The sequence below is a fragment of the bacterium genome, assembly GCA_024742285.1.
In the GTDB taxonomy this organism is placed as follows: domain Bacteria; phylum Myxococcota_A; class UBA9160; order UBA9160; family UBA4427; genus UBA4427.
The window spans coordinates 287,820-328,621 of sequence record JANSYR010000006.1 but is presented as its reverse complement, the minus strand read 5'-3'; the positions used below and the strand labels follow the sequence as shown (position 1 = coordinate 328,621).

At 68.8% G+C, this 40,802-nt stretch carries 36 protein-coding genes and 1 tRNA gene (1 of these 37 only partly in view); 26 read left to right on the top strand and 11 right to left on the bottom strand.

Features of this window, described 5'->3' with window-relative positions:
- The first annotated feature begins 422 nt into the window (after positions 1 to 422).
- Positions 423 to 728, top strand: coding sequence for a hypothetical protein (locus NXI30_13790; GenBank protein ID MCR9095287.1), 306 nt, complete (start codon positions 423 to 425; stop codon positions 726 to 728).
- Positions 729 to 942: 214 nt separating this feature from the next.
- Here the strand turns inward: NXI30_13790 and NXI30_13785 are convergent, their stop codons facing one another.
- Positions 943 to 1,164, bottom strand: coding sequence for a hypothetical protein (locus tag NXI30_13785; protein ID MCR9095286.1), 222 nt, complete (start codon positions 1,162 to 1,164; stop codon positions 943 to 945).
- 77 nt (positions 1,165 to 1,241) lie between these two features.
- Positions 1,242 to 2,048 (bottom strand): TetR/AcrR family transcriptional regulator, encoded by an 807-nt coding sequence (locus NXI30_13780; GenBank protein ID MCR9095285.1) that lies wholly within the window; start codon positions 2,046 to 2,048, stop codon positions 1,242 to 1,244.
- A 257-nt stretch (positions 2,049 to 2,305) separates the two neighbouring features.
- Here NXI30_13780 and NXI30_13775 point away from each other — a divergent pair, with 257 nt between their 5' ends.
- Positions 2,306 to 3,022, top strand: coding sequence for a ubiquinone biosynthesis protein COQ4 (locus NXI30_13775; protein ID MCR9095284.1), 717 nt, complete (start codon positions 2,306 to 2,308; stop codon positions 3,020 to 3,022).
- 572 nt (positions 3,023 to 3,594) lie between these two features.
- On the opposite strand, the gene NXI30_13770 is transcribed toward NXI30_13775, so the two are convergent.
- A tRNA-His gene (locus tag NXI30_13770) sits at positions 3,595 to 3,671 on the bottom strand.
- A 182-nt stretch (positions 3,672 to 3,853) separates the two neighbouring features.
- Here NXI30_13770 and NXI30_13765 point away from each other — a divergent pair.
- The 6 genes from NXI30_13765 (at position 3,854) to NXI30_13740 (ending at position 11,010) form a co-directional block, all read left to right on the top strand.
- Positions 3,854 to 5,737: a VWA domain-containing protein gene (locus NXI30_13765; GenBank protein MCR9095283.1), complete on the top strand. Its 1,884-nt coding sequence runs from the start codon at positions 3,854 to 3,856 to the stop codon at positions 5,735 to 5,737.
- Between the two features lie 133 nt (positions 5,738 to 5,870).
- Positions 5,871 to 7,103 (top strand): MFS transporter, encoded by a 1,233-nt coding sequence (locus NXI30_13760; GenBank protein ID MCR9095282.1) that lies wholly within the window; start codon positions 5,871 to 5,873, stop codon positions 7,101 to 7,103.
- A 57-nt stretch (positions 7,104 to 7,160) separates the two neighbouring features.
- The gene (locus NXI30_13755) at positions 7,161 to 7,640 is read left to right on the top strand and encodes a hypothetical protein (protein MCR9095281.1); all 480 of its coding nucleotides are present in this window, start codon (positions 7,161 to 7,163) and stop codon (positions 7,638 to 7,640) included.
- Positions 7,641 to 7,776: 136 nt separating this feature from the next.
- On the top strand, positions 7,777 to 8,535 hold the full coding sequence (locus NXI30_13750; GenBank protein ID MCR9095280.1) for a TVP38/TMEM64 family protein: 759 nt from the start codon (positions 7,777 to 7,779) through the stop codon (positions 8,533 to 8,535).
- 81 nt (positions 8,536 to 8,616) lie between these two features.
- Complete coding sequence (locus NXI30_13745) at positions 8,617 to 10,155, top strand: mercuric reductase (GenBank protein MCR9095279.1); 1,539 nt, start codon at positions 8,617 to 8,619, stop codon at positions 10,153 to 10,155.
- Positions 10,156 to 10,245: 90 nt separating this feature from the next.
- On the top strand, positions 10,246 to 11,010 hold the full coding sequence (locus NXI30_13740; GenBank protein MCR9095278.1) for a hypothetical protein: 765 nt from the start codon (positions 10,246 to 10,248) through the stop codon (positions 11,008 to 11,010).
- Between the two features lie 28 nt (positions 11,011 to 11,038).
- Here NXI30_13740 and NXI30_13735 read toward each other — a convergent pair whose 3' ends face one another.
- Entirely contained in the window at positions 11,039 to 11,827 is a 789-nt protein-coding gene (locus NXI30_13735) for a DUF547 domain-containing protein (protein ID MCR9095277.1), read from the bottom strand.
- Positions 11,828 to 11,979: 152 nt separating this feature from the next.
- Here NXI30_13735 and NXI30_13730 point away from each other — a divergent pair, with 152 nt between their 5' ends.
- Positions 11,980 to 12,462 (top strand): cytochrome c, encoded by a 483-nt coding sequence (locus tag NXI30_13730; protein MCR9095276.1) that lies wholly within the window; start codon positions 11,980 to 11,982, stop codon positions 12,460 to 12,462.
- A 94-nt stretch (positions 12,463 to 12,556) separates the two neighbouring features.
- On the opposite strand, the gene NXI30_13725 is transcribed toward NXI30_13730, so the two are convergent.
- A complete protein-coding gene (locus NXI30_13725; GenBank protein ID MCR9095275.1) occupies positions 12,557 to 13,264 on the bottom strand; it encodes a urate hydroxylase PuuD in 708 nt (235 codons plus the stop codon).
- A 387-nt stretch (positions 13,265 to 13,651) separates the two neighbouring features.
- Here NXI30_13725 and metG point away from each other — a divergent pair, with 387 nt between their 5' ends.
- Both metG and NXI30_13715 read left to right on the top strand, forming a co-directional pair.
- Positions 13,652 to 15,697 carry a methionine--tRNA ligase gene (gene metG, locus NXI30_13720; protein MCR9095274.1) on the top strand — a complete coding sequence of 682 codons (2,046 nt, stop codon included), beginning with the start codon at positions 13,652 to 13,654 and terminating at the stop codon, positions 15,695 to 15,697.
- Positions 15,698 to 15,777: 80 nt separating this feature from the next.
- The gene (locus NXI30_13715) at positions 15,778 to 16,311 is read left to right on the top strand and encodes a pyridoxamine 5'-phosphate oxidase family protein (GenBank protein ID MCR9095273.1); all 534 of its coding nucleotides are present in this window, start codon (positions 15,778 to 15,780) and stop codon (positions 16,309 to 16,311) included.
- Between the two features lie 45 nt (positions 16,312 to 16,356).
- Here the strand turns inward: NXI30_13715 and NXI30_13710 are convergent, their stop codons facing one another.
- The 3 genes from NXI30_13710 to NXI30_13700 all read right to left on the bottom strand — a co-directional run bounded on the left by NXI30_13710 (position 16,357) and on the right by NXI30_13700 (position 18,981).
- On the bottom strand, positions 16,357 to 16,779 hold the full coding sequence (locus NXI30_13710; GenBank protein ID MCR9095272.1) for a PGPGW domain-containing protein: 423 nt from the start codon (positions 16,777 to 16,779) through the stop codon (positions 16,357 to 16,359).
- 79 nt (positions 16,780 to 16,858) lie between these two features.
- Positions 16,859 to 17,962, bottom strand: coding sequence for an ATP-grasp domain-containing protein (locus NXI30_13705; protein ID MCR9095271.1), 1,104 nt, complete (start codon positions 17,960 to 17,962; stop codon positions 16,859 to 16,861).
- The gene (locus tag NXI30_13700) at positions 17,959 to 18,981 is read right to left on the bottom strand and encodes a putative zinc-binding metallopeptidase (GenBank protein ID MCR9095270.1); all 1,023 of its coding nucleotides are present in this window, start codon (positions 18,979 to 18,981) and stop codon (positions 17,959 to 17,961) included. Before NXI30_13700 ends, NXI30_13705 begins: the two co-directional genes overlap by 4 nt.
- Before the next feature lie 137 nt (positions 18,982 to 19,118).
- On the opposite strand from NXI30_13700, the gene NXI30_13695 reads away from it, so the two are divergent.
- Genes NXI30_13695 through rfbC form a run of 5 tightly spaced genes read left to right on the top strand, consistent with a single transcriptional unit; the run spans position 19,119 to position 23,204 of the window.
- Positions 19,119 to 20,105 carry an LLM class flavin-dependent oxidoreductase gene (locus tag NXI30_13695; protein ID MCR9095269.1) on the top strand — a complete coding sequence of 329 codons (987 nt, stop codon included), beginning with the start codon at positions 19,119 to 19,121 and terminating at the stop codon, positions 20,103 to 20,105.
- A gap of 32 nt (positions 20,106 to 20,137) precedes the next feature.
- Positions 20,138 to 21,274, top strand: coding sequence for a hypothetical protein (locus tag NXI30_13690; GenBank protein MCR9095268.1), 1,137 nt, complete (start codon positions 20,138 to 20,140; stop codon positions 21,272 to 21,274).
- A gap of 26 nt (positions 21,275 to 21,300) precedes the next feature.
- Complete coding sequence (locus NXI30_13685) at positions 21,301 to 21,585, top strand: polyhydroxyalkanoic acid system family protein (protein MCR9095267.1); 285 nt, start codon at positions 21,301 to 21,303, stop codon at positions 21,583 to 21,585.
- Between the two features lie 25 nt (positions 21,586 to 21,610).
- A complete protein-coding gene (locus NXI30_13680) occupies positions 21,611 to 22,594 on the top strand; it encodes a glycosyltransferase family 2 protein (GenBank protein MCR9095266.1) in 984 nt (327 codons plus the stop codon).
- 55 nt (positions 22,595 to 22,649) lie between these two features.
- Positions 22,650 to 23,204, top strand: a complete 555-nt coding sequence (gene rfbC / locus NXI30_13675; GenBank protein ID MCR9095265.1) for a dTDP-4-dehydrorhamnose 3,5-epimerase — start codon at positions 22,650 to 22,652, stop codon at positions 23,202 to 23,204.
- Between the two features lie 25 nt (positions 23,205 to 23,229).
- Here rfbC and NXI30_13670 read toward each other — a convergent pair whose 3' ends face one another.
- The 3 genes from NXI30_13670 to gmhB form a co-directional block, all read right to left on the bottom strand.
- Complete coding sequence (locus tag NXI30_13670) at positions 23,230 to 23,826, bottom strand: SIS domain-containing protein (protein MCR9095264.1); 597 nt, start codon at positions 23,824 to 23,826, stop codon at positions 23,230 to 23,232.
- 110 nt (positions 23,827 to 23,936) lie between these two features.
- Positions 23,937 to 24,518, bottom strand: a complete 582-nt coding sequence (locus tag NXI30_13665) for a PEP-CTERM sorting domain-containing protein (protein ID MCR9095263.1) — start codon at positions 24,516 to 24,518, stop codon at positions 23,937 to 23,939.
- Between the two features lie 210 nt (positions 24,519 to 24,728).
- Positions 24,729 to 25,277: a D-glycero-beta-D-manno-heptose 1,7-bisphosphate 7-phosphatase gene (gmhB, locus tag NXI30_13660; protein ID MCR9095262.1), complete on the bottom strand. Its 549-nt coding sequence runs from the start codon at positions 25,275 to 25,277 to the stop codon at positions 24,729 to 24,731.
- A 250-nt stretch (positions 25,278 to 25,527) separates the two neighbouring features.
- Between gmhB and NXI30_13655 the strand changes: the two genes are divergently transcribed.
- The 10 genes from NXI30_13655 to NXI30_13610 form a co-directional block, all read left to right on the top strand.
- Positions 25,528 to 27,072: an exosortase/archaeosortase family protein gene (locus tag NXI30_13655; protein MCR9095261.1), complete on the top strand. Its 1,545-nt coding sequence runs from the start codon at positions 25,528 to 25,530 to the stop codon at positions 27,070 to 27,072.
- Positions 27,073 to 27,545: 473 nt separating this feature from the next.
- A complete protein-coding gene (locus NXI30_13650; GenBank protein MCR9095260.1) occupies positions 27,546 to 28,538 on the top strand; it encodes a hypothetical protein in 993 nt (330 codons plus the stop codon).
- A gap of 154 nt (positions 28,539 to 28,692) precedes the next feature.
- Positions 28,693 to 30,909, top strand: a complete 2,217-nt coding sequence (locus NXI30_13645) for a PQQ-dependent sugar dehydrogenase (GenBank protein MCR9095259.1) — start codon at positions 28,693 to 28,695, stop codon at positions 30,907 to 30,909.
- 113 nt (positions 30,910 to 31,022) lie between these two features.
- Positions 31,023 to 31,802 (top strand): methyltransferase domain-containing protein, encoded by a 780-nt coding sequence (locus tag NXI30_13640; GenBank protein ID MCR9095258.1) that lies wholly within the window; start codon positions 31,023 to 31,025, stop codon positions 31,800 to 31,802.
- A gap of 114 nt (positions 31,803 to 31,916) precedes the next feature.
- Positions 31,917 to 32,768 carry an ABC transporter permease gene (locus NXI30_13635; protein MCR9095257.1) on the top strand — a complete coding sequence of 284 codons (852 nt, stop codon included), beginning with the start codon at positions 31,917 to 31,919 and terminating at the stop codon, positions 32,766 to 32,768.
- On the top strand, positions 32,758 to 34,077 hold the full coding sequence (locus NXI30_13630; protein ID MCR9095256.1) for an ABC transporter ATP-binding protein: 1,320 nt from the start codon (positions 32,758 to 32,760) through the stop codon (positions 34,075 to 34,077). Before NXI30_13635 ends, NXI30_13630 begins: the two co-directional genes overlap by 11 nt.
- Positions 34,074 to 36,500 (top strand): methyltransferase domain-containing protein, encoded by a 2,427-nt coding sequence (locus NXI30_13625; protein MCR9095255.1) that lies wholly within the window; start codon positions 34,074 to 34,076, stop codon positions 36,498 to 36,500. Before NXI30_13630 ends, NXI30_13625 begins: the two co-directional genes overlap by 4 nt.
- Positions 36,501 to 36,562: 62 nt before the next feature.
- Positions 36,563 to 38,764: a hypothetical protein gene (locus NXI30_13620; GenBank protein ID MCR9095254.1), complete on the top strand. Its 2,202-nt coding sequence runs from the start codon at positions 36,563 to 36,565 to the stop codon at positions 38,762 to 38,764.
- A gap of 24 nt (positions 38,765 to 38,788) precedes the next feature.
- Positions 38,789 to 39,685, top strand: coding sequence for a sulfotransferase (locus tag NXI30_13615; protein MCR9095253.1), 897 nt, complete (start codon positions 38,789 to 38,791; stop codon positions 39,683 to 39,685).
- A gap of 6 nt (positions 39,686 to 39,691) precedes the next feature.
- Positions 39,692 to 40,802, top strand: the 5' portion of a protein-coding gene (locus NXI30_13610) for a glycosyltransferase family 4 protein (protein MCR9095252.1). The gene runs 968 nt beyond the window's last position; 1,111 of the gene's 2,079 nt are visible here — the first part of the coding sequence; the start codon lies at positions 39,692 to 39,694; its stop codon lies off the right edge, out of view.

Genomic DNA, 40,802 nt, shown 5'->3' with positions numbered 1-40,802 from the left:
CTGAATCCTGCGCGGCCGGGCCTCGCGTTCGTAGAAGCCCTTCTTCTGAAAGCGCCAACCGGTTGGATCTGCATGGAAATCGCAGTCGGGGTTGGGGCAGTGGGGTGGGCGGCGAGGGAAGTGCGTAGACGACATGCATCCCGACATCGCACGATGCGTGCCGGGTGCAGACTACGGTCCACGTCCCATGGTGCGAAGGCTCGTCTCTCCGAACGGAGTTGCCGGTCCATGGGGCAGGTCTCGGCATGTCCCGTGGGACCGCGCAAGGCCGAGCCGGGTGCATTCGAGGAAGCGGGTCGGGCTCGCTTCCAGCGCCTCGGTTTCCGATGGCGGTGGAAACCCCATGACCGGGTGCCGGGAGGGGTTCAGCGAGGGTTCGGGGCGGCCGATGAGAGCCGAGACTCGCATTTGGAGGACATTCCATGTCCACTCGCATTCGACGAATCCTGGCCGTGATGGCGGCCACGCTGATGTTCCAGGTCGCCTTCGTGCAGACCGCGGCCGCGCAAACCGTTGCCCAGGGTGATGCCGCGAACGCTTCGCCGGTCGTCGACGTGATGCTGCTTCGCCCGGCGGGCTTCGTCAGCCTGATCGTGGGCAGTGGCCTCTTCCTCGTCACGGCGCCGATCGTGCTCGTCACGCGCCCTCACGAGATCTCGAAGCCCTTCAAGCAGCTCGTCGTCCGCCCCGCCAAGTACGTCTGGGTGGATCCGCTCGGCGGTCACTAGACCGCGCGAGATCGAATCGGAAGATTCGCGAGCCTTCGCTGATTCGCACGCCTCGGCGCGCCGCCTCGCAGCCCGCGCCGGGGCGTTCCTGCGTCTGGGGCCCAAGGGCCCGCGCGGGGGGCTGCGTCTGGGGCCCTGCTGCCCGCGCCGGGGCGGTCCTGGTGTGTCCCTACCCGACGGGTGTCGCTTGCATGGACCGCGGCGCCCGTGACGCCTAGAAGTGTCGGAGCGTCTGGCGCGCGACGATGATCGCGATCGACACGGCGCTGCTGTAGACCAGCCAGAGCAGTACCGTCTCGACCGAGTGCGAGAAGCGCGGCACCCCCCAGCGGTCCGCTACGGCCCAGCGTCGAAAGCGGAGCCCGCCGAAGACGTAGAGCGTGAGGCCCAGGCAGAGGCTGAGCGGGGTCCAGAGCGTCGTGGTCTCGATCGGCATGTCCTACGCAGATCGGCAGGCGGGGCAGGGGGCTCGATCCGGTGGAGACCCGGGGCCGGCTCGGGGATCCGCCGGACTCAGTCGTCCAAGAGGCCGTTGGCGGACGAGATCTCGTGCGCCAGGTTCTTCGGGGCAGGACGACCGCGCGGAACGTCGGTGGACTCCGTCCCCGCGTCCCGCGGCTCGGCCCGATCGGCGTCGGGCACCTCCGGGAAGAGCGCCCGCTCCGTGAGCTTGGCGACCCAGGCCCGAAAGACGCGGCGGTCCTCCGGTTCCGAGCCGAGACCTGCGCTCCGGACCATGAGGTGGCCGGCGAGGGCTTCACCGAGCGCGAAGCAACCGATCATCGCGACGACGCGTCGGGTTTCTTCCAGATCGGGCTCGGCCTCGCCGAGCGCCTTCGCGCGGCCGTCGCGAATCTTCTGGAGATGCCCCGCCACGCCGCGCAGCAGTCCGCCCGAGCCGTCCGGCCCCAGCACCGTGCGGCCGATCGAACCCCGGTTCGGCACGTTCCCCGACATCATCTGCCAGGCGAGCAGGCGTCCGTAGCCCTGCTGGCCGAGGGTCTCGGCCACCTTCTCGAAGAAGTCGATCGTCGGATCGCCGTCCCCCGGCGTCGCCAGGCGCGCCGCGAGATCCTGAGCGAGCGCGCCGAAGGCGTCTTCGCGGAGCGCCTCCATGAGCGCGTCGCGGCTTCCGAAGTGGTGCAGGATCGACGAGTGGGAGAGTCCGATCTCCTCGCCGATCTGCTTCAGTCGGACGTTGTCCGGACCGCCCTCCATCAACCGCTTCTTGGCGGCGTCGAGGATCTCCCTGCGGGCGACGTCCGCCGTACGCCGGCGGCGCCGAGGCGCGTCCGACGCCTTGTGGACATTCTTGTTCATCACCGTCCCGAAGCCCTGTTGACAGCATTGTCGGTAAGGTATTTTCGCAACGTATCGGACGAACGGAAAGAGTCCGTGTCGAAGCTGCCGCTCTTTTTCCGGCGAATGGAATGGATCGTCGACAGCGATCGACCCCGGCCTCGGAGACGAGCGCCCGATCGCGGTCCCCATCGTTCGATCCGTCGAGCGACCTCGCGTCCGCCCGGAGCCCGTTCTCGGGGGCTCAGGACGGCCAGCGTCGGTTCTGGAGCCAGCACATGCCGCCTCGCCGCAACCCAATCCTCTTTCGCGAAGCCTGGGACGCAATCCGGGCGCTGATCCGTGACCCCGATGACACGCCGCAGGTCTTCCGGATCATTCGTGCGCTCTCGGGCAACTCCCAGGAGCGTTCCTTCCAGCGCTTTCTCGCCTCGGAGCACGGCCCGACGATCCTCGCCGAGAACCGTGTCCTGCTCGAGACCCTGTCCGATCGGGCCTACCTCGAGTCCCTGCCCGAGGGCACGCTCGGCCGCGCCTACGCCGAGTTCACGGCTCGCGAGGAGATCACCGCCGACGGGCTCGTCGACGCGAGCGACTCCGTCGAACGTCCCGAAGAGGAGGAGATCGACGAGCGGCGGTTGCTCTTCGGCCAGCGCCTTCGCGACAGCCACGACCTCTGGCACGTGGTGACCGGCTACGGCCGCGACCTCTTCGGCGAAGCCGCGCTCCTCTCGTTCACCTATCGCCAGATCCGCAACCGCGGCATCGGCTTCATCGTCGTCGTCGCCTACCTGAAGGCCCGTGGTCCGATGGCCGGGGAACGCGTGTTGATCCGTGACGGCTTCCGACGCGCCGGCCGCGCCGCATGGCTGCCCGGTGCCGATTGGGAAGCGCTCCTCGAGCGCCCCCTCGACGAAGTCCGTCGAACCCTCGGTGTCGTGCCGATCGAACACTACGAAGGATTGCGTTCCGGAGGCGCCCCCGCCCTCGCTTGACACACTCGCCCATCGTGTCCCGCGCAAGTCGCGCAGGCCGCCAGGTCAGGGGCCCGAGGAACGTAGACGATCTCCGGCGTGTGCCTCGCACACGTCGGAGATCGTTTCTTCCGGATCGCCGGCTACGCCGGCGATCCGGAAAAAGCGCCGCCGCAGTCGGCGCTGGTCTCACTCTTTTTGCGACCGGGTGGCGCCTGGCAGACCGCGTAGCGCCCAGACCCTACGGCGACGCCGATCGCGATGGGGCGGATGCGCCTGGCGAATGCCGGTCGTGACGAACGGCTTCGCCTCGCGATCGTCCAACGAGCTCACCCGCCTCGCCTCCAGCAAGAGGCCGCCCGCGTAGCGGGCACGCCGCGCTGGAGTGCGCTGCCGACGACCTGCGCCCCTAGCAAGAGGCCGCGCGCGCAGCGCGCACGCCGGAGCCCGAACGAGCATGGCCCGCTCGAAAGGCCCGCCTCCGCAACGCGGCCCCCGAAGCCGCCCCCTCGCGACCAAGCACCCAGCACCCGCCGAGGCTTCTCCGACCTGGTCTAGCGAGGCCCCCGCGACGGGCACGAAGCCCGCATGAATGGGGCGGGCGACCGGGATCGAACCGGCGACTTCCAGAATCACAATCTGGCGCTCTAACCAACTGAGCTACGCCCGCCGTCGGAGAGGCGCGCAAATTACCGGGAGGGGGGTGGGGTGTCAAACACGGACACGTGACGGGCCGTGGGATTCGCCTCACCGGGAACCGGCGCCGCGCCGCGGTCGTCACAGAGGCCAGATTGCGCGCGGTTCCGCTGCCCCGCCCGGGTCGGGCGCGCGCCCCAGCGTGAGGAGATCCGCATGCGAACGCGCCCCGACTCCGGACCCCGCGGTCCGGTCCTCTTCGTCTCGTTCTCGGCCCTGATGACCGCCCTGCTCGGCGTCTTCTTCCTGGCCGCCTGCGCGACCGACGACGCCTCGGCTCCCGAGCCGAGGGTCGTCGCTCAGGAGCCCCCGCCGACGCCACCCGAGGTACCGGTCGCCGAGACGCCCCAGCCGGTCGCCGCGACGCCGGAGCCGGACGACCCCTTCGCCGGCGTCGAAGAGGTGGTCACCACGGGCTCCGGCGCGGCGATGCTCCTGTCCGAGGTCGAGGCCTCCGCCATCGCCTTCGATTCGGACGACCTCGCTGGGCTCGGCGCGTCCGATCTCCGCACGAATCGCCCCGGTGCCCAGAAGGGGGTCGCGCGACGTCGGATGGAGAAGCTCCGATACAGCGACTATGTCCCGAACCTCGAGATCGCGTCGCCGCCGCCGCCGATCGACTGGAATACCGAGCGCTACGACGAGAGCGCGGAGCAGGGCTTCCTCAAGCCCGGCGATGCGCCGCTCTCGACGTTCTCCGTCGACGTGGATACGGCCTCCTACGCGAACGTACGTCGCTTCCTCCGTGAGCAGACGCGTCCGCCGGTCGGTGCCGTCCGGATCGAGGAGCTGGTCAACTACTTCCGCTATCCGCGACGAGTGGCGACGTCGGAAGCGCCCTTCGCCGTCGACATGGAGATCTTCGAGGCACCGTGGCGCGACGAACACCGCGTGGTGCGGATCGCGGTGGAAGGCAAGGAGATGGCGCGCAAGGAGGTGCCGCCCCGCAACCTCGTCTTCCTGCTCGACGTCTCCGGCTCGATGCGCGGTGCCGACCGCCTCGGTCTGGTGAAGTACGGGATGGAGCGGCTCGTCGAGACGCTGCGTCCGATCGATCGGGTCTCGATCGTCGTCTATGCCGGCGCGAGCGGGTTGGTCCTGCCGCCGACGCCGGGAAACGAAGAGTCGAAGATCGTCGACGCCCTCGAACGTCTCGAGGCCGGCGGGTCCACGGCGGGCGCCGCCGGGCTCGTGCTCGCCTACCGAACCGCGCGCGAGCACTTCGACGACGAGGGCATCAATCGCGTCATCCTGGCGACCGACGGCGACTTCAACGTCGGCGTGTCGAACCGTTCCGAGCTCGTGAAGATGATCGAGCGGGAGCGGGAGAGTGGCGTCGAGCTCACGGTGCTCGGCGTTGGTCGGGGCAACCTCAACGACGCGACGATGGAACAGCTCGCGGACCACGGGAACGGCAACTACGCCTACATGGATTCGCGCCAGGAGGCTCGCAAGGTCCTGGTCGAGCAGGCCGATGCGACCCTGGTCACGATCGCGAAGGACGTGAAGATCCAGGTCGAGTTCAACCCGGAGAAGGTCCGTGCCTATCGGCTGATCGGCTACGAGAACCGTCGCCTCGCCGACCAGGACTTCAACGACGACACCAAGGACGCCGGCGAGATCGGCGCCGGTCATCACGTGACGGCGCTCTACGAGATCGTGCCCGTCGATGCGAAGGGCGGCGTCCAGGGGGCGACCGTCGATCCGCTTCGATACCAGACGGTTCCCGACCTGACCGAGGCGGCGGGGACGGGGGAGTGGCTCACGCTCAAGCTCCGCTACAAGGATCCCGGCGAAGACGAGAGCAAGCTCCTGACCGCTGCGCTCGCAGGCCAGCCGGGACGGGTGAAGTCCGCGAGCGAGAACGCTCGCTTCTCGACGGCGGTCGCCCTCTTCGGGATGTTGCTGCGAGACAGCGAGTTCAAGGGCGCGGGCAGCTATCGCCTGGTCGAGCGCCTCGCGGAGGGTGCCCTCGGCGACGACGAGCACGGAGAACGAAGCGAGTTCCTCGAGCTCGTCTCGTTGGCCCGCAAGCTCTAGCGCCTCGTCGACAGTAGAAGATGCCGCGTCCGCTCCGGCGGGCGCGGCGTCTTCGCGTCTTCGCGTCGGCGACCGGCTCCGGGTCCCGCCGTCGCGTGCGCGCCGACTTCGGTCCGGGTGTTAACCTCGCCCGATGCCTCCCGAAAGCAAAGGCACGTTCGGCGCTCTGCGCATCTCCGATTTTCGAACGCTCTTCGCCGGGACGGTTCTCTCGTTCACCGCCTTCTTCATGTCGACCCTCGTCCAGGGATACGTGGCGTTCGAGCTCGAGGGGCTGAACGTCGCGGTGGGAACCGCGGTCTTCGGGCAGGGCCTCGGGATGATGTTGATCGGGCCCCTCGGCGGCGCCTACGCCGACCGACTCCCGAAGCGACTCGTGATCGTGATCGGCCAGGGCGTCTCCGCCGTCTCCCTCGCCGTGCTCGCCGTCCGCTATCGCGAAGGCACGATCACGGTCGCGAACCTCGCCTTCAACTCCTTCGTGATGGGGAGCGCCTTCGCCTTCATCGGCCCCGCGCGCCAGGCCCTGGTCGTCGACCTCGTGCCGGCCTCCTTGCGCGGGAACGCGATGACCCTGACCAACGTCTCGAACACGACCTCGCGGCTGCTGGGCCCGGCGGTCGCGGGCTGGTTCCTGCGGGTCGAAGCGCTCGGTCCGGCGGCGGCCTACTGGACCATGGCGGGGCTCTATCTGGGGTCGGGGATGCTCCTCGCGCTCCTGCCTCGCTCGGTGGTCCGGGACAACGTGGGCGAGACCCACGTGCTCCAGGATCTCCGGGAAGGGCTCACCTACGCCTGGCGACACGTCCAGCTCCGGAATCTGCTGATCTTCTTCGTGAGCGTGATGCTCGTCGGCTTCCCGCACGTCGCGCTGATGAACGGCTGGCTCGAGACCGAGGTCGGGCGTCCGCGCGAGGACGTGGCGATCGTCGCGATCTTCTCGGCGATCGGCGCGTTCACCGCGAGCCTCTCGCTGGCGCGCTTTGCGGACGCCGACGTCGCGACCCGGATCTACTCCTGGATGGCGATCGGCTTCGGCGTCACCTTGATCCTCTTCGCGCTCGCGCCGAGCTACGAGAGCGGTCTCGCGGCGATCGTGCTGGTCGGCGCGACGAGCGGGGGCTTCCATGCGTTGAACGGCGCCGTGACTGCCCGCGTGACGGAGGTCGCGTTCATGGGCCGCGTCATGTCGCTCAACTTTCTCGCCTTCGCTGGCTTCAGCCTGGTCTCGCCGATCACCGGAGGACTCGGGGATCGCTTCGGGGTGAACAACGTGCTGCTGGCGATGGGCGTGATCGTGCTGGTCCTCTCGCTCGCGATGTCCGTCGTCGTGCGCGGTGACGCAAGACGAATCGCGAACGCCTGAGCAGTCCCGATCCGGTAGCGTCGGCAGAGGGTCGCGCGCGTTCTGGCGGAGGAACCGATGATCGACGGATCGCTCGAACGCGCAGCCGGAGTCCTCGACGACGTGGCGGCGCGCGTACGTGGGACGCTCGCCGGGCGCGAACAGACGCTGCGCCTCGATGCGGACCCCGAAGCGTGGCTCGCGATCGGCGCCGTCGAGCGCGAACGGGTCGCCGAGCTCGTCCGCCTGGCGTCCGTCCACGCCCCGCACGACAGCGAGATCCTCCTGGCCGCGGCGCGCCCGATCAGGCGGGTCGCCCTCGCGGGCGCGGGGCGACTGGTCCTGCGGTGGCAGACCGTGTTCGGCGCGCCGCGGGACGCGGACTCGGGCAACGTGATTCCCCTTCGATCCGCGCCGGGCACGCCCCAGGCGCTGCTCGCGTCGCGGCCGGTGCGTGCCCTCGTGGACGGCTTTGCCGAGGGCGGCTTCACCCTCGACTTCGAGGTGTTGGGCGAGGGCGCCGAGATCTGCGCGACGCTGTCCGGGGGCGGCGACTGACCGGCGGTCCGGCCATCTTTTTCGTCCCGGGCCGTACCCGAATCGCTCGTGACGGCGTACCACCTACCACGAAGCCGGGAAGGTTCGAGCCCGGCCACGACGTGACGTCGAGAGAGGACGATCGGGAGGACCGACCATGGCAGCGCCGACCGGAACCGAGCAAGAGCCGAACACGCAGGCGGAGCCCACCTCCGGCGGAAGCCCCCTCCTCGTCAAGGTCCTGATCGGCGTGGCGCTCCTCGCCCTCGTGATCTTCCTCGGCCGGAGCGCGGGCGCCTATGTCCCGCGCTTCGCGGAATGGGTCGGGGGCCTCGGCGCGCTCGGCCCGATCGTCTTCGTCTTCGGTTATGCGGCCGCGGTCATCGGCTTCGTGCCGGGCTCGGTCCTGACCCTGGCTTCCGGAGCGATCTTCGGTCTCGCCGAAGGCACGCTCTACGTCTTCGTCGCGGCCGTCCTCGGCTCGACGGGCGCCTTCCTGATCGCGCGCCATGGCGCCCGCGCCGCGGTCGAACGTCGAATCGAAGGCGACGCCCGCTTCGCCGCGATCGATCGCGCGGTCGGACGCGAGGGGCGCAAGATCGTGTTCCTGCTCCGCCTCTCGCCGGTCTTCCCCTTCAACCTGCTCAACTATGCCCTCGGACTCACGCAGGTCCGGCTCGCGGACTACGTGATCGCATCGCTCGGCATGCTGCCGGGGACGCTCCTCTACGTCTACACGGGCAAGCTGATCGGCGACGTCGCCGCGGTCGCTGGCGGCGTGCAGACCGAGGCGGGTACGGCGGATTGGGTCGTGCGCGGCGTCGGACTCGCCGCCACCGCCGTCGTCACCCTCTACATCACGCGCATCGCCCGCCGTGCCCTCGACGCAGCGACGGACGAAGACGCCTCGGCCTGATCGGGTCCCGTTTCCCGTCCCTCCCCGAGCCGAACTACGCACCCCGCACCCCGCACCAAGAACCGAAAGTGAGCCCGACCGATGGCAGAGCCGATCCAGGTCCTCCCCGCCGACGAGTGGAATACCCGCCTCGTCGAGAACGTCCATCCGCCGAAGTGGCAGAACCCCACGCCCGAAGGCCGGTACAACCTGGTCGTGCTGGGCGCCGGGACCGGCGGACTGATCACGGCGCTGATCGCGTCGAGCCTGGGCGCGAGGGTCGCGCTGATCGAGCGCCACCTGATGGGCGGCGACTGCCTGAACGTCGGCTGCGTGCCCTCGAAGGCCGTGATCCGCGGAGCGCAGGTCGTCCACGAGGCGCGCGAAGCGGCCCGGTTCGGCATGCCGGCGGGCGCGGAAGACCTCGGCGACTTCGAGGAGGTGATGCGGCGCATGCGCGAGATCCGGGCGCGGATCAGCGACGAGGACTCGGCCGAGCGCTACTCCGAGGAGTTCGGCATCGACGTCTACCTGGGCGAGGCGCGCTTCGTGGGCGAGGGCCGCGTCGAGGTCGGGGGCCAGGCCCTCGAGTACAAGAAGGCGGTGATCGCGACGGGCGCTCGCGCGGTCGCACCGCCGATCGAAGGGCTCGCCGAGGCGGGCTACCTCGACAACGAGACGGTCTTCTCGCTGACCGAGCGGCCGAAGCGGATCGCCGTGATCGGCGCCGGGCCGATCGGCTGCGAGCTCGCGCAATCCTTCCAGCGTCTCGGCTCCCAGGTCCACGTCCTGGAACGCATGGACCAGATCCTCACGCGTGAGGATCCGGACGCCGCGCGGATCGTGCAGGACGTGATGGCCCGCGAGGGCGTCGACCTGATCTTCGGCTGCGGGATCGAGCGCGTCGAACGGCGTGGCGACGAACGCGTGATCCACCTGACCTGCCCCGAGAAGGGCGCGCGGGAGCTCGTCGTCGACGAGATCCTGGTGGGGGCCGGCCGCGCTCCGAACGTCGAGGGCATGGGGCTCGAGACGGTGGGGGTCCGCTTCGACCCGAAGGTCGGTGTCGAGGTCGACGACACCCTGCGCACGAGCAACAAGCGCATCTGGGCCGTCGGTGACGTGTGCATGCAGTGGAAGTTCACGCACGCCGCCGACGCCGCCGCGAAGATCGCCGTCCAGAACGCGCTCTTCGCCGTCGGGCCCTTCGGCCGCAAGAAGCTCTCGGACCTGATGATGCCCTGGTCGACCTACACCGAGCCCGAGATCGCCCACGTCGGTCTCTACGAAAGGGACGCGGCGGAGCAGGGCATCGAGATCGACACCTATCAGGTCGGGATCGCCGAATCGAACCGTGCGGTCACCGATGGTCAGGAGGAGGGCCTCGTGAAGGTCCACGTCAAGAAGGGCACCGACACCATCGTCGGAGCCACGATCGTCGCGGCGCACGCCGGGGATCTCATCACGCAGCTCACGATGGCGATCCAGCACGGCATCGGCCTCGGCGCCTTCACCGGCGTGATCTACCCCTATCCGACCCAGGGCGAGGCGATCAAGCGCGCGGCAGGGGCCTACACGCGAACACGACTCACGCCGACCGTGAAGCGTCTCTTCGAGACCTTTCTCGCCTGGACGCGCTGAGGCTGGACGGGGCGCGGGGGCGCTAGCCAACGTCTCCGACTTTCGGGATCATGGGCGCCGGTCGAGTCCGACCCCAGCTCGGAGTGTCCGTTGCCCCGAAGTTCCCGTTCCCTGCGGCGATCCGCCGCCCGTCTCGCATCGATCGCGATCGCCTGCGTGGGCGCCGGCTGCGGGCCGGACCCGCGCGCGATCGTGTCCGAGGTCGTCTACGAGCCGCCGATGGAGCGCTCCGTCGTCGTAGAGACGGTGGTCGATCTCGACTTCGAGTCGACCTGGAACGCGCTGATCCGGAGACTCTCGGAGAGTCCCTATCGGGTGGCCGCCCTCGAGAAGGCGTCGCGCTTCGTGCGCGTCGATCTCGTGCGCTCGAGCGATCTGGCGGCGGCCTTCAACAAGCCGGCGCGCTTCGTCGATTGCGGGCGCACCACGCGGACCTTCGAGCCCGGCGACGGCGCTGACGTGCAACGCTTCGACTACGTCGTCGCCGAGTCGAGTCGATACATCGAGTCCGACGCGGTGGACGGCGGCTTCCGCGTGAGCGAGGTCGAGCGCCGCGTCGACCTCGAGGCGAGCGCGACGATCTTCCTCCAGCCCGAGGGCGCGCGGCGGACCCGGGTGACGGTCAAGAGCCGCTACCAGGTCGAGATCGAAATCAGCGGCCAGGCCACCTTCCATCCCATCGACACCGACGAGCCGGCCGGTGAGCCCCGCGCCTTCGGTCCCCGGACGGAGTCGATCCGCTTCACGACGTTCCAGCCGGGCAAGGACAAGCGAAGCGGCGGCCTCACGTGCCGCGCGACCGGCGACTTCGAGCACGCGCTCGTCGCCCTCGCGAATCCCGCTGCGGCGATCTGAAGCGGGGGGCGGTCGTTCGCCCCGTCGGCTAGCGAACGTCGTTGAGCGTCCAGTCGTAGTCGAGATGGCGGATCCGGGCTTCGCGTCCCGGGCCGCGTAGCCAGGTCGCGTCGTCCGTGGAGACGTGGCGCGCGATCGTGGCGAGCACGCCGCCACCGGCCTCGAAGTCCTCCTCGAACCAGTCGAAGATCGCCGAGACGCGAACGCTGCGTCCGGCGCGATCGATTGCGACCCCCTTTTCGGGACTGGCGAGCCAGCGCCGCATCGCGGCGTCGAGCTGCGCATCGAGGCGCTCGGCGCGGAAGGCGGTCCGCGCGAGGGGCGGACACGAGGTCGAGGCACAGACGATCGCCGCATGGATCCGCGGCTCGCCCATCTTGCGCAGGATCTCGTGCTCGATGTCACCCAGCGAGACTTCCCGGCCTTCGACGATCGCCACGTCTTGATCCCAGACGGGAAAGAGGAAGGAGCCGATGTCGCGAATGCTCTCGACGGGGTAGTGCTCGACGATCAGATCGATCGTGAACACGTTGTAGGCGTTGATCCAGAACGCGAGCTGCTCCTCCCGGCCGAGCCGGCTCGGCCGCTCCGCACGGAGCTGGGCGGAGAGCGTCTTCCACTCGGCGGAGCCTGCGATCGCGCGGTAGTCGACCCGGGTTCCCACGACGTCGTCGACTTCCCGGGTGTGTCGGTCGAGGAGGCGGTCGTAGAGGTCGAGGTCGACCTCGGCGCCCGCGGCGTTCGACAGGGGGGCGCTTACGGCGTTCAGAACGAGGAAGAGGCACACGAGGGACGGCCACGGGACGCGACGGATCATGATCGGGATTCCTTTCGTTCGCACGAGGGAGTCTACGTTGCGCGCGCGCCCCGGGTTTCGGCGGGTGCATCGAATGGTTTCGGCCTCGTTCGATTGGCGCGCCGAGGGGCCGCGGATAGACTCCGAGCGCCCGAAAACCGAAGGAGTGAACCTTGGTCCCCTGGAATCGCCGCTCGACCCGCACGCGCCCCGCGACGTCCCAGCCCGTCTGGCGCGTCGGTCTCGCCCTGGCCGGAATCGGTCTCGCGCTCGGCTGTGGCGACGACCCGGCGGCCTCGACGACCGCGTCTTCCGACGGCTCCCCCGCTCCCTCGGAGGCCGCGACGCCGAAGCCCCCGCCGCGCCCCGCGCCCGGCGAGACCGCCGTCGACACCCGCACGCCGGAGGAGCTGGTCGCGGCCGGTCGCTCGACCTACATGGCGAACTGCATCGCCTGCCACGCGATGGACCCGACGATCGACGGCGCCCTCGGTCCGGCCGTCGCCGGCTCCTCGGTCGAGCTCCTCGAGGCGCGGATCGTGCAGGGGGGCTATCCGGAGGGCTACGAGCCCAAGCGACCGAGCCGCGTGATGGTCCCGCTCCCGCACCTCGAGCCGCGGATCCCCGAGCTGGCCGCCTACCTGCAGGCGCTCTGATCCGGCGCCGTCGCCGCGACCGCGGTCCTGAAAACGAAACGCCCCGTCCGGTCGAGCCGGACGGGGCGTCGTCGTTCGATCCGAGGATCGCGCGCTAGCTGTTCAGCAGGTAGCCCACGACGACGAGCGCGAGCCAGAGGACGAGTCCGAAGTGGATCGTGCCCGAGACGCTCGTGAGCGGCTTCTGCGTCGCGTCGGTCCCGGCGAGGGCGTTGACCTCGACCGCGACGATCAGCCCGCCGCCGACCAGCCAGTAGGTCAGATCGTTCATGCCCGACAGGAAGCCCGGCAGGTTCGCCGCCGAGATCATGAAGAAGAGCATCGGGATGGAGAAGAGGGTGTTCGTGCGCGACGCCATTCCGGCGACCTTGGCGCGGGCGGCTGCTTCCGGGATCGGTTCCCCGCCGCCGGCGACCTGCTCCGCGTTGGCGATGACCACCTGCTGCGCCGGCCAGATCACGAACCAGACGTTGAACCACATGAACGTGCCCATGAGTCCGCCGGTGAGGATCTTCGTCATGTAGCCGTCGGTCAGCGGGATCCCGAGGTGACCCCAGCGGTAGGCGACGATCGTCCAGCCGGAGAGAAACGTGAACATCGCGCCCCAGCGGAACCACCACAGGGCGTTCGGGACGAGGCCGCGGGTCATCGCGCTCTTCGCGGTGCCACCGAGCTCCGAGCCGAAGAACGGGGTCTGGATGAAGTTGAAGTAGTAGAGGACGCCGATCCAGACGACACCTGCGAACACATGCATCCAGCGGAGGAGGACTTCGATCCCGCTTCCGGTCGTGATGAGATCCATGGGCGATTTCCCTTTCTCAGTTTCGGGGCGTCGGTTCGGCGGGCATCGGGGTCACCGGGGCAGGGTGCCCCACCCTCGATGCGTGCTCCGAACGGCACGGCCGCTGCGCGGCCGCCCCGAAGGCATTTCGTACGCGACTCATTCTATCCGGCCGTGGGGCGGAATCTAGGGGGATTTCGGGATCCTGCAGGCGAAAGCTGCCGATGGGGCCGGGGGATTCCGCAGGACCGAGAGTGGGGAAACGGTCCCGGCCTGCTCGGGGGCAGGCGAATCGCCACGATCGTCTATTCTCCCGCGCTCGTCGGGCCGATCCTGGCCGGGCGCACCCCCCGACAGCCCGGATGAATGCACACGGCGGCCTCCCGGCCCGCCGTCGAGGTGGGAACGTTGGATCGACGAAGGATCCTGGTCACGAGCGCGCTGCCCTACGTCAATGCGGGGATCCACCTCGGCTACATGGTCGAGGCGCTGCAGACGGATTTCTGGGTGCGCTTCCAGCGGCTGCGCGGCCACGACGTCCGCTATTTCTGCGCCGACGACACCCACGGCGCGGCCACCATGTTGCGGGCCGAGCGGGAAGGGCGGGCGCCCGAGGCGCTCCTCGACGAGATGAAGGCGGACCACGTCCGTGATCTCAACGCGTTCGGCGTAGTCCACGACCACTACAGCAGCACCCATACCCCGGCGAACGAGGCCCTGGTCGGCGAGATCTGGGCGGCGCTGCGGGCGGCCGACTGCGTCGAGGAGCGCGAGGTCACCCAGCTCTACGATCCCGAGGCCGGGATGTTCCTCGCGGATCGTTTCGTGCTCGGTGGTTGCCCGCGCTGTGGGGCCGCCGACCAGTATGGGGACAACTGCGCCGAATGCGGCGCGACCTACGAGCCGACGGAGCTGGTGAATCCGCGCAGCGCCATCAGCGGGGCCGTCCCCGAGGAGCGCTCCCATGCGCATCTCTTCGTGCGGCTCGAGCCCTTCCACGACTTCCTGGCCGAGTGGACCCAGACGCCGGGCCGCATGCCGCAGGAGACCGCCAACTGGCTGAAGGGCACGTTCCTGTCCGACGCGCTGCGGGACTGGGACATCTCGCGGCCGGCGCCGTATTTCGGATTCGAGATTCCGGATGCGCCGGGCAACTACTTCTACGTCTGGCTGGACGCGCCGATCGGCTACATCGCCACCACGAAGGAGTGGTGCGACGAGAACGGCGAGTCCCTCGACGACTGGTGGCGCAACCCCGACTGCGAGATCCACCACTTCATCGGCAAGGACATCGCCTACTTCCACACGCTCTTCTGGCCGGCGATGCTGAAGACCGCGGGCTTCCAGCTGCCCGAGTCGGTGCACGTCCACGGATTCCTGACCGTGAACGGGGAGAAGATGTCGAAGCGGACGGGGACGGCCGTCCTCGCGCGGACCTACCTCGATCACCTCTCGCCGGAGTACCTCCGCTACTACTACGCGAGCAAACTCTCGCCGAAGGTCGACGACATCGACCTGAATCTGGAGGAGTTCGTCCAGAAGGTGAACGCCGACCTCGTGGGGAAGGTCGTGAACCTCGCGAGCCGGACGGCGCGCTTCGTGAAGGGGGAGCCGCTTCCGGCGTATCCGGCGGCGCGCGACGGAGGTCTCTTCAAAGCGGGCGCGCGGGCCGGCGACGAGATCGCGGCGGCCTACGAGGCGAGGGACACGAACAAGGCCATGCGACTGATCATGGCCCTCGCGGATCGGGCGAACGAATTCGTCGAGGGGCAGGCGCCCTGGACCCTCAAGAAGGACGAGAGCAAGCGGTCCGAGCTCGTCGAGGTCTGCGCCATCGCGCTCAACCTCTTCCGTCAGATCACGGTCTATCTCGCGCCGGTCCTGCCGCGATTCGCCGACGAGTCGGCGAAGCTGCTCGGGATCGCGGCGGAGACGGTCTGGGCCGATGCGGCGACGCCGGTCGAAGGGAACGAAGTCGGCAAGTTCAAGCACCTTATGGAGCGCGCCGAGGGCGAGAAGGTCGAGGCGATGCTCGAGGCGAGTCGCGCGGGCTGGGAAGCCTCCGAGGCCGAGGCGGCGGTTGCCGCAGGCGGGGGCGAGGCCCTCGACGGCGAGCCCCTCGCGGGCGAGATCACGATCGACGACTTCGCGAAGGTCGACCTCCGCGTGGCGGAGATCGTCGAGGCGAAATCCGTTCCGAAGGCGAACAAGCTCCTCGAGCTGACCCTCTCTCTCGGGGGAGGCGAACGGCGCACCGTCTTCGCCGGGATCAAGAAGGCCTACGAGCCCGAGCAGCTCGTCGGTCGATTGACCGTCGTCGTCGCGAACCTCGCGCCTCGCAAGATGAAGTTCGGCGTGAGCGAGGGGATGGTGCTCGCCGCCGGTCCCGGGGACGGGGATCTCTTCATCCTATCGCCGGACGCGGGCGCGAAGCCGGGCCAGCGAATCCGCTAGGTCCCGGTTCTGGCGCCGTTCGTTCGCGCTTCCGGGCGCAGCGCGCGCTACGCTCGCGCCGCGCCCCGGGAGTCCGATCGATGGCCGAGTTCTTCGAAGTCCTGACCGACGAACACCAGCGCTTCATCGCGCGCCAGCACGTCTTCTTCGTGGCGACCGCGACCGCCGACGGTCGCATCAACCTCTCGCCCAAGGGCGGCCCGTCGGTCGTTCCGCTCGGACCGGATCGTCTGCTCTGGCAGAACCTGACCGGCAGCGGGAACGAGACCGCGGCCCACCTCCTCGAGCAGAATCGCATCACCCTGATGTGGACTTCCTTCGAGGGGCCGCCGCTGATCCTGCGCGTCTACGGCCGGGCGCGGGCGATCCATCCCGACGATCCGGAGTGGGACGACTGCGTCTCGAGGATCCCGGCCACGGTCGGCGCACGGCAGTATTTCGAGGTGGCCGTCGAGTCCGTCCAGACGAGCTGCGGCTACCAGACGCCGCTGATGGACTACCGCGAAGACCGGAAGGCCCTCGACAAGTGGGCCGAGAAGAAGGGCGAGGACGGGATCCGCACCTACTGGGCCGAATGGAACGCCGTGAGCATCGACGGCCTGCCGACCCGATAGGGCCGTGCGCGCGCCCCGTCCGGTGCGGGCGACCGCGACGACGCCTCACTCGTGATCCACGCCTTCGTCGGCGTGCCCGTCCGGCACCACCATCGGCTCCTTGCCGGCGCGGTCACGGAGCCAGTTGATGGCGCGGTGGACCACCGGGCGTCGGAAGACGCGACGCTCGAGGACGTATTTTCCGGGAAAGTCGAGCAGGGACACCCCGAGCAGGATCGTCAGGATGCCCTGTCCCGGCAGCACGAGCATGGCGATCCCCCCGAGCACGAAGGCCCCGCCGACCAGGTTCTTCAGGACGAGGAGGAGCGGTCGCAGGACCGGGTGCGCGTCGCGCAAGAGGGCCGGCTCGCGCTTCTCCGCGACGAAGTAGTCGGCGGGCAATCGCGCGAGTAGCCAGGGGACGGCGATCAGGCTGCCGAGGAACGTGACGATCGACAAGCCCGCGAGAAGGGCGGCGGCCTGCATCATGGAATCGCTGGATTCTCCGAGTTCCCGCCTCGTGTCGGGACGATCTCGCGCGCCGCCGGCGTCGTGCCCGCTCGGGCGCCTAGCGCCGCAACCCGAGGCTCAGGATCCGTTGGATCAGATTCTCGTAGGAGATGCCGGCCTTCGCGGCTGCGTGGGCCAGCTCCTCGTAGTTGGCGAGCTCCGGGTTGGGATTCGCCTCGAGGAAGTAGAGCTTGCCGTCCTCCGAGAGGCGGTAGTCGATCCGCGCGTAGCCCTCGAGAGAAAGCATGCGATAGATGCGCTTGCTGACGCGTTCGAGGCTCGACGCGACGCCGTCCGGGAGCTTCTTCGCCCCCTGGATCCGTACGCCGTGCTTCTTCTGGTAATGGATGTTGTGCTTCAGACTCTCGGTCGCGATCAGGTCCTCGCCGGGCTCGAGCTCGTCGACGATCAGCTCGCGCGGGGGGAGGGCGATCAGCCGCTCGTTCCCGAGGACGCCGACGTAGATCTCGCGACCCGGGATGAACTGCTCGACGATCGCATCGGTGCCGATGCGGTCGTGCATGAAGGCGACGCGGGTCTCGAGGGCTTCCTGGTCGCGCACGATCGAGGCCTTCGAGATCCCCATCGAAGCCTCCTCGACCAGGGATTTCACGATCAGCGGGAACTCCATCCGCTTCGGTCGACGCACGCTCCGGTTCCGGCGCACGGTGAAGAAGCGGGGCACCGTGATCCGGTGGTACATGGCGACCTTCTTCGAGAGCGCCTTGTCCCGGGCGAGGACGAGACCCCGGGGATTGTTGCCGGTGTAGGGCACCCGCAGGAGCTCGAGGAAGGCGACGACGTGCTGATCGTAGATCGCTTCCCCCTGGAACTCGTCGAGGAGGTTGAAGACGATGTCCGGCTCCCAGTCTTCGACTGCGTGACGAATCGGGAGAACGGCGTCGCGAACGCCGAGGGGACGGGCCTCGTGGCCGAGCTTCGCGAGCGCGTCGAGGATGTCGCTCTCGGTCTTGATGCGGTGGAACTCGGACTCGCTCAGCGTGGAGACGTCCTCGGGCGGGACCAGGTCCTCGTGCATGAGCGCGAGGACGCGGAGCTTCTTGCGCCGCGTCTTGCGTCGCCGTTCGGGGCCCTTGTACGCGGCCTTCGAGCCCGGTTTGGAGCCGGCGTTCTTTGCGGCGCGTTTCTTGTCGTCCGTCATAGCGCGTGCCAGTCCCTTCCGCGGTAGAGGAACTCGACGCTGCGTGCGGCGAGCAGGATCGAGAAGTCGACGATCAGCTGGCGCTTCGGACCGACGGCCCGGAGCTTGAGCTCCCGCGATCGCGCGATCATCTCGCCGAGGACGACGTCGAGGGAGAGCTCGTGCTTGCCCGTCGAGCGAGCGACCATCCGGCGGATCTCGGTCCGGTGGCTGCGGAGGAAGGCCGCGGCCGAGGGCGACCGCGCGCTGCTCTCCTCGATCGGCGTGAACAGCCGGAACAGGTCCTGATCGTAGGCGCGACTGGCGAGGGCGCTGTAGCGCTGTCGCTTGGCGCGGTAGTGGTCTCCGAGCGTCGTCTTGATCCGGTGGACCGGATCGGGCTTCGCCGTCGAGCGGACCGGCGGCTTCTCGCCGGCGAGCTCGTGCATCAGCTGGTCGACGTAGCGGAGCTTTCGGAGCGCCGGCCAGCCCTGGTACTTGCGGCGCCAGCGGGATCCCGGCGTCAGCCAGACCGCGAAGGTCTCGGCGAAGTCCTCGTCCGGGTGACTCTGGGCGTACCAGTTCGGCAGGTGGACGACGTAGCGTCGGCTGCCCGGGTTGGGGCGGTAGTAGTCGGGGTAGGGCTGCGTGGTCGAGCCGAAGAACTCGCGCCAGCGCTTTCGCCGGTGGAGTCGAAAGGCGTGCTGGATGGCGTGGCCCGCTTCGTGGCGAAGGAGTCGCAGGCACTCGGCGTGGGTGCCTCCTTCGACCTCGAGGATCTGGGAGCGCTCGAGACGCTTGAGGCGCGGGTGGGCCAGATAGAAAGGAATGGCGATCCCGGGGACGCCGTCCGGGGAGAACCACTCCTCCGAGAGCCAGCAGTGGGGCTTCAGTCGGAGGTTGCGCGCCTCGAGCTCCCGATAGAGCCGTTCGATCGGCGCCTCGAGTCCGCTGCCCTCGAGCTCGAGGCCGAGGTCGCAGATCCGCCACTCGAGGAGCTCTTGGTTCGTACACTTCTCCCAGGCGGCGGCGCGCGGCATCCCCCGAGTCTATCCCAGTCGGGCGCTCGGGGAGGGGCGCCCGCGCCATCGAAAATCCAGCCTCACGCCCGCCCCGCGCGCGGTAGGCTATGCCCATCACCCGTCGCCCGTCCACGACCCACAGGAGAACGGCTGCCTTGAAGATCTCGATCGGATGTCCCCCCGGCCCTCAGACCGTCGAGCTGGCGAAGCGCGCCGAGGCGCTCGGCTACGACCGGATCTGGCTCTACGACTCCGCCGCCATCTACGAGGACATCTGGATCCACCTCGCGCGGATCGGGGAGGCCACCGAGCGGATCGGCCTCGGGACCGCGGTGCTGGTTCCCAACTTGAGGCACCCGATGACGACCGCCTCGGCGATCGCGACGGTCGACCGGCTCGCGCCGGGGCGCCTCGCCTGTGCCGTCGGGACCGGCTACACGGCACGCCTCGTCCTCGGGCAGGGCGCGCTCTCCTGGAAGACCACGCGCACGTGGATCGAGCAGGTGAAGGGGCTCCTCGCCGGTGAGGTCGTCGAGATCGACGGCCGCCCCTGCCAGATGATCCACCGCCCCGAGCTCGCCAAGGCCCGGCCGATCGACGTGCCGATCCTGATCTCCGCCTTCGGCCCGAAGGGCCAGGCGATCACGCAGGAGATCGCGGACGGCTGGATGGGCATGTCGCCGCCGCCCTTCGAGACCGACTGGTCGGTGCACATGGTGAATGGAACCGTTCTCGCCCCCGGCGAGTCGCCGTCGGCACCGCGCGTGATCGACGAGGCAGGGCCGTGGCTCGTCGGCGCCTACCACATGGGATGGGAGACGAATCCGACGGGCCTGCCGGACATGCCCGGGGGTGCGGACTGGCTCGCACAGATCGAGAGCGAGCGCGCCGAGGCCGAGCGCCACCTCGCCGTCCACAGCGGCCACTGCACCCACCTGAACGAGGCCGACCGGAAGGCCGTCGCCGCCTACGGCGACGCCGTGCCGTGGTGGGGCTGGGTCGGCGAGGCGGAAGCCGTTCGCAAGCGCGCGGAAGAGAGCGCCGCCGCGGGCACGACCGAGATCCTGTATACGCCGGCCGGCGACGACCTGATCGGCCAGGCCGAGACCTTCTTCCGCGCCGTCGAGTCCGTGAAGGGCTAGACCGCGTCGCTTCGTACCCAGGAGAGACCACCATGCTGACGAAATTCGACGACTACCCGATCCACCAGACCCCCGAGCCTCTCGCGATCGTCGCGACGACCGACCGGCACGCCTACGACCGCTACTGGTTCAACGGCTATCAGGACGACGGCGAGTTCTATTTCGGAATCGGCGCCGCGGTCTATCCGAACCTCGGGATCGTCGATTGCGGTCTCTCGATCGTCCACGACGGCGAGCAGAACTCGTTCCACGGCTCGCGGCGCGCGGGCAAGGAGCGGAGCGAGATCGAGGTCGGTCCCTTCAAGATCGACATCATCGAGCCGATGATGAGTCTCCGTGTGACCCTCGACGACAACGAGAGCGGCGTCAGCGCGGACCTGCTCTGGATCCCCCGGACCGCCAGCTTCGCCGAGGAATTCCAGCGCTCGAAGCGCACGCCCGGCGGCGGCGCTCGCCACATGGAGGCGACCCGCTTCAACCAGTTCGGCAACTGGCAGGGCGAGATCCGCTACAAGGGCAAGACCGTCACGATCGACCCGAAGCGCGTCTTCGGCACGAAGGACCGCTCCTGGGGGATCCGACCCGTCGGTGATCCCGCTCCGCCCGGGGCGCCGCCGACGGAAGCGCCGGCGATCAACTTCCTCTGGTTCCCGATCCACTGGGACGACCGCTGCACCCACGCCGGCATGTTCGAGAACGAGCACGGCGTAACCTGGCACTGGGATGGGATGATCATGCCGACCTATGCCTCGCCGGATCAGATCCCCGGCGTCGAGGACCCCGCAATGGAGCCGCTGGCCGGCGTCGACCACCGGATCCACGAGTTCTTCCCCGGAACCCGTCGGGCCCGCCGCGCGCAGGTCTCCCTCAAGCACCTCGACGGCAAGACGACGGAGATCGAGCTCGAGAGCCTCCTCGTGTACCGGATGAAGGGGATCGGGTACACCCATCCCGAGTGGGGCCACGGCCGTTGGAAGGGCGAGCTCGCCGTGGGCGGCAGCTCGTGGACGATCGAAGAGTGCGACAACATGGAAGTGTCGAACCAGCACATCCAGTCCGTCATGCGGGCGACCTGCGGCGATCAGCAGGGCGTCGGCGTGATGGAGCAGATCCACATGGGGCCGTCGAAGCGGTACGGCTTCAAGGAGTTCCTCGACCCGGCGACCTGAGTCGCCCGGCCGAACGGGAGAGCCAGATGGCCGAGATCTCGATGCGACGTGTTCATGGTTTCGAGGATCCCACCGACGTGCGGTCGCGGATCGAGGGGCTCGCCGAGAAGGTCGCGGAACGACTCGGCGGAACCTGGCGATGGGAAGGGGACGATGCGGTCTGCGAGGCCCGGGGCGCCAAGGCGCGCGTCGGGTACGACCAGGAGGCGATCTCCATCGACGTTTCGCTGCCGCTCATGTTGCGACCGCTCAAGGGCAAGCTCGAAGGCAAGATCGAGGAGTACTACGAGCGGTACTTTTGTGAGAGCTGAGGGCTCTGTGACCGCTGAGGGCTCTGTGAGCGCTGAAGGCTCGGCGGCGCCCGAGGCGCTCCCCACGTGGTCCGTCGGGATCGTGAACCACGGCAGCTTCGACGATCTCGGCGCTTGCCTCGACGCGATCGCGGCGCAGTCTCATCCGCCCCGCGACGTCGCCGTCTGGGACACGGGCGAGGATGCCGACGCGATCGCGCGGGTCGCGAGGGACCACCCGGCGGTCCACTTCGATGGCGGCTCGAACGAAGGGTACGCCGGCGGCGGGAACCGGGTCGTTCGGATCCTGCGCGACCGATCCCTTGCGAGTCCTCCGGACTTCGTCCTCCTGTTGAACCCGGACGTCGCCCTCGACGAGGACTTCGCGGCGACGCTGCTCGCCGCCGTGGCCGCGCAGCCAACCGTCGCGATCGCGACGGGCAAGCTCCTGCGACCCGACCGGCGCACCCTCGACAGCGCCGGCATCGTGTTCCCGCGACATCGTCGCCCCCGGGATCGCGGGAGCGAGTCCCTCGACGACGGTCGCTTCGACTGCGCGGAGGACGTGGATGCCGCGAGCGGCGCAGCGCTCCTCGTGCGCACCGAGGCGATCGAGCGGCTCGCGATCGACGGGGAGCTCTTCGACGAGATGTTCTTCGCCTACCACGAGGATACGGATCTCGGGTGGAGGGCGCGGCGGCTCGGGTACCGGGTGCGGTACGTGCCGGCGGCCGTCGCCGTCCACGCGCGGGGTTGGAAGAAAGCCGGGCGGAATCGTGTGCCCGTCGCGATTCGAAGACACTCGTTCAAGAACCACTACCTGCAGCTCGTGAAGAACGAGCCGCGACGCGACTTCATCCGGAATGCTCCGTCGATCCTCGGATGGGAGATCCTCCGCTTCGGTTTCACGGTGCTCCGGGACCCACGACTGCTACCGGCCTACGTCGATGCTGCGCGGGCCCTGCCCGACGCTCTCCGAAAGCGGAAGGTGATCGCCGCTCGTGCTTGCGAAGCGATCGGGCGTAGCTGAATCTTCCGCCGTCGCCGCGGCCGTGATGGACGGTGCGCGCCGCAGGGAGTGAGCGATGCCGATGAAGGTGGAGATCCGATCGACGGAGATCTCCGACGTACTCGAAGTCCGGACCGGCCGCGTCGCCGACGATCGCGGGTTCTTCGCCGAGACCCATTCGGCCGAGATGTGGCGCCAGGCCGGGCTCGAAGAGGTCTTCGTCCAGGACAACCTCTCGAAGTCCTGCCGCGGCACCTTGCGTGGAATGCATTTCCAGATCGCCCCGCGCGCGATGGGCAAGCTCGTGCGCTGCGTCCAGGGCGCCATCTTCGACGTCGCCGTCGACCTCCGCGCCGGCTCGGAATCCTACGGTCGATGGGTCGGGCGAGAGCTCACGGGGGACGGGGACGTCTCGCTCTGGGTGCCCGTCGGTTTCGCGCACGGCTTCCTGGCGCTCGAGGACGAGACCCTGGTCCACTACAAGTGCACCGACATGCATGCGCCTGAGACCGAGCGCGCGCTCCACTACGCGGATCCGGACGTCGGGATCGAATGGCCGATCGAGCCGACGATCGTGACGCAGAAGGACGCGGAGGCGCCGGGGCTCTCCGACGTCGAGGCGAAGTTCTAACGGCCGATACCGGGATCCGCCGGCGTCAGTCGGCGTAGATCTCGGGGAAGAGCTGGCGCTCGACCGCTTCGATGACCGCGTGGATGATCTGGATGTGCACCTCCTGGATCCGGTCGGCGGTGGTCGCGCGGGGCACCACGATGGGGATCTCCACCTCGCTCGCCAGCTTCCCGCCGCCGCGGCCGAGGAGGCCGACCGTGCGGAGCCCACGCCGGCGCGCGGTCTGGACCGCGGCGACGACGTTCGGGGACAGGCCGCTCGTCGAGATCGCGACGAGGAGGTCTCCCTCGCGCCCGTGCGCTTCGACCTGGCGAGCGAAGACCTGGTCGAAGCCGTAGTCGTTCGCGATGCACGTGATCGTCGCGGCGTCCGAGAGCGAGATCGCCGAGACGGGACGCCGGTCGTCGCGGAAGCGACCGGTCCACTCGCTCGCGAAGTGGACGGCATCGCTCATGCTTCCGCCGTTTCCGCAGGAGAGGAGCCTGCCCTGGGCGCGGACGGTCGTGACGACGGCGTCGGCGAAGGCGCCGATCGCGTCCAGCTGGCGCGGGTCGGCCAGGAGGGCGTCGAGGGTCGATCGCGCGTCGAGGAGGGCGCCTTCGATGATCGGCCGAGACGACATGGCCCCAGTGTCCGCTATCCCGGCGAGCCGGCGCAAGGCTTCTCGCCGGGATCGGGGCGGGGCGTGCGTAGTTCGAGAGGGAACGACGAGCCGCTTGGGCTCGGCCCCGTTCAGACGCGGGAGGTGCGCCGGACCGAAGCGAGCCCCGCGAGCCCGAGGCCCATCAGGAGCGTGGTGCCGGGCTCCGGGATCGGGTTCAGGCCTTCTTCGATCTTGAACTCGCTGAAGCGCACGCTGCCGGTCGGCGCGTTCGAGTAGAGGCGGATCTTCAGGCCGGCCGTGTTCGCGTCGGGATTCAGGACCGTGCCGAGCGCGATGATGCGACCGCCCTCGAGGGTCCCGAAGAGGGGCTCCGAGCGGATGAAGTCGCCGGCGGCGTCGAAGTAGATGGCGCGGGCGGCGATCGGCGCGCTCACGTCACTCGCATCGAGGATGTAGGTCGCGTTACGGATGTCCTCGGGCGTCGCCGCGAGCAGCGACTGCGTCAGGATCCGGCCGCGCTGCCGCGGGGAGATCTCGGCGGCGGAAAGGACGATCGAGTCCAGGTCCTGGAGCGCATCGGAACCGTCTTCGAGCAGCCAGTCCGATTCGAAGTCGACGAAATCGGAGACGAAGTCGACGGCCATCGCGCTGGAGGGCAGGGCGAGGCCGATCAGGAGAGAAAGAAGAGCGATGATTCCGTTGGTACGCACGCGGGGGTCCTCTCGGGGGGCGCCCGAACGCGGTGGTCGCGCCCGTCCACACACCCGGCAATGGCCCGGCTCGCACGGCGTTGCTCACGCCATGTGGCCGTTCAGTGCGGAGTGGTGGTGGCGGGGCGGATATGTCGAGAAAACCCGCACCTCCTGGCAAAAATCGCCCCGGAACCCACGCAGAGGGCCGCGTGCCAGCCCTCTTGCCGGTCAGTTGCGCGTCAGGATCCTGCTCGCTGCGGCCGCCAGGTCGTCGAAGACGGGGGTCTCGTCCCTCGGATCGAGTGCGTCTTCCGTCGCGCGCCCGTGGCCCGTGCGCACCAGGAACGCGGGGCAGCCGAAGCGGCCCGCGGCCGCGAGATCCGTTGCACGATCTCCGATCAACACGCAGGTGGATGGGGCGTGGCCCAGGGCTCGCGCGGCGGATTCGAGCAGTCCCGGGCGCGGCTTGCGGCAGGCGCAGTCGTCGCCCGGAAGATGGGGGCAGACCTCGATCCGATCGATTCGTCCGCCTTCTCGTTCGACGCCGCCTCGGAGCACCCGATGGATCTGCTCGAGATCCGACGGGTCGATGAATCCCCGTCCGACGCCCGACTGATTCGAGACGACCGCGATCGCATGTCCCGCCCGGGACAGGCGCGCGATCGCTTCGAGGCTCCCGGCCAGGGGATTGAACTCGCTCACGTCCTTCACGAACGCGTCGGATTCGGCGTTCACGACGCCGTCGCGATCGAGCAGGATCAGCAGTCTTCCGGCCAAGGCCTTTCCTCGCATGCGCCGGCGCACGCGGATCGCGATCCGTGGCGCACGGCGCAGACACTACCGGATGGACCGCGGCGGGTTGGCGCGGGGAGGCGCGATGGCAGATCACGGGACGACTGCGGCATCCTCGAGCGCTCCAGTCGCTCCAGGTCGCCTGCCCAGCGCGGGTCGGGAGCGGGCGGCGGTCGATGATCGGGGGAGCCAGCGATTGGGGAGCGCGGGAATCGTTCGCGGACGACGGGAAGACGTGCGTGCGCTCGTTGCGCTCGGGTTGCTGGCGTTGCTCGGACTCGACCTGTTGACGGACGCACCCGTGACCGCCGCCTACGAGCACGCGGATCAGACCGAGTCCTTCCTCTACGACGTTTCGGGAGGCGCGAGGATCTTCGGGCTGGCGGCAGCGGCGCTGCTGGTCTGGCAAGGGCGCGCGGCGCTCGTGCGCCTGGGCGACGTGTCGGCGGGCGAGCGTGCGCGGTGGGCGATTCCGCTGCTCCTGGCGGCGCTCTTCGTGCGCGGATGGGCGGCGCACACCTCCTCGGTCCCTCTCCAGTTTCCGGCGCTCGCCTTCGCGTTGCTCGGTGGCGCCGCCTGCCTGACCGGTCGCCTCGGCGTGCGCGGGATGGCGCCCGCGGCCTGCCTGCTCGTCGTGGCGATGCCGCTTCCCACCGCGATCGTGAACGCCGTGATGCATGGGCTGCAGGGGGTGACGGCCGAGAGCGTGTCGGTCCTGCTCGGATGGATCGGGGAGCCTCATCTCCTGGCCGGGGAACAGATCCATGCCCGCGCGCACATCTTCTACGTGATCGAGGGCTGCGCGGGCCTTCGCGCCCAGCAGATCCTCCTGTCGAGCACGTTGCTCTACTGCGGTCTCTTGTTCCGGAGTCGCACGCAGCTCGCGGTGCTGCTCATGGCGACGCCCTTCGTCGCCTTCGCGGTCAATCAGCTTCGGATCCTGACGATCGTGCTGAGTCCGCAGGCGGATCTTTCCGCCGACCACGACGCGCAGGGCATCGCGATGCTCGTCCTCGGGATCGTATGCATCGCCCTCGTGGACGCGGGCGTGCAGCGCGTCGAGGAAGCCCGCGATTCGAGCTCCGGGACCTCCACCCGGGTGGCGCGTGAGCAAGCGGCTTCGACGGCGTCGCTCGGCCCACCCGTCCTCGTGTCGATCACCGCCGCCGCGGCGCTCTACGCCGCTCTCGGCGCGTTCGTGCCGGCCTGGGAGGCCCCGGAAGCCGAGACGCCTCGGCTCCGCGACTTCCCGAAGCGCCTCGAGGACTGGCGGGCGGCTCGTGCCCTCGGGTTCGATCGGGAGTTCTTCGGATCCGTGCAGCCATCGAGTCGCCTCCATCGGCGGTATCGGGACGGCGATCGGGAGTTCGAGGTGCTGATCCTGGAAGACGATCATCGCGCCTCCGGCCAGGGCATCCTGTCGCCGAAGACCATCACGGCGCGACCCGGCTACGACATCCGTTCGCTCGGGCAGACGGTGCTCTCAGCGACGGGAAGAACGGTCGATCGCTACGAGCTCACCGGGATCCGGGACGCGTTCCAGACGCTTCACTGGCGAGTCGGTGCGCGGTCCCTCGCCGAGGAGGTCGGGCGTTCCGCCTTCGCGCTCGACCAGAGCGTCTTGCATCGCGCCGAACGGACTTTTTCGGTTCGTGTCGCGGTGAAAGTCGGCGCGGAGGTGCTCGGACCGGAACGGGCGGCGCAGCGCGTCGTCGAGGTCGCGGAAGGGGTCGAGCGGGCGATGGTCCAACAGGGGCTGGTCCGCTCGGATCGACCCTGAGCGGGGATCGGAACCCTTCCGAATCGACTGGATCGAGGGGGTCCGGCCCCGGTTTGGCTCGGGGACGACGGATCGGCCGCGATTCCGCGCGGATGGCGCGCGTTCGGGGTGCCTGCGACGAAGGGTTCGAAGGCGGAACGATTCATCGGGTGGTCGGAGTGCCGGATTCGCGCCCGTAGCGCATCCAGCCGCTCGGGAATGCGGTCCATCGGAATTCTGAATCCGGATCAGGCCCACGCCACTGAGGCTTGGTCAGACGGGTCCAATGCGTATATTATCGGCTTCGTGGTCGCGGGCGCACCGCAGTCGATGTCGGTGCAATTCCCGACCGCGTCCGAGCGAATCCGAAACGGAACGGATAGACAAATCGCATCGAGCAGGCGTCGAATCTCGCTCTTGAACACTGGCACGTCCGTCGTCGTGAACTCATCACGTTTGTCACGACCCGGATCGCCTGGGGGAACCAACAGACAATGATCGTTCGAATTCTCCTCAACGTGGCCCTGATCGTGGGCCTCGGTGGCCTCTTCGCTGGCCCCGCTCTCGCGGGTGGCGTTGCGGGCCCGGACCCCGATTGCGTGTGGGGCGTCGTCCGTGACATCGGCGGTTCCGCCAAGTTCTTCTTCGACGAAGAGGCGGACGGCTCGTCGGACGCGTCCTTCGTGTTCGGCCAGTTCGGCTCCGACTTCCTCGTCGGTGACTGGGACGGCGACGGGATCGACACCATCGCGATCCGCGAGACCCGCGCGACCGATCGCGGCAAGTTCTTCTTCGACAACGACGGCGACCCGTCGCCGGAGAACTCCTTCGTCCTCGGCGAGGACACCGCCGAGCCGATCTCGGGTGACTGGGACGGTGACGGAACCGATGAGGTCGGGATTCGCCGCAACATCGGTGGCCGCGGCAAGTTCTTCCTCGACAACGATGGTGCGGTCGGCCACGAGACTTCGTTCGTCTTCGGCGCCTTCACCGAGATCGCCGTCGTCGGTGACTGGGACGGCAGCGACACCGACAACATCGGCATCGTCCGCGTCGTCGGCGCGGACAACCGCCTCCGCTGGTTCATGGCGAACGACGCCGGTGGCTCCACCGGCTTCGTCGACTTCGGCTTCGACGGCGACATCCCGATCGTCGGCGACTGGGACGACGATGGGGACGACGACATCGGCGTGATCGACGAGCAGCCCAGCGGCACGTTCCGCTTCCGCCTCGACTCCGACATGGACGGCACCGCGGACTTCAACTTCGCCTTCGGCAACTCGGCGAACGACGCGCCGCTCGTCTGCGAGTTCAGCGACGCGAACACCGAGGTCGGTATCGCGCGCGTCCAGGCGGCCCAGACCCGGCTCCTCTTCCAGACGAGCCCGGCCCTGGATGGCGTCGTCGGCCAGAGCCAGCCCTTCGGCGATGACACGGACACGCCCTTCGTCGGCCGGTTCAACGGCCTGAGCGCCGTCGGCGAGTAGGACGCCGGTCTTCCGGACCGCAGAACGAGCCGATCGCGACGATGCGCGCGAGGCTCGTTCGAGAGAACCAAGAGGGGGTCGCTCCGATGGAGCGGCCCCCTCGGTCCGTTCGGGACGCTGCTTCGTCCCGCCGCTCCGCCCCACCCAGGTCTACATGATGGATCCCGAGCGAAGGAAGCAGAGCGCACGCGAGGCCCTTCGGTGGCGACGGGGGCTCGCACTCGTTCTGGTCGCGCTCGTCTTCGGCTGTGCGGAGCAGGACGAGCTCGAGGTCCTCGGCTTCCCGCAACCGCCCGCGCGCGGCGTGGTCGATGCCTGGCTTCCCCTCGTCGAGTCCGGCGCGCCGCTGGCGGAGACGCGCGTCGGGGGTGAGATCGTCGTCGGGCGGACGCCGTCAGGACGGGAGACGCTTCGAATCAAGAACGTCCCGGCCGAGACGCCGTCGACCGGCCGCCCCGGTGTCTTCCTCGCGATCGAGGGGGACCTCGAAGCGCTGATGAACGACGGTCCGGTCACGGTCCACGTCGCTGCGCGCTCCACGACCGCCGTCCGTGGTCACACCTTCGCGGTCGCCTACTCGACCAACTCCGCCGGCAACAGCGGGTGGCGGGAGTTCGAGCTGAGCGACCGCTTCCAGCACTTCCAGTTCGAGTTCACCGTCCGCGAACAGACGACTTTCTCCGGAGACTACGTCGGCCTCCTGCCCGACGTCTCCGGCGGTGGCGCAGAGATCGAGGTCCTGGCGGTCGCTCTCGACAAGGCGGGCGTGGTGATCGAGCCGCCGCCCGAGCTCGCCTCGCCGGGCGCGTCGGCGGCGATCACGTCGGGACCGGTGAACCGCGTGCTCACCGCCTTCCACGACGTCGAAGTGGTGCACCTGCGGTTGCCGCGGGTCCATTCCAAGCGCGGCGGAATCGCGCAGCTCGGCGACGGCATCGTCTACGCAGCGCAGAAGGGCAGGGTCTTCTTCCTGCCGAGCCTCGATCCCGATGGCGCTTCCGCGGCCTACGAGGTCGCGGTCGTCCCCTTCGATCACGAGAACCCCGTCCTCGACAAGTTCATCGAGGCACACGTGAGCGTGCTGGGCGTCGCCGTGCGGCGTCCCTCCGAAGGCGTCGCCTCCGGCGCGTACGGCTTCTACGTCAGTCACATCGGAGTCGACCCGCCCGGACGTTGCGTCTTCGTCGAGCTGTCGACGACCGGACTTCGCATGGACGAGAACGGCACGCTCCGCCAGGACGGGGGGTGGACGTCGCTCTACCGTTCGTCGCCCTGCATCCCGATCGACGATCTCCGCCCCGGCTCGCTCCTCCAGGGCGGCGGACGCCTCGCCCTCGACGGCGGCCGGCTCTTCCTGACGGTCGGCGACTTCGCGATGGACGTGGGCGGCGGCCCGGCCGTCGGCCAGCTTCCCGAGTACGGAAACGGCAAGCTCGTCCGGATCGACCTCGAGAGCGGTGAAGTCGTCTTCCACACGACCGGCCATCGCAACGCCCAGGGCCTCGGCTTCGACGGGGAAGGGCGCTTGTGGTCGACGGAGCACGGGCCCGAGGGCGGAGACGAGATCAACCTGATCCAGGAAGGCCTGAACTACGGCTTCCCCGAAGTCACGCTCGGCTCGACCTACGGCGGGCTGACCTGGCCCCGCTCGGCTCGACCGAACCACCACGACGGGTTCGAGCCGCCGCGCTTCGCATTCCTTCCCTCGCCCGGGATCTCCCAGATCCGGCGCCTCGAGAGCGGACGCGAGTTCCCGGCCTGGCAGGGCGACTTCTTCGTCGGATCCCTGAAGGCGCGGACCCTCTATCGGGTTCACGAGGAGAAGGGGCGCCTCGTCTACGCCGAACCGATCCTGCTCGGGGCGCGTCTGCGCGACGTGATCGAGTTCTCCGACGGCCGCCCGGTGATCCTGACCGATGGGCACGAGCTCCTCGTTCTCCAGAACGTGGACGGTGCCCCATCCTCCGCCGACGGAATCGAACCCGCCGCGCCCTTCTCGGGGGAAGCGCTGGACGAGGCCATCGCGAGCGCGCTGGCGGTCGGGGACAGGGATCGAGGTCGCTCGACCTTCGAGGGGGGCTGCGCCGAGTGTCATTCCCTCGAACCGGGTGCGGTGGTGGTCGGGCCCTCTCTCGGCTGCGTCCTCGGGCGCGCGATCGGGTCCGCCCCCGGATTCCGGTACTCCGAGGCTCTGCGCGAAATGCGAGGCTCGCGCTGGGATGCGGTGTCCCTCGTCGCCTTCCTCTCGGGTCCGTCCGGGTTCGCGCCCGGAACGACCATGGCGGGCGTGGTCTTCGATACGCCCGCGCAGGTGAACGATCTCGTCGCCTTTCTGGGTTCGACCCGCGGAAGCGCCTCGTGCCCGGAATGATCCGGCCGACGGGCTGGTCGCCCTCGGCACCGGTCGCGGGCAGGAAGGGCTAGGCTCTCGCGCGCAGCGCTTCGGTGGGGTCCATGGACGGCGCCGAGGACCAGGGGGGATCGATGAGCGACAAGATCGCCGAAGCTGGAATCACGGACGAGGAGAAGGCACGCCTGCAGCAGGAGGCCGACTCGCTCGCGCCCTGGCAGTATCGCTACGAGATCGCGCCGGGCGTCTTCACGCCGAACTCGGACGAGCACCACGAGTGGAACGCATTGCGGCGCCGCATGATCTTCGGCGCCCTCGCGGCGGCCCTCGGGCGCGACGGATTCGCCGGCCGTACGTTTCTCGACGGCGGATGCAACGCGGGGCTCTGGTCTTTCGAGCTCCATCGCGCGGGCGCGCGGAGCATCGACGCTTTCGATGCGCGCGCGGAGAACGTGGCGAAATGCGAGTTCATCCGGGAGGTGCGGGGCATTCCGGAGGAAGAGCTTCGCTTCCAGCAGGCCAACCTCTACGACATGGAGAAGCAGTTCGGCCCCCACGACGTCGTGCTCGCGCTCGGCTTCATGTACCACCTGAGCGACCCGATCGAGATCGCGCGTCAGCTCGCGACGATCACCCGCGACGTCTGCGTCGTCGACAGCAACGTGAACACGCAGCCCGGCAGCGTCTGCGTCTACCGGAGCGAGGATCCCGACCTTCATCACAACGCGGTGGAGACTTCGGTCATGGTTCCCAACCGGCGCGCGCTGATCGAGATGCTCCAGGCAGGTGGCTTCGGGATCGTGACGCAGGTCGAACCGCCCGCGTGGGCACCGGTCATGTATCGCGAAGGGCGCCGGGTCCTGCTGCTCGCCTTCAAGGGCGACGGGCCGGACGCGGACTGCGAGACGTTCTGAGCGGCCTGCTCCGGCCCCGTGCTGGTCGCGCGGCGGCTCCGGGGGGCGCATCGAAGGGCGGGGTGGCTCCTCTGCGGGTGCGGAGGGTGGCCCCCGGCTGAGTGAGGAATCGGGTTGGAAGAGCGCATTCTCCAGCCGCCCGGCGTCGCGCCTCGGCGCCTCGTCGACGTCCTCTTCGCGATGGCGATCTGGCGCAACCTCGGGCTCGTCCGAAGCCTGACGGCTCGGGAGCTCGAGGTCCGCTACCGCGGCTCCTGGCTCGGTTTCTGCTGGCCCGTCCTGCAGCCGCTGCTTCTGCTCGCGGTCTATACCTTCGTGTTCTCGTTCGTCTTCGGCGCGAGCTGGCCCGGCATCTACGACAGTGACATCGCCGGGTACGCCGTCATCGTGTTCACGGGACTCGTGACCTTCAACATCTTCGCCGAGTCCGTGCGCGCTTGTCCGAAGCTCATTCTCGCCCATCGGAACTTCGTCCAGCGCGTCGTGTTCCCCCTCGAGGTCCTGCCCGTCGTCCAGATCGCGGCCGCCTGCGTCCACGCGGCTGCGGGCCTCGGCGTGCTCCTGGTCTTCCTGGTCGCATCGGGCGTTTCGATCGGATGGACCGCGCTCTGGCTCCCCGTCGTCTGGGCGTTCTTCGCCGTCTTCTCGTTGGGGGTCTGCTATGCGGTCGCGGCGATCTCGGTCTCCGTGCGTGACCTCGAGCCCCTGGTGGGGATCGGTATGACCGGTCTCTTCTTCGCGAGCGGGATCTTCTATCCCCTCGAACGCCTTCCGGACGACGTCGAAGCGTGGATCCGGCTCGTGCCGACCGCCGCGGCGGTGGACGTCTCACGGAGTGTTCTGCTCCTCGGTGTCGCTCCCTCTCCCGAAGCGCTGCTCGGGCCTGGGGCGGTCTCCTTCGTCGTCTTCCTGCTGGGCTACGCGATCTTCCTGCGCTCGCGCGAGGGCTTCGCCGATGCCCTCTGACGAGGCGAAGCCCACGGAAGGCGCGGGCCTCGCCCATGGCGCAGCGGGAAGTCGCGAGTGGGTCATCGAGGCGTCCGGGATCTCGAAGCGATTCCGGATGCGCGGGAAGCGCTCCGAGATCTGGGCACTCAGGGACGTTTCCTTCGAGGTCGCCGCAGGCGAAGCGGTCGGGATCGTGGGTCGCAACGGCGCGGGCAAGAGCACGCTGCTCGAGATCATCGCCGGGACCCGCACGCCGACCGAGGGGCGGGGCGTCGTGCGCGGACGCGTCGCCGCACTCCTCCAGCTCGGCGCCGGCTTCCACCCGGACTTCACGGGGCGCGAGAACGTCTTCCTCTCGGGCTCGATCCAGGGCTTCGGTCGTGCCGAGGTCGAGTCTCGTTTCGACGAGATCGCAGCCTTCGCCGACATCGGCCACTTCCTCGAGGAGCCCGTCAAGACCTACTCGAGCGGGATGTATGCCCGGCTCGCCTTCGCGGTCGCGACGGCCTTCCAGCCGGACATCCTGATCGTCGACGAGATCCTCGCGGTCGGCGACGCACCCTTCCAGCAGAAGTGCGTGACCCGGATCGAGCGCATGCGCTCGCAGGGCGCGACCCTGCTCTTCGTCAGTCATTCGGTCGATCGCGTGAATGCCCTCTGCGATCGTTCACTGCTGCTCGAGGCCGGCCGGGTCCAATTCTTCGGAGAGACCGCGAAGGCGACGGACCTCTACCTGCAGTCGGTTCGAACGGACGCGCCCGCCGAGTCGGCGCCTCGCGAGCATCCGGGAGCGAAGGAAGAGCCGGCGTCGCGGAGCGCGAACATCGACCGCCAGACCCGCGGACTCGATCGCTACGGCAGCCAGGAGGTCCGGCTCCGCGTCGTCGAGATCCGTGATGCGAATGGGCGACCCGCTGAGGCGTTCGACTACCTCGACGAGATCGTCGTCTTCGTCCGCTACGAGTCCTCGATCGAGAGCGTCGACCTGAACGTGTCCTTCCTCGTCAGGGACGAGACGGGCGTGAACCTCTGCGGGACGATGACGTGGGACGAAGGTGTGGAGCTCTCTCCGGCTTCTCCAGGGGACGTGGGCGAGGTTTCGTTTCGCTTCGTGAACAGACTCCGGCCGGGACGATTCGGCGTCTCCGTCGCCGTCACGCGAATCAACCGAGAGGACCATCGACGCCCGATTCTCTATGATCAGATCGACGGCGTAGCCACCTTCTTGAGCCATCCCGCAGAGGATCGGCCCATCCACTACAAGTTCGACGCGCAGATCGGCGTCGAAGCGGGTGCGCCGTCGACCGGGAGAGACGCGCGCGCATGAGCAGACCGCCGAAGAACTATCGGTGGTGGCAGGACCACGGCGACGGCTGGCGAGACGAGGTCGCCGCCCGCAAGGCCTACATGCCGATCTACCACCTCCAGGAGATCTTCCTGGAGGAGTATTTCTCGCGTCTGGCGCCCGCGAAGGTGCTCGAGTTCGGCTGTGGCTTCGGCCGGCACCTCGAATACCTGCGGCGAATCCCGAAGCTCGACGTGTACGGCTTCGACCAGAGCGAATCGATGCTCGAGGGGATGCGATGGGCGCGCCGCTCGTGGCGCGAGAAGCACGTCAAGGTCGGACGTCCCCTCAACAAGCTGCCCTACGCCGATGGCGAGTTCGACGTCGTCTTCACCGTGTCGGTCCTGATCCACATCCGCCCGCGTGATCTCGAGAAGATCCTGCGCGAGCTCTGGCGGGTGAGCGGTGGCCACGTCGTCCACATCGAGAACAACGACACGGACGAGACCTACGTGACGTCGGAAGCGCACGACGGCTGCTGGGCGCACGACTTGAAGGCCGCCTATGCCGCCGCCGTTCCCGAGGCACGCCTCGAGATCGCCCCCTCGCTCTTCGAGATCGAGGACGTGTACCGCGCGATCGGACCCGAAGTCGAGGCTCCGTCCTTCATGACGCCCGCGCGCGCGAAGCGCTTCCTCGCCCTCGATCGGACCCTCACCGGCGAGCTCGTGCGCCGCGAACGGGATCGCGCGAAGAGCGAGGGCCGGACACGCACGCTCGAGGACCGTGTCGCGGACCTGGGCACGCGGGCGAACGATCTCGTCGCGCGGGCCCGGAGCGCGGAGGGAGATCGGGAAGTCCAGCGGGAGCGCGCGGTCGCGGCGGAGACGGAGCTCGAGCGGCAGCGGGAGCGCGCCCTGGCGGCGGAGGCCGACCTCGAGCGACTGCGGGAGCGCGCCCGAAGCGCGGAGCAGGACCGTGAGGCCCAGCGCGAGCGGGCCCTCGAGGCCGAAGGGCGGCTCGAGGAGTCGACCGCCCGGTTCGCGGGTCTCGAGGAGGACCTCGCGACGGCACGCGGTGCCCTGGACGAACAGCGCGAGCGCGCGCGGATCGCCGAGACGACTTCCGCTTCGCTCCGCGAGCGCGCGAAGCAGGCAGAGGCGAGTCGGACGTCGGCCCTCGATCGAGCGCGGCGAGCGGAGGAATCCAACTCGGCGCTGGTCGATCGAGCGCGGCGCGCGGAGGAAGCCAACGCGGCGCTGCTCGATCGTGCGAAGGAAGCCGAGGAGGCGAACGCGTCCCTCCTCGATCGGGCGCGGAACGCCGAAGGACGGGTCGAGCCGCTGCTTGCGCGAGCCACGCTCGCAGAGGGGCGTGCGGAGGAGTTGACGGACGAGCTCCGAAGCGTCCGGACGACCGTCGAAGAGACGATCGAGCGTGCGCGTCGAGCCGAGGAGCGCGGGGCGGAGCTTCGAACGCGCGCGACCGAATCGGAAGCCCGGACCCGCGAGATGGCGGAACGGCTTCGCGAGGCCGGGGAGGGGACTCGCCGCGCGGTCGAGGTCCAGGACGCGCTGCGTGCGGATCTGGAGCGCGTTCGGGTCGTCGCCGAGGAGCGGATCGAGCGGATCCGGGAGCTCGAGGCGCGCGCAGAATCGATCCTCGAGCGTTCGCGAACGGCCGAGGGACGGATCGGCGAGCTGCAGGATCGGGCCCGCCGGGCCGAGGGGCGGGCCACCGAGGCCGTCGAGCGCGCGGAGGCCGCCGAGGGACAGGTCGTCGAGGCTGCCGAGCGGCTCGCGACCGAACGAGGTCGGGTCGCGTCTCTCGACGAGGCGCTCGAGCGCGCACGGACGCGCTCGGAGGAGGAGGTCGCCGCCCTGAAGGAACGGATCTCGGGGCTGAACGAGCGGCTCGACGGGGCGAGGTCCAGGCGCGCCGAGCTCGAACGGGAACGGCGCGACCTTCGGGAGCGCGAGGAATCCGCGATCGCGCGGGTCGACGAGGTGAACGAGGCCCTCGCGATCGAGACTGCGCGAGGGGACGAGCTCGCCGAAGCCCTGATGCGGACCCAGTCGGCGCAGGAGCGGGTGATCGAACAGGAACGGGACGCCCAGAGTCGCCTGATCGCGTTGCGGCGGCGGGCGGAGCGGGCCGAGGCGACGATCATCGAGCTCCGGGATCGAGCGGTCGATGCCGAGGCGCGCGTCGGCGAGAATCGACTCCGGGCCGAGCGCGGCGAAGAGAAGGCGGATCGGGAGCGTCGCCGCGCGCGGAGCGCCGAGGATCGCGTCGACGAGATCGAGGGCGAAATCCAGGCGATCCGCCGGGAATGCGGACTCGAGCGGCAGCGTGCCAACGAGGCCCTCGGTAGAATCGACGAAGCGCGTCGTCTCCAGCAGCGGGCGGAGCAGGAACTCGAAGCATTGCGTGCCGGCCTGGGCACGCTGTTCGATGGTGACTAGAAGAGATCCGGCCATTCACCCGGGCCGGTGCTGCAGCGAAGCGACGTGGGGGCGCAGGGCAGATGGGAACGAGTAACTGGCACAACATCCCCTGGTGCGTCCAGGCGATCATGCAGATCCAGCCGAAGCGCGTCGTCGACATCGGCGTCGGTTTCGGTCGTTGGGGGATGATCCTTCGCGAGTTCGGCGAAGTCTGGTTCAACCGCGTCCTGCCCGAGCAGTGGGAGATCGACATCGAGGGCATCGAGGCCTTCGAGGGCAGCATCGTCGACTACCACCGGCAGTTCTACAACCGTATCCACGTGGGGGACGCGCTCGAAGTCCTTCCCGGGCTCGACGGGAACTGGACCCTCGCGATCCTCGGGGACGTCCTCGAGCATTTCTACAAGTCCGACGGCGAGAGGCTGCTCTCGGATCTGGTCGAGCGCTCCGACTACGTGATGGTGAACCTGCCCCTGGGCGAGGACTGGCCCCAGGAGGACATGTACGACAATCCCTACGAAGAGCACAAGGCGGTCTGGGAGCTCACCGACTTCGACCCCGCGCTGGTCGTCGCCCAACAGTGCTTCCTCGACTTCGAGGAGCGGCCCTTCGCGAGCGTCGTGCTCTCGCGGGAAGACCCACGCAATCTTCGACTCGGGCTCTTCGGCGGTGACGGGCAGGGCCCCGTCGGTGGAGCGTCGACGTCCCGCGCGAGCTTCGTTCCGGCCGCGCTCGATCTCGGCGACAAGGATCTCCTGGCGCACGTGCGCGAGCGCGTGCAGGCGCTCGAGTCGATTCGTGCTTCCGGTGCCTGGCGAGCGGTGAATCAGGCTCGCAACAATGCGCTGGTCTGGCAGCTCGGGAAGCGACTTCGCCGCGCGCCCGGGGAGGCGATCTCGATCCGGAACGTCGATGGGAGTCCGCTGCGCGTGAACCGCGTGACGAGCGACGACACCTCGGTGCTCTGGGACTTCCTTCGCACGCGTGGAGGCTGGGAGGCCGAGTCGGACAAGGACGCCGCGTTCGGCGAAGCCCTGCTGTCGACGACGCCCGGAGACTCGATCCATTTCTTCGACTACGGCGCGTCGATCGAGATCGGACTGCTCGGCGGGACCGACGCCGGGCGCTGTCGCATCAGCGTGGGCAAGGAAGACTACGACCTCGATCTCTCGCGAAACCGATCGACGCCCCTGGTCTTCGACGCCTCTTCGGGAATCCTCCTCGACGAAGACGTGCCGGTCCCGCTGATGACCGGGACCGACGGCGCGACGGAGAGCGCGTTCACGACGGAGGACGCGGCGCTGAGCGAGATGATCCAGGCGGATCCGGATCGATGCCTCGCGGTCTATCCACCCGGGTGGACGGGGATCGGCAACTCGACGCAAGCCCTCTTCAGGGTCCACGCGCCGCTCTCCGAACGACTGACGACGGCCGCGCGAGACCGGTTTCTCGCGGTGATCGAGGATTCGGGCTGCGAGTCGCTCGTTCTCTCGGGTGGGGCGCTCGACCACCTGCATCTCGCGCGAGAGATCCGCGATCGCAGTCCGAACACGCGGATTCGCGTTCTCTGGCACGGCAGCTATCTCCAGGCGCGCGAAGACTACGCCTGGCGTGGGCTCCGTCTCATGACCGAGATGGCACGCCGCGGGCACGTCCACGCGCTCGGATTCGTGAAGGAGGGGATGGCGGAGCTGATGACCCAGCAGGGGATCAACGCCGGCTTCGTCCTCAACTACGTCGAGGACGTCCCGGACGGTCCCTCGGAGCATGCCGAGGGCGGTCCGCACTTCGGGATGTGGATCTCGAACGAGGGCTGGCGAAAGGTGCCCTACGCGATGGCGGCGGGCGTCGCGCGCGTGCCCGGCGGCAACCTCCACTACAACGGAGAGCGGCGGCGGCTGCTGGAGTTCTCCCGGCTGATCGGGCTCAAGGTCCAGCCGCACGGAGACGGACTCTTCGGCCCCGACGAGCTACGCAAGTGGATGCGGCTGATGCACGTGAACCTCTACGTGACGCTGTCCGAGTGCTGCCCCATGCTCCCGCTCGAGAGCCTCTCCGTCGGCACGCCCTGCCTGGTCGGAGCGAACAGCCACCTGTTCCGAGACGACCGATACCTCTACGATCGTCTGGTCGTTCCCTTCGCCGACTCGAGTGAATCGATCTACGAGAAGCTCCTCCAGGCGATGGAGGAACGCGACGAGATCGTCGAGGCGTACCGCGCCTACGCGCCGGGCTACGTCGCCCGCGCCCGGAAGAGCGTCGAGGCCTTCCTCGCTCTCTAGAGAGCGAGCCGAGCGGAGAGAAGCGTGTCGTCGGAATCCCGTGCCAACGAACGGAAGGAAGTCGCGTCGGAGGATCTTCGGCGCGACAACGTCTTCGTGGTCGGTTGTCAGCGTTCCGGCACGAGCGTGGTCTGGGCCGCCTTGACGGCCCATCCCGACCTGGCGCCGCTTCGCGGGTACGACCCGGAAACGGGCTACGACCCGAAGGAGCTCTACTACTTCCGGAACCTCTTCGGCGCGCGGTCCTCGTTCGGAAGTCCGATGTACGGCTGGGACGTCGACGATCGCTACCTCGCGCGGATGGTCGAGGCCACGATCCGCCACTGTGTCGAGGAGCACGGATCGCGAACCGGGCGCTTCGTGAACGCGCATCCGGGCGACGGGCTCTACCTCGCGGAGATGATCGAAGCGATGCCCGAAGCGCGTTTCGTCTACGTCCTTCGCCACGCCGAGGAGGTGGTCTGGAGTGCGGTCCACGCGCCGTGGGCGGACCCGGCCCGGACCCGCGACCCCGAGAATCTCCGTCAGGTGGCGCATCACTGGTGCCAGCATGCTTCCGTCGCTCAGCGGGTCGCGGACGGGGAGTTCGGTGATGCGGTCCTGCTGGCGCGGCACGAGGACCTGCTCGAGGCGCCCGAGGAGTGGGCCGAGCGCCTGGCCGCGCACGCGGGGGTCGAGTACGTGCCGGAGATGGGCGCGCAGCTGGGCGGGCCGACCTTCAACAGCTCGTTCCGGAACCAGGTGAGCCCTGCCGCGCTCGCGGTGGACTCCCGGCGGGCGATCTCTCGAGCGAGCTATTTCCGTCGGATCGTCTACCGGGAGTGTGGCGCCGCCATGGAGGCGCTCGGGTACCGGGATCTCGGCAACCCGCCCCTGGTGCCCCGTCGAGGCTGGCGCTCCGTGTTCGCCGTCGGGAACTAGGCCGGCGTGGCTCGCATTCTCTTCGCCACCTACGAGTTCCATCCGACCACCTGGGGAGGGTGTGGCGTCCTCCTGAGACACGCGACGGATCTGCTCCTCCAGCAGGGGCATGAAGTCGTCCTCCTGCTCGACGTGCCGAAGGTCTACTTCGATCGTTTCGAGAAGGACGACCTCCCGACGCTCAGCGTTCCCGAGCGATGTCGCGCCCATCACGCCGACGCCCTGTGCGAAGACGCGCCGTCGCTCCTGGCCGAGGTCGAGAACCCCTTCCTCGCGAAGAGTCTGCGCTTCGCCCATGCGGTGAGGCGCCTGGCGGAGCTCGATCCGGTCGACTTCGTCGAGTTCTTCGAGTACTGCGGCGTCGGCTATCACGCGCTGGTCGAGAAGCGTTTCGGGCTCCAGCCCCGGATGCCGGTGCTGGGCATGCGGGTCCACAACAGCGTGGAGTTGATCGATCTCCACGAAGGAACGCACGGCATCGATCGGGATCGATCGATCCTCTACGGCCTCGAGCGCGCGGGGCTGGCGCTCTCCGAGGCGACGCTCCTGCCGTCGCAGAGCTATGCCGACGCCTACTATCTCGACCGGTACGAGCTCGACCCGACGGCGATCCGGATCTCGGAACCGCCGACGGCTCGCTTTCCGGCGCGCCCCATCCTCGCGCCGGGCGACGTCCGTGAGGTCCAGTTCTTCGGTCGGATCTTCGAGTTCAAGGGCGTGGAACGGCTCGTGCGCGCCGCGCTCCTCCTGCTCGAGCGGCAGCCCGACCTCGACGTCGACTTCGTCTTCATCGGAAACGACGGCCGGGACGGTCCCGGCGGCGCCAGCTACACGGAATACCTGCTCGGCACGATCCCCGAGCGCTTCCGGAATCGTTTCGAGTTCACGGGACACCTCCCGCACGACCAGGTGGCGGAGCGTTTCGGAAGGGCGCGCGTCACCGTCTTCCCGAATCGCTTCGAGTCGTTCTGCTACGCCGCGCACGAAGCTCACGAGGCGGGTGTCCCGCTCCTCATGGCCGACATCCCCGCGTTCCGGAACTACTTCGAGGAAGGGGTCCACGCCTGGTACTTCGACGGGTCGAGCACGGATCTCGCCGACCAGATCGGGACACTCC

What these genes read in the sequence shown, in the direction of transcription:
- NXI30_13750 (MCR9095280.1), top strand. Translation starts at nt 7,777, where the DNA reads ATGGCAGCGCCGACCGGAACCGAGCAAGAGCCGAACACGCAGGCGGAG.
- rfbC (MCR9095265.1), top strand. Translation starts at nt 22,650, where the DNA reads ATGCCGATGAAGGTGGAGATCCGATCGACGGAGATCTCCGACGTACTC.
- NXI30_13725 (MCR9095275.1), bottom strand. Translation starts at nt 13,264, where the DNA reads ATGGATCTCATCACGACCGGAAGCGGGATCGAAGTCCTCCTCCGCTGG.
- NXI30_13760 (MCR9095282.1), top strand. Translation starts at nt 5,871, where the DNA reads ATGCCTCCCGAAAGCAAAGGCACGTTCGGCGCTCTGCGCATCTCCGAT.
- NXI30_13785 (MCR9095286.1), bottom strand. Translation starts at nt 1,164, where the DNA reads ATGCCGATCGAGACCACGACGCTCTGGACCCCGCTCAGCCTCTGCCTG.
- NXI30_13705 (MCR9095271.1), bottom strand. Translation starts at nt 17,962, where the DNA reads ATGACGGACGACAAGAAACGCGCCGCAAAGAACGCCGGCTCCAAACCG.
- NXI30_13765 (MCR9095283.1), top strand. Translation starts at nt 3,854, where the DNA reads ATGCGAACGCGCCCCGACTCCGGACCCCGCGGTCCGGTCCTCTTCGTC.
- NXI30_13640 (MCR9095258.1), top strand. Translation starts at nt 31,023, where the DNA reads ATGAGCGACAAGATCGCCGAAGCTGGAATCACGGACGAGGAGAAGGCA.
- NXI30_13625 (MCR9095255.1), top strand. Translation starts at nt 34,074, where the DNA reads ATGAGCAGACCGCCGAAGAACTATCGGTGGTGGCAGGACCACGGCGAC.
- NXI30_13790 (MCR9095287.1), top strand. Translation starts at nt 423, where the DNA reads ATGTCCACTCGCATTCGACGAATCCTGGCCGTGATGGCGGCCACGCTG.
- NXI30_13685 (MCR9095267.1), top strand. Translation starts at nt 21,301, where the DNA reads ATGGCCGAGATCTCGATGCGACGTGTTCATGGTTTCGAGGATCCCACC.
- NXI30_13650 (MCR9095260.1), top strand. Translation starts at nt 27,546, where the DNA reads ATGATCGTTCGAATTCTCCTCAACGTGGCCCTGATCGTGGGCCTCGGT.
- NXI30_13645 (MCR9095259.1), top strand. Translation starts at nt 28,693, where the DNA reads ATGATGGATCCCGAGCGAAGGAAGCAGAGCGCACGCGAGGCCCTTCGG.
- NXI30_13775 (MCR9095284.1), top strand. Translation starts at nt 2,306, where the DNA reads ATGCCGCCTCGCCGCAACCCAATCCTCTTTCGCGAAGCCTGGGACGCA.
- NXI30_13630 (MCR9095256.1), top strand. Translation starts at nt 32,758, where the DNA reads ATGCCCTCTGACGAGGCGAAGCCCACGGAAGGCGCGGGCCTCGCCCAT.
- NXI30_13780 (MCR9095285.1), bottom strand. Translation starts at nt 2,048, where the DNA reads ATGAACAAGAATGTCCACAAGGCGTCGGACGCGCCTCGGCGCCGCCGG.
- NXI30_13690 (MCR9095268.1), top strand. Translation starts at nt 20,138, where the DNA reads ATGCTGACGAAATTCGACGACTACCCGATCCACCAGACCCCCGAGCCT.
- NXI30_13735 (MCR9095277.1), bottom strand. Translation starts at nt 11,827, where the DNA reads ATGATCCGTCGCGTCCCGTGGCCGTCCCTCGTGTGCCTCTTCCTCGTT.
- NXI30_13670 (MCR9095264.1), bottom strand. Translation starts at nt 23,826, where the DNA reads ATGTCGTCTCGGCCGATCATCGAAGGCGCCCTCCTCGACGCGCGATCG.
- NXI30_13710 (MCR9095272.1), bottom strand. Translation starts at nt 16,779, where the DNA reads ATGATGCAGGCCGCCGCCCTTCTCGCGGGCTTGTCGATCGTCACGTTC.
- NXI30_13745 (MCR9095279.1), top strand. Translation starts at nt 8,617, where the DNA reads ATGGCAGAGCCGATCCAGGTCCTCCCCGCCGACGAGTGGAATACCCGC.
- NXI30_13755 (MCR9095281.1), top strand. Translation starts at nt 7,161, where the DNA reads ATGATCGACGGATCGCTCGAACGCGCAGCCGGAGTCCTCGACGACGTG.
- NXI30_13620 (MCR9095254.1), top strand. Translation starts at nt 36,563, where the DNA reads ATGGGAACGAGTAACTGGCACAACATCCCCTGGTGCGTCCAGGCGATC.
- NXI30_13700 (MCR9095270.1), bottom strand. Translation starts at nt 18,981, where the DNA reads ATGCCGCGCGCCGCCGCCTGGGAGAAGTGTACGAACCAAGAGCTCCTC.
- NXI30_13715 (MCR9095273.1), top strand. Translation starts at nt 15,778, where the DNA reads ATGGCCGAGTTCTTCGAAGTCCTGACCGACGAACACCAGCGCTTCATC.